A 57,671-nucleotide genomic window follows, 5' to 3' on the forward strand; every position below is an offset into this window, starting at 1 on the left:
GACCAAGTGTGGAAAACCGGGGCATTGTGTTCCCAACCACCCCAGCAGGTAAAAAGGATGCGCATGGTTACCCGATTGGTAATGATGTAACGGCTGATGTTGCTATCCGCCGTGCCATTAACTATGCCATCAACCGTCAGCTTCTGGCCGACCAAATTATGGAAGGTCATGCTATTCCTGCCTATACAGGTGTGCAGGGGTTACCATGGAATAACCCAGATTCGGCCATTAAAGATGGTGATATCGAACAAGCCAAACAGATATTAGAGCAGGCTGGCTGGAAGCTAAACAGCCAAGGTATTCGGGAAAAGAGTGGGGTTCCGGCCAACGTGACGCTTTGGTATACCAGCGGTGATACTACGCGGCGCGATTTAGCCCAGGCACTGCGTTCGATGCTAAAACCTATTGGTATTGATGTTGATTTGAAATCCGGTAGCTGGGAAAACGTTGAACGTAATATGCATGCTAACCCCACGTTATTTGGCTGGGGTAGCCTTGATCCAATGGAGCTGTACCATCACTACAGCAGTAAAGCTGCCGGTGTTGAATATTATAATCCGGGCTACTACCAGAATCCGGTAGTTGATAAACATCTGCAACAGGCACTGGACGCACCAACTTGGGAACAAGCGGTGCCATTTTGGCAACAGGTTGATTGGGATGGAACGACCGGTGCCGGTATTCGTGGTGATGCGGCATGGGCGTGGTTGTTGAATATTCAGCATACTTACCTGGCTAATGATTGCGTTGATTTAGGCAAGGGGGCACCGGAAATCCATGGTTCCTGGTCATTGCTTAATAGCCTTGATAGCTGGAAATGGACCTGTCAGTAATGAAGGGGTTCTCGCTATTTACTCTGCGTTTAATTTGCCTGCTGTTAATCACCGCAGTAGGCACTTTTACGCTGCTGAGCTTTTCCCCAGTAGACCCAATACGCGCCTATATTGGCAGTGAGCTGCTGCATGTTCCACCGGAACAATATCCACTGATTGCGGCGCGGTGGGGGTTGGATCTGCCTTTGTGGCAGCGTTTCCTACATTGGTTTACTCAGGTTTTGCAAGGTGATTTGGGTTACTCCATGCTGTATAACGCGCCGGTCTCACAGGTTATTGGTGAACGTTTTGCCACCTCGTTTGCGTTACTGCTTTCGGCATGGCTATTCTCCGGCATTGTTGGGCTACTGCTGGGGCTGACTGCGGGGCGTTATCTTAATCGCTGGCCTGATCGTCTGATCTCAACCCTGTCATATTTATTGGCTTCGCTGCCCACTTTCTGGATTGGTTTATTGTTGCTGTCATTATTTGCGGTGAAGCTGAATTGGGCGCCGATTTGCTGTGCATGGACACCCGGCAGCACTGCTGAAATAGCCAGTTGGGGCGATAAACTGCGCCATCTCATTCTGCCAATGCTGGCTTTAGGATTATTGGGTGTTGGCAACATTGCGCTGCATACCCGCGCCAGAGTTGCTGAAGTGATGAACAGCGAATTTATCCGCTATGCCCGCGCACAGGGGGATAAGGGCTGGTCATTGGTTCACTTCCATATTTTACGCCATGCCATTACGCCAGCACTGTGTCTGCAATTTGCCTCAGTGGGGGAATTACTGGGGGGTTCGCTGTTAGCGGAGAAAGTTTTTGCCTATCCCGGCTTAGGGCAAGCCACTATTGATGCCGGGCTTCACGGCGATATTCCGTTACTGATGGGGATCGTCATGTTTTGCGCCATATTAGTCTTTTGCGGTAACAGCGTTGCCAACGCACTGTTACATCGCTTGAATAGGGGAGCTGCGCGGCAATTATGACTTATAACCCAAACCGGGCGTTATTCCGGCTGTTCGTTTCATTGGCGCTATTATCCATTTTAATCGTTTATGGTTGGGTTATTTACCCCATTGAAGTTCCAATGGATCTGATGGCGCGCCGCCAGCCACCATCACCGGCTTATTGGTTTGGTACGGATAGTCTGGGGCGTGACCTGTGGTTGCGCTGTTTTCAGGGCATGACAACCAGCTTACAAATTGGCCTGATTGCTGCTTTTGCCAGTGGGCTGTTGGCGATGCTCACTGCCAGTTTGTGTGCTATCAATAAAACGCTGGATTATATCATTCGCGGATTAATTGACAGTATGTTGGCATTGCCTCACTTGCTGTTGTTGGTGCTGATCTGTTTCACGTTGGGGGGCGGGAAACAAGGCGTTATTCTGGCGGTAGCACTCACCCATTGGCCAAAGCTCGCATTGATTCTACGTGCAGAAATCTTACGTATTCGTGAGACTGATTATGTGATGCTATCTCATCGGTTGGGTAACAGTAATTTTTACCGTTGGCGTCATCATCTGCTACCGTTATTACTGCCACAATGGATTGTTGGCACACTATTAATGTTCCCCCATGCGGTGTTACACAGCGCAGCGCTCAGTTTTCTTGGGTTTGGGCTGTCACCCCATGAGCCGTCGTTGGGGATATTATTAGCGGATGCACTGCGTTACCTGAGCAGTGGCGCATGGTGGCTGGCATTTTTCCCTGGCCTGATTTTGGTGGGATTGGTATTGGTATTTGACCAGTTTGCCCGGTCGCTGCAACAACTCTGGGTGAGGATAACCTGATGTTGAAATTTGCAAGGTTCGCTATTGATGTTGCTCATTATCGCTGGCTGGGGCGAAAAACTTGGCATCCTTTGCTGAGTAATATTTCTTTGGAGGTGAATCCGGGGGAACTGGTGGCGTTAGTCGGCGGTAGCGGTGAAGGCAAAAGTTTGTTGCTGCAAAGTGTATTAGGTTTATTGCCGGACAATATGCGTTGCCATGGTGAGATTATCCTTGATGGCGATGTTTTGTGTGCTCAGGACAAAATTGAGCGGCGTGGTAAAACGTTATGTTATGTTCCTCAAGGGGTTAGCGCCCTAAACCCATTAATTAAAGTCGGCTCACAGATGACCCGCGCCGCGCAGCTTAGTGGTGTAAAACTGCGGTTGGAAGATGTGGCAATGCAACTGCAAACCTACAATCTTGCGCCGGGGTTGGTACATGATTTCCCTCGTCAACTCTCTGGCGGCATGGCAAAGCGCGTGCTGACCAGTTGTGCCACGTTGACTAATGCCCGTTATATCTTGGCAGATGAAGTGACCTCATGGCTCGACGACGAGCATGCCTGCCAGTTGCTGACTCACCTGCGAGCTTTTTGCCAACAAGGGCGTGGCATTCTATGGGTAACCCATGATCTGGCATTAGCGGCACGTTTTGCCGATAAAATTGCGGTGTTACATCAGGGTAAGTTACATGAGACGCTGAGTGCCGAAGAATTGAAGAATAACGGTGGTAGCCCTTGGCTACAATCACTATGGGCCGCACTGCCGGAGCAACAATTTGTTAGCCCGCATATAGCCGCGACAGAGGTGGGCGAATATGTTTAGTGTCGATAATCTGACGGTGGTTCAAGGTGGCAAACTGTTGTGGGATGGTCTGTCCTTTTCTCTAACGGCGGGAGAGCGTTTAGGTATTTCGGCCCCCAGTGGTTTTGGCAAAACGACCCTTGGCCGTGTATTAGCACAATGGCAATCGGCAACATCAGGGCAAATTTTAATCGATGGTGTACCGCTCGCTAAAAAGGGCTATTGCCCCATTCAATTGGTGCCTCAGCACCCAGAACAAAGTTTCAATCCTTACCGAACGACGGGTGAGAGCTTACATGATGCCTGGCGGCCCGATGCTGATTGGCTTGAGCGGATGGCTGTTAATCCTGATTGGTTGAAACGCCGACCTGATGAGTTATCGGGGGGGGAATTGGCTCGTATTGCACTGTTACGGGCACTGGATCCGCGCACCCGATATTTGATTGCTGATGAAGTAACGGCACAATTGGATGCACATGTTCAGGCGCAAATTTGGCGCGTGTTATTAGATGAGGCTGCACACCGTCGTTTGGGGCTTATTGTTTTTAGCCACAATAAATCTTTATTGGAAAGGGTATGTTCGCGCATATGGATACCTGAACGAGAAAGCAAAAAAAAGCATTATTTAAACTCCGAGGCTAAGCCTCAGACTGGTTTGGCATGGATAAAAACAGGATAACCATAGTGTTAATTAATAATGGCGAAATGACCTGTCTCTATATCCTAAATAATTCGAGTTGCAGGAAGGCGGCAACCGATTTGTACAGCATTTATGCTAGCCCGTAGGGTGAGCCTCAAGGATGAGGCTCATTAATCCCGGCGAGCTTACTGTCGTAAGTGATTCGGGTTATTGAGTGTAGCCAACGCACATGCAGCTTAAAGTATGACGGGTATATCAGGTGATTATAGTAACTCAATGCCTAATGATGGGAGGGCTATTATGTAAAACAAATTTATTGATTAAGATCACATTACTCTTTGAGTAATGATAAGAATGCGAAACTATAACGTTGTAAACATAAGGAATAGCACATTAAGATAAATTTATATAAATGACTTGAGTTTATATTAACATGAGGGACGCTATTATGTTATCCGGCAGTTAATATTATTACCTGTTCGTATAAGTGTAAGTACCCTTAGGTTTTGTGCGATTTTGTTTCTACCTCAATACTCCTGCTTAGTATCATATTTTGATGCAGTATATCTTACATGCTTTTTTTTCAATGAATATAAATCCGCCTCTATCCGTTTAACTTATTGATATTTAATGGTGTTTTTTAATGTAAATCTCATCGGTAGAGTGATTTTTATTAAGTTGTCAATTAATGATGAATTTTCCAGTTTTTGGTCTATATTGGTTAGAGGTGTTTTTTTTATAGCAATATATTGTTTTGTAGCCATCTCTGTTACAAAAAAAACACACACCAAAATTAGCTCTGAATAAGGGATTCATTAGCTATGGGGCACAGAGGCTTAATCGGTTCATCTGTTTGTTTCTCACTGTGGATAAATGCAGTAATCCTTTTCTGTTTTAGTAAAAAAATATTACCGGATGCCATTCACCTATTGATCGGCATAACTAAAAGCGGTAAAAAACACCTATCAAAAATTCATCATACAAATCAACCAGGCTGGATAACACCATCATACTCGATTGTAATGTCTTGTTATGTAACGGGGGGGTAGTCGTTCTTTTGCTATTTTAAGTCGCAGCAAAAATATCGGGCAGCAGATTGATGGTAATTAAATGCAAAATCAGAACTCAAATGAAGGGCCTAACAAGATAGGAAGGAGGCTGCGCTTAAATTCTGAAATATGCTAATTAACCAGCATCGAAATCTTATTTTTCAGTAATAACAAGGGATAACCCTTTACTGACCAGGCAAGTTAGCAGTTATAGCACGAGTCGGTTTTTTCTTACTTTCACTTTCTTAACCTGATACAGGAGGGCTTATGCAGCTCACCCCAAGAGAAGTTGAAAAACTCATGATCTACACGCTGTCTGATGTGGCGTTCAAACGCAAAGCGCGTGGCTTGAAACTCAATTATCCCGAAGCCGTTTCTATCATTACAGTGACAGCAATGGAAGGGGCCAGAGATGGCAAATCGGTAGAAGATGTTATGAAAGAAGCCAGCAAAGTTCTCACTAAAGATGATGTGATGGACGGGGTAGCTGATCTGATTCCGAATGTTCAGGTTGAGGCAATTTTTACTGACGGTAGCCGATTGGTCACGGTGCACGATCCTATTAAATAAATGATGGCAACATGCGAGTAAAACCTGAACTGAATATTGCAGAGGATTAAAGCATGAGCGCAAAGAAAAGCACTAAAAATAATGCAGAACAGAATACCCCTCTCGGTGGCTGCATTTTAGCCGATACACCGATTACCTTTAATGAAAATAAGCCGGTAACTAAAGTTAAAGTGCGTAATACCGGTGACCGACCCATTCAAGTGGGGTCGCATTTTCACTTCTTCGAAGTTAACCGTGCACTGGAGTTTGACCGTGCTGCGGCTTATGGCAAGAGACTCAATATCTCATCAACAACCGCAATTCGTTTTGAACCCGGTGATGAAACCGAAGTTCCACTGATCCCTTTCGGTGGCAAGCAGACACTGTATGGCTTTAACAACCTGGTGGATGGTTGGACTGGTGAGGGTGTGGTGCCTGATAGCGAACGCCCGGATAAGCTAGAAGCTATCCGTCGTGCGGCTGAACGTGGTTTCAAATCGTCTAAATGACACCTTTATAATATAGAAATTCACATACGTGTAATCAGCGATACCCCATAGATTTCAAGCTGTAGGGTGGCGGCAAACCAGAGAGTCACGATGAGTTTACACCGGTAAGTGATTCGGGTTAACAAGAGTTGCAACACACCTGCAATTTGCACGATGAAGGGTATAAACCGTTACACGTACCGGAAAAAGAAAGGAGCGACAGATGCCTCAAATTTCTCGGCAAGAATACGCGGGTCTATTTGGCCCAACGACTGGCGATAAAATCCGTTTGGGTGATACCAATCTGTTTATCGAAATCGAAAAAGACCTGCGTGGATATGGTGAAGAGTCCGTTTACGGTGGTGGCAAGTCATTGCGTGACGGGATGGGGGCGAATAACCATCTGACCCGCGATAATGGTGTGCTGGATTTAGTGATAACCAACGTCACCATTGTTGATGCCCGTTTAGGGGTAATTAAGGCTGACGTCGGTATTCGCGATGGCAAAATTGCCGGTATCGGTAAGAGTGGTAACCCCGGTGTGATGGATGGGGTGACGCCAGGCATGGTAGTCGGTGTTAGCACTGATGCCATTTCCGGTGAGCATTTGATCCTAACCGCCGCGGGTATTGATAGCCATATTCATTTGATCTCCCCACAGCAGGCGTATCATGCGCTGTCCAACGGTGTAGCGACTTTCTTTGGTGGTGGGATTGGCCCAACCGATGGTACCAACGGAACCACCGTGACACCGGGGCCATGGAATATTCGCCAGATGTTGCGCTCTATTGAAGGTCTGCCTGTCAACGTGGGTATTCTGGGTAAAGGCAACTCCTACGGGCGTGGCCCTTTGCTGGAACAAGCCATTGCCGGCGTGGTTGGCTATAAAGTTCATGAAGACTGGGGTGCGACCGCCAATGCCCTGCGCCATTCATTGCGCATGGCAGATGAGATGGATATTCAGGTTTCCGTGCATACCGACAGTTTGAACGAATGTGGCTATGTGGAAGATACCATTGATGCATTCGAAGGCCGCACTATTCACACCTTCCATACCGAAGGAGCGGGTGGGGGGCATGCCCCCGATATTATCCGCGTGGCTAGTCAACCTAACGTGTTGCCAAGCTCAACCAACCCAACTCTGCCATACGGTGTCAACAGTCAGGCTGAGCTATTCGACATGATCATGGTATGCCATAACCTCAATCCAAATGTGCCGGCTGACGTCTCGTTTGCTGAAAGCCGTGTGCGCCCGGAAACCATCGCGGCAGAAAACGTCCTGCACGATATGGGGGTCATCTCCATGTTCTCCAGCGACTCGCAAGCTATGGGGCGCGTCGGGGAAAACTGGCTACGTGTAATGCAAACCGCTAACGCGATGAAAGCATCACGCGGGAAATTACCAGAAGATGCGCCGAATAACGATAACTTCCGTGTACTACGCTATGTGGCAAAAATCACCATTAACCCCGCAATTGCACAGGGTGTCAGCCATGTTATTGGCTCAGTTGAAGTGGGCAAAATGGCTGACTTGGTACTGTGGGATCCGCGCTTCTTCGGGGCTAAACCTAAAATGGTTATCAAAGGCGGCATGATCAACTGGGCGGCGATGGGTGACCCGAACGCATCACTACCAACGCCACAACCGGTGTTCTATCGCCCAATGTTTGGTGCGATGGGCAAAACCTTGCAAGACACTTGCGTCACCTTTGTTTCCCAAGCCGCTCTCGACGATGGCGTGAAAGAGAAAGCGGGGCTGGATCGTCAAGTTATGGCGGTTAAAAACTGTCGTACCATTTCTAAACATGATCTGGTGCGTAATGACCAAACCCCTAATATTGAAGTGGATCCTGAAACCTTTGCGGTGAAAGTGGATGGCGTACATGCCACCTGTGAACCTATCGAAACAGCATCAATGAACCAGCGCTATTTCTTTGGTTAGCAAGGCGTTGGCTTAATGGGGGATACCCCGTTATTTCAGCCTTCAGCTTGCCCACAGTGAGTATCATTTAGCGCCAAGGAGGAGGCGCATTTGGATGAATAATACAGAAAGGGACTTCATTACTGTGGGCAACTGGTTTTTGCTAAAAAATACAGGCAAGGAGTCAACAACATGATTTTGATAGAGCACATTCTTGGCAATGTGAAAAAAGATCCGGTTTGGCAGGCGAAACTTAAAAATGCCACTGTTGATCTGTTGGTTTTGGACCAACGGGAAGCGCAAAAAAGCCGCTGCCGTAAATCTACCCTGCAAGGGCTGGATCTCGGTATTTCTCTCGACAGACATGTAGTACTTGCTGATGGTGATGTGCTGACATGGGATGAAGAAAGCAATGTAGCCGTAGTGGTGCAGATCCATCTGCGCGATGTGATGGTGATTGATTTGAGTGAACTGAAAAACCGTTCAGCGGATGAGTTGATTAAAACCTGCTTTGAACTGGGCCACGCATTGGGTAATCAGCATTGGAAGGCGGTGACTAAAAATAATGAGGTGTACGTACCGCTGACAGTTGCTACCACCATGATGGATTCGGTCATGCGAACCCACGGCTTCCAGCATTTACCTTTCCGTTTTGTTAAAGGGGCGGAGATTCTGCCGCTGCTGACCAACTCTGAAGCCCGGTTGCTGTTTGGTGGCGCTGAAGACACTGATACCCATGTTCATGTCGCCAGCCCTCTGGATGAACCCCATGGCTCTGGCTTACATATTCACAGTATTCACTCTCATGGTGATGGTCATAGCCATAGCCACGATCACGACCACAGTCATGGTGATCATGATAGCGACCATAAACACTGATTCAGGCAGGGAGGCACCGCAATGAATGCATCAGATCTGATTCGCATTATGCAATTTGGTGATTCCGTACTGCCGGTCGGGGCCTTTACGTTTTCCAATGGTGTGGAATCAGCGATTCAAACCGGCGTGGTTCATGATGTGCCCACATTAAAAGGCTTTGTCCTGACTGCGTTAAAGCAGGCGGCGAGCTGTGATGGTATGGGGGTTGTCGCGGCCCATCGTGCCGTGATGGCAGATGATCGTGATGGCATCATCCGTGCTGACTGGGCAGTGCATAACCGTAAGTTAAATGAAGAGAGCCGCTTGATGGCAACCCGGATGGGGAAAAAATTGGCGGAGATGTCTATCCATGTGGTGGAGCACCCGCTGATCAGTTGGTGGTTGGGGCAGATAAAAAGTGGCAATACCGCAGGCACTTATCCGGCGACTCAGGCGGTGGTTATGGCTGCACAAGGGATAAAGCAGCGGGAAGTGGTTGTTATGCATCAATACGGTGTGGCGATGACGATATTAAGTGCGGCTATGCGTTTGATGCGCGTGACCCATTTCGACACGCAGCGCATCTTGTTTGAGTTGAACCATGATATTGAAACGTTCTGTGATATTGCCGAAATAGGCGATATCGATCAGATGTCTTCTTATGTGCCAATTGTGGATGTATTGGCAGCGGTGCATGTGAAGGCACACGTTAGATTATTTAGTAATTAGCTGATTAATAAACAGTATTCTGAGTGCTTGGTTTTGTGTTAACCGAGTGAAGAGCTAAAGCCAGATCAAAATTAAGAGGATTACCCCGTGAATAGCCATTCAACCGATAAACGCAAAAAGATTACCCGCATTGGTATTGGTGGCCCGGTAGGTTCAGGTAAAACCGCCATCATTGAAGTGATCACCCCGATTCTGATTAAACGGGGCATTAAGCCACTGATTATTACCAATGACATTGTAACGACAGAAGATGCCAAGCAGGTGAAACGTACTCTGAAAGGCATTTTGGATGAAGAGAAGATCCTTGGGGTTGAAACCGGTGCCTGCCCGCATACTGCGGTGCGTGAAGACCCAAGCATGAATATTGCCGCAGTAGAAGAGATGGAAGAGCGTTTCCCTGACAGTGACCTGATTATGATTGAAAGTGGGGGGGACAACCTGACACTGACTTTCAGCCCGGCCCTGGCTGACTTCTATATCTATGTAATTGATGTGGCTGAAGGGGAAAAAATTCCGCGCAAAAATGGCCCCGGCCTGGTTCAGGCAGACATACTGGTCATCAATAAGATTGACCTCGCCCCCTACGTCGGTGCCAGTTTAGATGTAATGGAGAGTGATACCAAAGTGGTTCGTGGCACGCGCCCTTATATTCTGACTAACTGCAAAACCGGGCAGGGGATTGAAGAGCTGGTGGATATGATTATGCGTGATTTTCTGTTTACTCACGTACAGCCTGAAGGAGCAAATGCATGACATCGCAGAGCCAGAATATCGTGGAGACACCTTCACGGGTTCGCGCTCACGCACTAGGTGTTAACGCGCCGGAATTAGCGAAATATCAGGATGAACCGGCGCAGATGCGTAGCGGGGCCGTAGGGAAAAGTGGCTATCTCAAACTGAGATTTGCCAAACGTGAACATCGCAGTATTTTGGCCGAAATGGAAAGACGGGTGCCGTCGATGGTGCAAAAGGCGCTGTACTGGGATGAGGAAATGCCTGAGTTACCTTGTGTCACCATGATTTCTACCTCGGGGTGTATTTTACAAGGGGACAGGCTGGCCACTGATGTGATTGTGGAGGCTGGAGCTTGCGCCCATGTTACCACTCAGTCAGCAACCAAAGTTCATATGATGAATGCGAACTACGCCTCGCAGATACAGAATTTTACCGTGGAAGAGGGGGGATATCTGGAGTTTATGCCGGACCCGCTGATCCCACACCGTAATTCACGTTTTATTACTGATACCACTATTAATCTTCATCCGACGGCAACGGCAATTTATTCAGAAATACTGATGTCTGGGCGCAAGTATCATCATGCTGAAGAACGGTTCGGCTTTGATGTGTATTCGTCGAAAGTGGCGGCTCATGATTTATCTGGGAAAGAGTTGTTTGTTGAGAAATATGTTTTGGAACCGAAGTCAGAGAGCCTTGATGCTGTTGGTGTGATGCAAACATTTGATGCTTTCGGCAACGTGATTTTATTAACCCCGAAAGAGCATCATGACCGTATTTTGGCACGGGTGGCCGCCCGCTTTGATATTAAAGGCGGTATTGCCAGTGGGGCAACACGTTTACCCAATGACTGTGGTTTAGTGTTTAAAGCTCTGGGTATCGATAGCGGCGGAGTGAAGGCGGAGATTCGCCAGTTCTGGAAGATCGCTCGTGAGGAGATTCTCGGAATCACGCTGCCGGAACAGTTCTTGTGGCGCTAATACTCAGGTTGGGTAGCCCGGTATTGTAAATGCGAGGCCCAAGGATGGGCCGAGTAACGAGAGCAGCTAACACCGTTGCAGCTTCAAGCTAGAAGGGTATTACCCAAATTAATTGGAGTTGCAGCAAGGCAGCAAACGAATGAATCCCGATGAGCTTACATCAGTAAGTGATTCGGGTGCGTGAGAGCAGCTAACACCGCTGCAGCTTCAAGTAAGAAGGGTAAAGATAATGAATGCAAAAACAGACAACCAATCTGGCTGGACACAACTGGCCGCTTCGAATGTTTTTATTGAATTTATTGATACAACTCTGCGTGGCTGTGCTCAGGTAATGTTCCAGAATAACCCACTCACTGGATTATTCTTTTTTATCGCAATATTTGTCGGTGCCTATGGTGAAGGTAATCCGGCCGTCGCCTATGGCTGTGTTTTAGGTACGGCGGTTGCCACCCTTACCGGTTTAACCATGCGCGACCGTAAATCATGGCGTGCAGGGTTATATGGCTATAACGGGTGCCTGGTTGGCGCGGCTCTCCCGACATTTTTAATGGTTACTCCTGTGCTATGGGCTTGCATCGTGCTGGGCAGTATTGTGTCGGTAATCGCCACTGTGTGTATTGCCGATATTTTAAAAACCTGGAAAGTCGCTGCATTGACCGCACCTTTCGTGTTCACCACTTGGATCATTTTGCTGGCGAGTTACGCCTTTAGCGGTTTGCACAGTAACGGATTACCAGCACCGGCTTTGCCGCATCAATTAATATTAGAATCCAGTAGTCTCTTTGGTGGCGGTAATGCTTTTGTCAGCATGTTTAACGGTATTTCCCAGGTATTCCTATTTAGTAGTCTGGTTGGGGGGATTCTATTTGTTATCGGATTGGCGGTGGAATCCTTGTGGGCGGCTGTTTTTGCTGTTTTGGGGGCGATATTAGCTATCCTCACCGCTGCTTTCCTGAATGCTAATCCCCACGATATCAACGCTGGGCTTTATGCTTTCAGCGCTGTCTTGACCGCGATAGCACTGGGTTCGACCTTTAATAAACCCAGTTGGCGTGTTCTGGCTTACACCATTGTGGGGGTTATTTTTACCGTGTTGGTTCAAGGTGCGCTGAATACCTTATTGTTACCGATTGGTATTCCAACACTGACCATGCCGTTTGTTTTAGCTTCATGGCTGTTCTTGGTTCCGAATAAAGATGTGATGCCGGCACATCGACAATAGCTATTCTGCTCTGAACATTTTATCGCTGTACGGCTGAAAATAATCTGGAGTGCGAGCATGACGACAGTGACAGAAAAAAGAGTGGCATTTGGCAATCAGCAAACCAAACTTCGTGCTATCTACCTGCTTATTGGTTTGCTGGTAGTCAATGGATTGGCTTGGATTTGGGCATTTAGCGAATTTAATGATAATGCGATACTAATGGGGATGGCTTTTTTGGCATACAGTTTTGGCCTGCGACATGCGGTTGACGCGGATCATATTGCGGCTATTGATAATGTCACCCGCAAACTTATGCAACAAGGTAAAACACCGATTGCCGTCGGGACTTTTTTCTCGCTCGGCCATTCTACCATTGTGGTATTAGCCTCGCTGGCTATTGCCGCGACGGCTATGGCGTTTAAAGATGATATGGCGTGGTTTCATGAAACCGGTGGGTTGATTGGTACGCTGGTGTCATCGATATTCTTACTGCTATTCGCTTTTCTTAATCTAACCATTCTGATTTCTGTGTATAAAAAGTTCAAACAGGTCAAAGCAGGCCATGTCTATCAAGAAGAAGAGCTGGATCTCTTGGTTGTGAACAATGGTGGTTTGTTAGCCCGAATGTTCAGACGTGTATTTAATATGGTCAATAAAAGTTGGCACATGTATCCGGTGGGTTTCTTATTTGGTTTAGGTTTTGATACTGCGACAGAAGTGGGGGTTTTGGGGATTTCCGCCGCCAGTGCCACTCATGGCATGAATTTGTGGTCCATTATGGTATTCCCAATTTTATTTGCCGCCGGGATGGCATTGATCGACTCACTTGATAATTTTGTCATGATCGGGGCTTATGGTTGGGCCTTCTCTAAGCCAGTACGGAAATTGTACTACAACATCACTATCACGGCAGCTTCGGTTATTATTGCTTTCTTTATCGGCGGAATTGAGGCTCTGGGATTAATTGCAGATAAAATGAATCTAACCGGAGGGATCTGGACGCCGATTAATAATATTAGTGAAAATTTAGGCGAGATAGGTTACTGGATAATTGGAATGTTTATATTATGCTGGATAGTTTCGGCAGTAAATTATTATGTGCGCGGTTATGATAAATTAAGTATAAGTCGCTAGTGCTTTGAAAAATAGAAGACACTCATTAAACATTGTTAATTAATGAGTGTCTTATTTATTAGCACTATATATTGGCTACATGTTGTGTTTTTTTGCGAAACTCATGATATCTTTCTTGATTTCAGAAAGTTTACTTTCAGGTGCTTTTTTACACACTTCAACTACTTTAGGTGTCACGATAGTATCCGTTTCATGCAGATCAACATAATCACCTTTCTTATATTGAGTGTCATCATTTAATACCCAATAAACAACCGGAGTAAATGACTTAGGATTCAGATCGAGGAATTCTTTGCAGGTCATATCACTCGGGGTAGTGCCCGTTGCTTTAGCGGTTGTAGGTGTAGCTGCAAAGGTTGTCGCGGCAGCGGAAAGCAATAAACCAGTCAATGCAATATTACGAAGTGATTTGTAGGACATGCTTATTTCCTTATTTATTTGTCAAATATTATTTAATATTCACAAGGTTAAACCAAGGATGATATACATCAATCGGTTATGACATCTTAGTCGATATCGTCACCCTGAGTACGGCTGTATTATCGTGCATAATTAGCATTAATGCCAATAATCAAACTGATTAATTTCTTCGTTATTTAGTATGGGTAACTTTACATTGTGTAAAATGAACTTTATATCTAATAGTCATAATCTACTGCCTCGCAATAGTGAATGCTGCCACTGGGTTTTAATCTAATTTCACTCCCTGCTAATATTGGATAACTATAAATCAGGGCAAATAGCTCACTATTCATAAAACTTATCATTTGATTTTCATCAAAAATATTTTAAAATAACCATGAATTTTCCCGTTTTTTTATCTATACTTAATTCACCTATAACAATTTTAGTCACGCTATTGATGAAAATATTACAGGAAATTAAGTCTAAAGTTTCGATACCTTTTTGCCTTGCTATACTGGTGGCAATTAATGGGTATCTGGTCTTAAGCCCAGTACTTTTGCGGGCGATATCTCATTCAACCGACGCTATCAACAATTTCAATACTTGGAAGGAGGCATTAAGTTTTCTTGAATTATTTGAAATTCCGCGATTTATGATCGGCCTGGTACTGATATTGATGGCAATAGCACTGTCGATGGGAACCCGTATTGCATGGTTCTTCACTGTGTTGTTGCTGGTTACTATTGTGGCTATCAATCTCTTTATTCTGAAAGATCATAATACACTGACGACTTATTCCATTGTGATTATTGTTGCCTTGATTTTTTATTGGCGCGATTTTGATTACCATAGCCTTGGTAGTGGCACATTCTTTGCGGTCGTCAGTATTGCTTCATTGATCGTCTATAGCATGCTCGGTACACTCTATATGGGCGATGAGTTTGCTCCGGCCGTGACCGATTTACCTACAGCTTTCTATTTCGCGATCGTTTGCATGTCGACTGTGGGCTTTGGGGATATTATCCCCCATACCACGCTGGCGCGGATGTTTACTCTTACGGTGATTCTTTCCGGTATAACCGTCTTTGCTGCTTCAATTTCTTCCATTGCCGGGCCGATGATCAGTAATAATATCAAACGAATAGTTAAAGGCAGGATTTCTCACGTGGAACGTAAAAATCATTTTATTATTGTCGGTACCAACTCCTTGGCTGCGAATGTCTATAACGGTCTACGTGACCGGGGTGATGAGGTTACTGTCGTTATCGCTGCCGGTAGTCAACATGAATTTCCTTCCGATGCAGATATTATCGAGGGCGATCCATCAGCGGTTGCAACATTGCAATTGGCGGGAGCAGCTAAAGCAAAATATATTATCGCCTTATGTAACAGTGATGCTGATAATACCTTTACCATTTTAGCCGCTAAAGAAATCGCAGGTGAGTCGACTAAAACGCTGGCATTGGTAAATGAAAGTCAGAATATGAAAAAAGTTAAACGGGTCAACCCCGATATGGTGTTCTCATTGCCCCTGCTCGGCAGCGAACTATTGGTTAGAACCCTGAATGGCGATCCCATCAATAACGATCTTATTACAGACATGTTCTTTGGTCACTGTCAGAAGTTAGATTGATCTGATGAGCTTAATCTACAGTAGTAGATAAAAACACCCTCACACTGAGGGTGTTTTATTTTTAGCCGTTAACGGATATTTATTCAGCCGTTGCTGGTGGGTCTTTCGGTTTTTCTTTAGGGCCAATCATCAAACCTAATTCAACAGCGATAAAGCCTACGATGAGGCTGGCGACCAAATAACAGATTGAGACTAAAATCCCGCCAGGGTTTTTCATCATTTCTACCGCACCAAAGACAAAACTGGAAAAAGTTGAAAGGCCACCCATGATCCCGGTAGCGACCATCAAATGCACATATTGATTAATTTTATCTTTTTTAAAGAAAGAGGTAGTTAGCCCTAATAAAAATGCTGCGATAATGTTGGCGACAAAAATATCCATTGGGAAACCGTCGGCCAGTCGCGGCACTGCTAGCATAATAAACTCGCGACACATGGCACCAAAAGCGCCACCAACAAAGACTAAAATAATAAGATTTGGCATAGTATCCCTCTCCGCTTAATAAGCCAACCAGGCACCCAATGCCGCTGCCGCCAGACCAACTAATACCGAAATCATCAGATATCCGGCAGCAATCGCCCTGCCACCGGCGGTGGCCAGTTTTGCTGCATCTAATTGCATGCTGCTGAAGGTGGTATAACCGCCAAGAATACCGGTGAGTACCGCAGCATTGATCAAATCACCGTAGCGATCACGCCAGTCAACACTAAAGAGAATACTCAGATATCCAATAACAAATGCACCAGAAATATTAATCAGAAAAGTACCAAGAGGAAAATTACCTTGGTATATTTTGCCGACCCTCAGCCCTATCCACCACCGTAAAAGTGAGCCGAGACCGCCACCAAATCCAACCCACATTACATCGATTGCAGTCATAACAATGCCCTCAATAATAATTTTTCAGAGTAAGGGTAATTGTAGTGCAAATAAATGACGGGATCTTTCGAATATGACGAATTATCAGCCTTAAGTATTATGCTTTATTCGAGTTTAATCAGAGGGGAAAATATAAATAAGCGGGTAATTAGCGAAGAAGATAATCGGGATGGAATATGGTTTGTCACATGGATTATTCCGTAATGAAACTATATTTCTATTGCTGCCAATGATAGAACTTTATACCGATTGCGTGGGGGGTATCACTTGCGGGGACAAAGGATAGCGTTAAAATAGAAATGCCGTTTCAAAATCAGATAAGTAGAGACAGGAGCTATCATGCCCTACCAAGCAGATCCTTCCCGATATAACCAAATGCAATATCGTTTTTGTGGAAAAAGTGGCTTGCAGCTTCCGGCGTTATCGCTTGGGCTGTGGCATAACTTTAGCTTTAACAATACATTAGAGTCACAGCGTACATTATTACGCAAAGCTTTTGACCTAGGGATTACTCATTTCGATTTGGCCAACAACTATGGCCCACCTCCTGGCTCAGCCGAGCAAAATTTTGGTAAATTGCTGCACGACGATTTTAAGCCTTACCGTGATGAGCTGATAATCTCGACCAAAGCAGGTTATAACATGTGGCCTGGCCCGTATGGTGCGGGCAGTTCGCGCAAATATCTGCTTGCCAGCCTGGATCAAAGCTTACAGCGTATGGGGCTGGACTATGTTGATATCTTCTATTCGCACCGTGTAGATGAAAATACGCCAATGGAAGAAACCGCCTCGGCACTGGCTCAGGCGGTACAAAGTGGCAAGGCACTGTATGTGGGGATTTCATCATATTCTTCTGAACGCACCGCCAAAATGGTTGAGCTATTGCAGCAATGGAAGGTTCCACTGCTTATTCATCAGCCCTCCTACAATATTTTGAATCGTTGGGTTGAGCAGACTCATTTATTAGATACATTGGAGCAACAGGGGGTAGGTTGTATTGCCTTTACCCCGTTGGCTCAAGGGTTGTTAACGGGGAAATACCTTAATGGCATTCCCGATGATTCTCGAATGAAAAAAGAAGCTGGCGGTTCGCTGAAGGAGAATATGCTATCAGCCGCTAATCTGCGCAGTATCAAGGCACTGAATGCGTTAGCTCAACAACGTGGGCAATCATTGGCACAAATGGCATTGAGCTGGTTATTGAAAGATAATCGTGTGACCTCGGTATTGATCGGTGCCAGTCGCCCAGAGCAGTTGGAGGAAAACTGTGCAGCCTTGGCTAACCTGAGTTTTAGTGCTGAAGAGTTACGGGCGATTGATCAGCATGTGGTCGATGGGCAGCTTAATTTATGGCAGGCTTCTTCGGACCGTTAGCCCGTGATAACACGATAAGCCGGAGATGTTCTCCGGCTTTTTTATGGGCAAACCCCTTATTCGGATGATGAGCCCGCCGCCAACCCGACCTTCAGTAGCTTACCGTCACTCTCATCTGTTAGCAGATAGACATAACCATCTGGCCCGACCCGGACATCGCGGATACGCTCACCGCGATCACCCAGTAGACGCTCCTCTGCAATCACTTTGTCGCCATCCAACTGCAAGCGAATCAACTCCTTCTGAGCCAATGCGCCAATAAATAGTGAATGTTGCCACATGGGGAAGCGGGCTGCGTCATAGAAAGCCATGCCACTGATACCGGGTGATTTCTCCCAGTAATATGCCGGTTGCTCGGTGCCCTCAACATGGGTACCTTTCGCTTCTGGAATGGCTAAACCTGAATAGTTAACACCATGAGTGGCTAATGGCCAGCCGTAGTTTTTCCCGGCCTGTGGGATATTGATTTCATCGCCGCCTTTAGGACCATGCTCATTAGCCCACATCACTTCAGTCCATGGGTTAAGCGCCAGACCCTGTGGATTGCGATGACCATAGGACCAGATCTCCGGCTTTGCCGGAGGCTTATTGGTAAACGGATTATCTTTCGGCACCTTACCATCAAGTGCCAGACGCACAATTTTACCTTGATGTAAGCTCAAGTCTTGAGCCGTGGGGCGCTGATTATTCTCGCCCAGAGTAATAAAGAGATGGCCTTGCTTATCAAAAGCTAATTTACCGCCAAAATGGTTACCGGTAGATAATTTAGGTTGTTGGCGGAAGAATACTTTAAAGTTTTCAATGGTTGTCCCCTGGGGATCAAGACGACCATAACCCACAGCGGTGCCCGCTTTCCCCTCGTCCCCCGCTTCAGCAAAACTTAGATATACGCGGCGATCCTGAGGAAATGTTGGTGATAACGCCACCTCCAATAGGCCACCTTGCCCCTTGGCATAGACGTCTGGCACACCTTTTAAAGGCGGTGATAGTGGTTTCCCTGCTTGCCACAAACGCAACTGCCCAGAGCGCTCCGTGATTAAAATCCCCCCATTATCAGGCAGAAATGCCAGTGACCATGGATGATCCAACCCACCTTGTAATTCTGTTACGGTCACTACCGGGGCGGCCAAGGCGGACATCGAAACAAATACGCTAAATAACAAGCCGCTCAAGCTATAGCTCAGTGTTCTATTTCTGAATATCGTCATTAGTCGCTCCTTTAAAATGCAAACACCTGTTAACTTTAGAGTATTAAGGGAAAATCAGCGACTCATTGCTATTGTCAGCGTTATGCGGAGGACAGCATTCAGATTTCGTTCCACAAAAAAAGCTCACAAGCTGAGCAAATGGAAAAGTGGCAAAGGTTAAGTTCAAACAATTCTGCAAACCGATAAGGTGCCCTAATTAATGCTGCTGCCAGCCACTAGCGCCTATTGCTAGTGAAAAATATCCGTCACTAATATGTGAATAATAATTAACTAAATGATATGTAAGTATATTAAACTTAATTCGCCAAGAAAAAGAATCATCATTTTGCGATAAACATCACATTGCATTTGCTTAGAAATGTGAAGGGCATCAATATGAAAAGTCAACCAGAGACGATTATGTGAGTACTTGAATTACTGTCTTAACTGTTAACGCCATATACTGCCGACAACCAGAAACAATGGGGCTGGGCAAGGGGCACGATAAAGTACAGATAAAGGGAATTCACCATTGCACTGGCATATAGTTAACGTGTGTCTTTTGAACATCAAAAGGTGTTGGGTATGGAAAAGAAAAAAATTTATCTATTTTGCTCAGCCGGTATGTCTACCTCACTACTGGTTTCGAAAATGAAAGTGCAAGCAGAGAAGTATGACGTACCCGTGATTATCAATGCTTACCCTGAGGCACTGGCGGCAGAACATGGCGCTCAAGCGGATGTTATTTTGTTAGGGCCGCAAATCGCTTACATGTTGCCTGAAGTGGCAAAAATGTTCCCCAATAAGCCAGTTGAAGTGATCGACGCGCTCCTATACGGCAAAGTCGACGGACTGGGGGTATTAAAAGCTGCCGTAGCCGCAATAAAAAAAGCAAAACAATAAGGGGTGCACTGTGAGCGCATTTATTAATTCTCTGGAAAAGGTCATCTTGCCTTTTGCTATTAAAATAGGCAGACAGCAACATATTAATGCTATCAAGAATGGGTTTATTCGGCTGATGCCGTTAACCCTGACGGGTGCCATGTTCGTACTGATTAACAATGTTTTCTTAAGTTTTGGTGACGGGTCATTCTTTTTCTCGATGGGTGTAAGGTTAGATGCCGATACCATCACTACACTTAATGGTTTTAAAGCGATAGGCGGTAACGTTTATAACGGTACCCTCGGCATTATGTCGCTAATGACGCCATTCTTTATCAGCATGGCGTTGGCTGAAGAGAAGAGAGTCGATCCTCTGGCAGCAGCCCTGCTGGCTATTGCTGCTTTTATGACCGTGACGCCATACAGTGTTGGCGAAGCCTATGCCGTCGGTGCTAATTGGCTAGGTGGTGCTAATATCATCTCCGGTATCATCATCGGTTTGGTGGTGGCAGAGCTATTTACCTTTATTGTGCGGCGTAACTGGGTTATCCGTCTGCCAGACAGTGTGCCGACGTCAGTTTCCCGTTCTTTCTCGGCATTGATTCCTGGGTTTATCATTCTTTCCATCATGGGCGTGATTGCTTATGCCCTTGGATTGCATGGCACCAACTTCCACCAGATCATTATGGATACCATATCAGCGCCGTTGTCGAAGATGGGCAGTGTCGTGGGGTGGGTATATGTCATGTGTTCCTCGCTGTTGTGGTTCTTCGGGATACACGGTGCGATGGCTTTATCTGCACTGGAAAGTGGCATTATGATGCCATTTGCATTGGAGAACGTTGCAACCTATACCCAGTATGGTTCTGTTGCTGCGGCACTGGCTGCCGGTAAAGAATTCCATATGTGGGCTAAGCCGTTTGTTGACTCTTATATTTTCCTGGGGGGCACCGGCGCAACACTTGGACTGGTTATTGCCATCTTTATTGCTTCCCGCCGTGAGGATTATCGTCAGGTAGCAAAATTGGGCGCACCGGCGAGTATTTTCCAGATAAACGAACCAATCCTATTTGGTTTGCCGGTCATAATGAACCCGTTGTTCTTTATTCCGTTCATCTTGGTTCAACCGGTGTTAGCCATCATCACTTCAGTGGCGTATTACACCGGCCTTATTCCGCCAATCACCAATATTGCGCCATGGACCATGCCGGTCGGCTTAGGTGCCTTCTTCAATACCAACGGCAGCATTGCCGCAATGTTATTAAGCTTGTTCAACTTAGGCATCGCCACACTGATGTATCTGCCATTCGTGATAATTGCCAATAAGGCGCAGAACGAAATTGATCGTCAGGTTGAAAGTGAAGAAGAGATTGCTGATAGCTTGAAATTCTAAGCGTTAAATATGTTTATCGTATAAGGCTGGAGGCCGGAATGAAGTATCAATTTCCTGATGATTTTTGGTGGGGTAGCGCCACCTCGGCCACCCAATCCGAAGGGGCGTCGTTGCGGGATGGCAAGAGCAAAAACATCTTCGATTATTGGTACGAAATTGCACCGGAACGTTTTCATGGTCAAATTGGCCCTGAAAACACCTCCACCTTTTACGATAACTATCAGCAAGACATTTTGCTGTTAAAGCAATTGGGGCATAACACATTCAGGACATCGATTTCATGGTCGCGGCTGATGCCAAATGGTGAGGGTGAACTTAACCCTAAAGCTGTCACATTTTATAACGCGGTGATCGATAGCCTACTGGCGAATGGCATTACCCCTTTCATCAATCTCTATCATTTTGATATGCCGTTATGCATGCAAGAACAAGGAGGTTGGGAAAGCCGTACTGTTGTGGATGCCTACGCTCGTTATGCTAAAAACTGCTTTATGTTGTTTGGTGATCGGGTTAAACACTGGTTTACCTTTAATGAGCCAATTGTGCCCGTCGAAGCAGGCTACCTGAACGATCTGCACTACCCAGGGGTGGTTGACTTTAAACGTGCGGTCACCGTTGCTTATCACAGCGTATTGGCCCATGCCAAAGCCGTGGAAAACTACCGAGAATTAAAGCAGGGCGGTGAGATTGGTATCATTTTGAACCTTACCCCGACCTATCCTCGCTCTGACAGTGCACCAGACCAGATTGCGGCTAATCATGCCGATTTACTGCTTAACCGTAGCTTCCTCGATCCCGTTACCAAAGGTGTTTACCCTGGCGAACTGATCACGTTGCTGCGAGAGCACGACTTATTGCCACAGATTGAATCCGGTGATTGCCAGCACATTGCGGCTGGTGTAATCGATCTGTTAGGGGTTAACTATTATCAGCCAAGACGTGTTCAGGCAAAAGATATTCCAACCCCTCAAGGGCAGGTAAAAACGCCGGAGGATTTATTCAGTTTTTATGCGATGCCAGGGCGGAAAATCAACCCGCATCGTGGCTGGGAAATATACGAAAAAGGGCTGTATGACATCCTGAAAAACCTGAGAGAGAATTATGACAATATTGCGTGTTATATCTCTGAGAATGGCATGGGTGTTGAAGGTGAAGAGCAGTTTATCACGCCATCGGGTATGGTCGATGACCAGTACCGCATCGAGTTCATTCATGCGCATCTGAAGTGGTTACATCAAGCGTTACAAGAGGGTAGCAACTGTAAAGGCTATCATCTGTGGACTTTTATTGATTGCTGGTCTTGGCTCAATGCATACAAAAATCGCTATGGTTTAGTTCGGTTGAATATCACCGACCAGACGCGAGTACTAAAGAAAAGTGGCTACTGGTTTGCTGATGTCGCAAGGCAACATGGTTTTAATTAATGGTTTTAATTTACGGAGTAACAATAGCATGTTTGATTTAGATAAAATCGTGGATGATGTGCAGCCTACCGATGAAATGGAAGATGTGGTTATGGGGCTGATTATCAATGCGGGGCAAGCCAGAAGTTTGGCCTACAACGCTTTGAAACAGGCCAAGGCGGGTGACTTTGCTCAAGCGAAAGAGTTGATGGCGCAATCCCGCCTGGCGCTAAATGAGGCGCATTTAGTGCAGACTAAGCTGATTGAAGCCGACCAAGGAGAGGGTAAAACCAAAGTAACATTGGTACTGGTCCATGCTCAGGATCATTTGATGAATGCGATGCTAGCCAGAGAGTTAATTGATGAGTTGATCGAATTGCATCGAAAGCTACAGTGAATTTTGTATAACACATTGGCTATTTTGAACGAGAAAGTGAAGGTAAATAAGATGGAAGTCAGGTTAGTACGTCAAAAAGACTTTTTTAACGGAAAAGAGTTTCATCTATTTATTTATAACAAAACGGAAAGTGCCACCGGCTTACATCAACATGATTACTATGAATATACGCTGATATTAACCGGCATGTGTTTCCAGGAAATAAACGGTAAGCGAGTCTTTTTAGAGCGAGGTGATTTTGCTTTTATTCCCATGGGATCTCATCACAAAAGTTTCTATGAATTTGGTGCCACCCGTATTCTGAATGTGGGAATAAGTAAAACTTTCTTTGAAGAGCACTATTCTCATCTGCTATCGCGGCCTGTTGTGGCTTCTCAGGCTTATCGCCTAAAAGGTGATTTTCTCTCTTATATTGAATCGGCGATTTCTGCACCACACTTTAGGGACGATGAGCTTACTGAACTGGTAGAACTGTTGACTTTTTATGTCACTAACCGCATCAGCCATCATAAAGAGAGTGATACTAACGACGATATTCCGCTGTGGCTGAAGAGCAGTATCGACAAGATGCATGATAAATCGATGTTTGGTGAGAAAGCGTTGGTGAATATGATCGAACTTTCTGGTAAAACCCAAGAGTATCTGACCCGCGCTACCCGCCGTTATTACGAAAAAACGCCGATGCAGATTATCAATGAAATTAGAGTTAACTTTGCTAAAACTCAGCTTGAAATGACCAATTACTTAGTCTCTGACATTGCTTTTGAAGCAGGTTACAGCGATACCACGTTATTTATTAAAAACTTCAAAAAACTCACCTCTTTTACGCCAGGGAACTATCGCAAAAAATTCAACTGCGTCAAAGAGGGGTTATCCGATTAGTTTCCAGCCAGACATTTCTTGCTGAAATGGCCTAACAAGGAGCCCTCAATGGAAAAGTTACTTATTGTTAATGCTGATGATTTTGGTTTAAGCAAAGGTCAAAACTACGGGATCATTGAAGCATTCCAGCACGGTATTGTCTCATCCACCACGGCGATGATGAACTGCGCCGATATCTACCATGCGGCAGAACTTAGCGAGCAAAATCCAACTTTGCCCGTAGGGATGCATTTTGTTCTTACTTACGGGCGGCCGTTAACGTCTATGCCATCATTAGTTAATGCCAACGGTGAACTGGGCAAGTGGTTGTGGCAACGTGCCGAGGCGGGTGAACTGAACCTTGACGAGATAGCTCAGGAGTTGGCTGCTCAGTTTGATAAATTTGTTGCAGTCTTCGGCCGTGCCCCCACTCACATCGACAGCCACCATCATGTACATATGTTGCCGCAAATTTATCCGCTGGTTGTTGCTTTTGCCCACCAGAAATCTCTTCCACTGCGTATTGACCGCAATGAAGCACAGCAGCATGAGATTGTGCTTGATAACCCGCGAAGCAGCGAGTGGTTCGATAGTGGTTTTTATGGTGAAACGTTATCCGAACAAACATTTTTGCAGTTGCTGGAAAATGCTGATCAAAAAGCAATTAATTCACTCGAGATTATGTGCCACCCCGCGTTTGTCGACAACATTCTTATGACCAGCGGCTATTGTTACCCACGCTTGACCGAGTTAGAAGTGCTGACATCGCCGGCATTAAAACAAGCCATTGAGCAGCGCGGCTATAGATTGGGATCATATTTGGATTGCTGAAATTATTAAGATAAAGTCGCCATTTGCCGATAATCATTGTACTGACTTAGCGAATGATAAGGATATGTCCGATGGGTATAAATGCGAGCTTACCAATAGCAGCAGCGGCGGGAAATGGCGGCAAGAATACTGCAAGTGCTGGAAATGATTTGGCAACTCAGATACAGAATGTAATCGCAAAAATCGCTGAGGTTACGCAAAAACTCAAAGATGGCATTGATTTGTCAAAAGAACAGCGAAAAAACATTCAAGCTCAATTAACGATGCTACAGCAGCAACTGGCTGAATTGTTACGTCGTCAGGCGCAACAAGCGCAGCAAAAGCATGATGGGAAAAGTAATGTTGTTGAGAACGCAGACCAGACAAAAGCACAAGATAGTAATATAGATATTTATATTTGATTCATTAAATATCAACAAACTAGCCGTATAAGCTAAAGTATTTTTTAGTTATTTCCATTATATCGGGTGATTCGTTAAGTGAGCATGTTTTAGAACCACGCCATGATAGATTGATACTGTCACCTTGTTCAGAAAGAAATATTTATAGAAAAACTGTTCACTTGTTGTGAACAGTCAGCCTTTTTTCAACAAAACATCTATCAGAGAGGTAAAGACTGCGCCGGAGGTAAAACCACTCTCAGTTTTGTACTCTTCGCCTTTGATATCTTTAAACCGGGCAAGAGCAGCCTCCGGTGAAACGGCTTGTAGTTCTTCAAACTGCTTTATGTAGCCTTTGTCTAAAAGTCGTTTCTGGTTTTTCCCAAAATCAGGTGCTGAGCTATCCAGTGTAAAAACCTGATCACCTTTCATGAAAAAAATGTAAGTCAGCATCGTATTCTCCTTATGGGGTGTGTTGATATTCAGAATCGCCACAGCTTTAGCATTTTCCCAAAAAAATCGTTCTGATTCATTGGGCGTTAACCCACCGTTATATATGCGGGGGCTGAGTGACACAGCTAGGTGTTGCTGCGGGTATTGCTGAAGAATACTGCATATTCACGCTTATCACAGTACGAAAGTGGAATACATAAACCTACGTTTAAAATGGTTTGTGCTTTTGCCAAGGTATTGAATGTGCCTGAGTGCTATTTTTATACAGTTGACGATAGCTTTGCCGAAGCAATTCTTCGATTATTTGATGGCGAATTAGTACCGTGGGAATACATGCCAGAAGTTAGCTGATGGGTAAGTGTTTTTACGAGAAAAATTTATATATTTCAATCATATTTATGAACTCTAAAGAAAAAGCATCTTGAGTAATGCTAAAGATTGCCGATGTGTCTTTTTAACGGTAAAAATAGATAATACCCAAGAGATTGAAAGCTGCTCGGCTCAGGGCGCAATTAACTCAGGAACGGCTTGGTGTACTTGCCGGTATTGAAGAAGCAACCGCCTATTCACGTTTGTCACACTATGAACATGGAACGCATAAACCGACCTTTGAGTTAGTGTGTGGGTTTGCTCATGTCCTAGGTGTACCAGAGTGCTATTTCTATACTGTAGATGATGAATTTGCCGAGAAAGTGTTGGAACTATATGAGCAGTATAAAAAGGATCGCAGGGATTAAGTAGGTAAAACTACGTGGATAACTAAATTCGGTTGTGGGCAACAATTATATTCGTTGCCCAGAGTGTAAATATGCATCTCATGCCCGCTCCAGTCGTTATTCTACCAGAGCGAAAAATATTAAATCGCTACGGTTCTAATGCGCGAGTTCATTAATAATCCTACTCCGCCTGTAACCTCTCAAGGCGGGGATCTCCCGCTCTCGCCATTTCACTCTTGCCGTTTAAGGGCTTTTTCTCTGGCTAGCCTGCCCAAAAGAGCACTGCATGCATATAGTGCATGAATTTGCATGCAACGCCTCAGCATTAAAACAGCTGAAACACCGCGCTACAAGGGCTTGCAGGCTCTCTATATCGTGCATGAAAAGTGCATGATAAAGTCAGAGCGCGTAGGCGGGGGACCATTGCGCGCGCGGGGCTAGAAGCCGTTTTATAGAAAATCATAGCCTGGACACAATCCCTTCAATAATTTTTTTAAGTTGCAGTACCGCACCAACACGGAACGAATTGTTCCGACTTCCTAAGTAAACTTCTAGGGCAATATGTATTTGCATTAGGTGTTTTTTTTCATCGGATAAATAATCAGTGATATTTGAGAAGTTATAGAGGTTGTATAAGTATTTGTTGAATGAGATTATATCAAGCACTGTCCACTTTAAATTCCAAATGCCTTGAGTTAAAAATTTTGTTCCTAGTGTTTGGAAAAGCTTGTATTTTGACATGTCTCCTATGTTATCAATTCGTTCTGAATTGAATTTTGCCCAGCCTGTTTCGTTTATATCTGAAATTATTTTAGCTATTGTATTATCTTTTTCATGTTTTTCGTGTTTATTTAAGAGGTGTGAATAGATAGCAGATTCTGAATTGTCTCTGAATCTTGAGTAAGGGGCGCTGCGAGTATCACCAAAATGTAGTGATAATTCATCATGTGTAAAAGTGTCAGAGATTTTAGTGATTTCATCATCACTGAACATTATATTATCATCTAAATATCCTTCTTCTTTTAGGGTTTTATAATTGGTGACTGCTTTTAACCATTCCTGCAATGTTGGGTTTTCTTCTTTTTTAATTATAGTAAATAATAATTCAAGTATTGCTTTCTCTTCTGTCTCATAGATTTGAGGTGAGTAAGATAATGCTTTTTCTATTATGGATGGTTTGTTTTTTTTCCCGTATACAATTGATTCAATGTCAGTATATGACACCATTCCTAGGGAATATGGAAGTAGTTCGCTTGTTAAGTATCCAGTTGATGTTGCTAGTAGTTCATCTACTATCTTACCTTCAGGAGTTGCATCTTTGTTTTTTCGGAAGGAACTAGCGTATTTATTAAAGTCATTAATTTTTTTTCATAAAGATTAACTGCTATAACAGCGCAGGATATGCAAGTAATAACATTTTCCATACTTATGATTATATCATCTTCAGCATAATTGTTACGTAGTGAATAAATGGGTTTTAACTTATCAGTGATTCTATTAACAATCCTTAGGTTTTTAATTTCATATTTCATTAGGATGTTAAGGAAAATAGTAAGATGTTCAGGGGTAAGGAAGTTATTTTTTTCGCTAATTATATCATTTAGATCCTCTCTACTTGGTTCGAAAAATAAAACATCGGATATCAATTTTTCTTGATGTTCTATTTTATTTTCATGTTCATTAGTGAAATTCCCAACCAGCAAGTAATCTAACTTCCCTTCATCACTTTCTGAATAAAGATTATGACAATAACCAATAATTTCATTTAAAACACTTTGATTGGTAATTCTCTCTACATCATCTATTATAAATAGCCCTGACAGATTAGATAGGACGCTTTCCTTTACACTACTAGTCAGGGATTTGATTATTTTATCAATAATACCTGCGCTTCTGCTATTCCCAGTGGATACACTAAGGCCATTACTTGTTATTGATACAGCTCTTTCTAATTCATCCATGTTTTCAAGATAAACTATATCAATGATCCTCGATTTGAAATCAGATAGAGATTGTATGCCGAGTAAAGAGATATAATAAATGGTTTTTGAAGTATAAATTTTCGGGAAAATATTGTTTATGTAGTGTGTTTTCCCACTGCCCCATGAACCATTGATAAGAACTAAGCCGTCTCTTCTTTTTTCCAAAAGATGAATTGCCGCTATTGATATATTTGTTATTGACGAGTTCATACTTTCTCCAATGGTAAAAATATTAAGCGTAAACAGCTCTAACGTTGCTTCCCCACCATTGCATTAAGGCAATTCTGGCTTCTAGGTAAGTTGAACGATTATAAGCCTTTCTAACTTCGTTCTTATCACTATGTGCAAGTGCTGCTTCGATCACGTCTGAATTAAAACCTGCCTCATTCATGGCTGTGCTGGCGATAGAACGTAAACCATGAGCAACAAGTTTTCCACCATATCCGATACGTTTTAAGGCTGCATTCGCAGTCTGGCTGTTCATCGGTTTTCGTGGGTCATTGCGGCTGGGGAATACGTACTGACGATTGCCACTGATTGGACGCATGATTTCCAGCAGCTCTAAAGCTTGTTCTGACAAAGGAACGATATGATCACGCTTCGCCTTCATGCGCTCTGCCGGAATACACCACTGTTTATTCTCTATATCGACCTCTGTCCATGCTGTTGCTGAAGCCTCGGCAGGGCGTATCAGCGTCAGTAGCTGCCATTCAAGCAGGCAGCGAGTTGGTATCGAGAGATTGCTCATGGAAATGGTACGCATTAACTTAGGTAGTTCTTCTGGCCTTATGGTGGGCATATGCTGCTTTTTAGGCCTTTCAAACTCATTACCAATGCCTGATGCTGGGTTGGCATCAATCAAACCTACATTGACCGCATAAATCATTATCTCGTTTATACGTTGTACCAATCGCCTGACCGTCTCTAATGCCCCACGTGCTTTGATTGGTTCTAATACCTGAATTAGTGTGCGTGCTTTGAGTTCTTGAACGGGAACATTTTCGATGCTGGGTAAGATGTCTTTTTCAATAGAACGCCAAATATCTTTCGCATGAGCTGCGCTAACGTGGCTTTCTTTCAATTCGAACCATCTACGAGCTACATTTGCGAAAATACTTTCCTGAGCTATCTGGAGTTTTTCTGCCTCTTCACCAGCCCTTGCTTGGGGGTCTGTCCCTCGGACTAACATTGCTAGTTTCTCAGCGCGTATCTCTCTGGCATCTGCGAGGGATAGAGCAGGATAAGCGCCGAGGCTGATCAGAGTGCGCTTACTACTGTTAGGAAGCTGATAGCGGAAACGCCCAATTTTCTTACCAGTGGCTTTGACTAACAAAAGTAAGCCATCACCATCATGGAGAGTTAGGTCTTTGTCGATGGCGTTCGCTTTTTGTACTTCGGTGTGGGTGAGGGGGTGTGTAGTCCGTGCCATGTAAGGATCTTCCCTTAATTGGTATACGTCTATTGGTATCTATCTTAGCGTGTACCAATTCGTATACCAATAGACATTGGTTTCAGGCGGATCTCCTCGGACTACTACAGACACAAAAAAGCCCGCAAACCTAAGTGGAATGCGGGCTTTTCGTACTTCACCGGACTTATCTGGTAATAACCGGTTTAACATTTGGTGGGCTGGGGTCTCTGTAATTACACGTATAATAAATTGATTTTTATAATTATTTTGTTTTTATATTTAATTGAGGGTTCAATGAAGGGACCAAAGAAACAACATGAGCAAAGTTGTGTTGTTTTTCAGCGTTAAAATCATCGATAGCACTGATGCCGAGGAGTTGAACTCACGACAAGCATCAAAATCTATTAAGGTCAGAGATAGCATATTTAACGCTCAGTGGTAAATCTTACACCTACCCGAACATTTTTTTAGCCTGAAGCAAGCTGAATAACAGATGATAGTTCAGAATTTAAACTTAATGGAATTAACTGCATGATAAATAACAAAATATTAAATAACTTCAAATAGAGTAAAAAAATAGCACTTTTTGCAAAAATGTTTCAAAGCCCACGGCAACTGGCTTTCGTTACTCCCATCTCTAATCTGCCTAAAAATCCCTCACATCTTGATCAATTCGTGCTTTTTGAGAGTTGATCGTCATAAGCGATCTGAAGATACTACCTCCATCAAAACAACAATGGAGAAATGTATGACAGAAAGAAAAAGATTTATCCGTTTACCTGAAGTGCTGAAAAGAACGGGTCTTTGCAAAGCTTGGATCTATAAACTTATTAGTCAAGATCGTTTCCCTGAACCTATAAAGCTTGGTGAGCGTGCAATAGCATTTGTCGAGAGTGAAATAGATGAATGGATTGATCAGATGATTTATTTATCCCGAAATAAATCGGCCTGATACTTCAATATCATAAAATGAAAATATCGTTATAAAAAATACAGATAAAAACTGTATGGAATTCTTTTAACTAAAATAAGGTAATAAATATGAAGATTAAAACTTTTGAAAATACAGCAACAGAGTTTTTTTATGTGTTATCAATGAAGATTTATGTAGAGGCGGTCAGTGATACAGAAGAAAGTTATAGTTTATTTTGTGATCGAGCAATGAATATTCCATTTATGGATGCATTCTTTTCAGAAATAATAAGTCTCATAGAGAAAAACTTTAATCACTATGTCAAACGTTATGGCGCAGATGAAAAACTAGCAGATGTTGATTTCAAAGCAGTGAAAAGAGCACTGTTTGAAACTCACACAGAGGCATTAGAAATAAACGAGTGCTGATTTTCAATAAGAACATTAGTCATATATTAACGCATATCGTAAGTTAATAAAAATACCAGCAATGCTTATTTAGCCCCGAAAGGGGCTGATAGAACTACGCCATCAATTTGAACTAAATATAATGAGGTGTTAAATGAAAAATAGATTAACTGTCAAAGATTTTAAAAATAAAGATTCATTTTTCTTCTATGCAGTATCCTTAATAGCATGTCAGGAAAGTATTGATGAAACAAGCAGCTATTACAATGGTAATAGAACTGATTCATTAAGCAACGATGTTTTATTGAAACTTCTGATAAGCAATATCGTTATGTATATATTCAATAACTTTGAAAATATGGTTGAGACCTATGGATATAATGAAAACCTTGATGAGGTAGATTTAGACCAAGTCATAGAGAAGCTCGGTGTTATCTTGAAAGAAAAAATAAGTGAAGGGTTAGTCTAACCATTATGATTGATATCTGGCCTCTAACGAGGCCGGGATAGATAATCTACGGTTTCTCTTAGTGTTGTATTATATATTACTTTAGCTTTTTTCTTCCTTGACTCTAATCTCTTCAATAAACTTGGCTCTATCACCATTAAAAAGAACTGCAGGGTTAATGTAATAGATATATTTTGATTTACTTGGTGCGATGATCTTTTTATCAATAAGTTCTTTGATGCCCCTATAGTAAACAGGGTTAGATAAATTAAAGTCACATTGAGCTGCAATGTCTTTTGCTTTTTCAAAGTTCATATAGACTTCATCTTTACCAATGACGTCAGATATCACGAACATAAAAATATAAAAAAGCTTGTTGCCGGTAAGGGTTAGATCAAATAAAACCCGGACTCGTGATATGAATATTTTTACGAACTTAGCTTTATCCACTTCTTGTATCGAGTGGATGACTTTTTCATATTTATCACCTTCGGGTGTTTGAAACTTCTCTCCACGCGCCACAGTTCTTTTTCGGCCTCTGGTTTCTATTTCAATATCATCTTCGAAAATAAATGGGTTTTGGTTAAATGTTTTTCCAGCCATAAATACTCCTTTTTATTATTATGTTTTAATCTATATAATATTTTTAATAGAAATGTCAAATATAGTTTGAAGTTTTATCTTCATTTTTATAGGAGTAATGAAGTAAATACCATCAATAATGAAGTAATCACCATCAATCACGAAGAAAAATCTACAATCGTGAAGAAAGATCTACAATAACGAAGAAAATAGACTTCTAACTTATTGTTACTAAATAAGTTATTTCCCCTTAAGAAGTATAAGAAATATAAGAACTAAGAGGATTGGGCGTTCGCCCTAGATTTTTATAATAGATGACGGGCTTTTCTTTTTATTTATCGAGTGCCGAATAAAATGGCACCTAATGACGTTCTGTTAATTTGTTTTTCCGTGTCATTGTATTAGCGGCTACGCCGCGATTTTTTATGGATAAATCCATCATTATCGGAGGCAAGCTCCTCACAGCAGAGTGATTGTGAATGACAATCACAAAGCGCTGCTATCAATTGATATTTTTCCGATATATGGGATTAAGAGTAATACTTTATCGATAATGATACTATTTATTCACTGTTGTTTCATTTACCTTCATATTTAGCATTGAAATAGATGCAAACTACTTCACCGAGTGAAGAAAACAATTTTGATATCATCGTTGGGGCGTAGCCGTGCGACAGCACCATGAGCTTTAGCTCATAAGATAAAGATGTTTTCAAAAAAGGTCTCAATAATTTTTTACTAAAACGAAGAGAACAATTATATCAGGAAATTTTTTTCTAAAACTTGGTGTTAAATTTAAAGATAAAAATATCAATTAATATAAATCATTTAATGCATTTGGTTTGCAGTGCTTTTGTAATATTTTATATTGATGAAACATATTAAATACTTAGATAAAACTCAGATTTGAGGAGGAAATAATTGAAACATCTCTTGGCTTAATAAGGCCAGTCTGATGCTGGCCTTTCTCGTTATTAAGTCACTATATAAGTCATGATCTTTAAGTTGTTAAGACTTTCCCTGATATTGTATGAATAACTACATATTGTCAGATGACTTTTTCATCTGTTTTACTCAAATAGCCATTAAATCGCTCTCTGAGTTTCAGCTCACTCTACTCATCCACTCTCAATATAGCAAGAAAATGATCGATTAAAACGATCTATAAATCAATATCGATAGCTTTTAACGATTGATATGCTCTAATCGATCGGTTTTTTAATTGATTATAACGATCGATAATGTATTTGTGATAGGTTAAACCTATCATAAGTTTGATTTTGATCGTTACAAACGATATGACGAAAAACAAAAATAATTTAATCCTATCAATTGGTTAAAAAGTTGGTTTGTTCCTTCGTATCAATCGATGCCTCGTATAGAGCCATCTTATTGGTGCCGGAACGGCCTTTATCCTCTCAAACTGACTTCTTTCGAGGGTGTGTATGAGTAAAAGCATTGCGCTATCGCTGGCACTGACGGTTATAGCTTTATCAGGGTGCCAGCAACTTAATGAAGGCGTGAATAAGGTCAATGGGGCGATTAATACCTCGTTATCCTCATTGAACGGAACAGTAGATAACGCATTAGGTCTTTCCACAGCAAAACAAGGTACCGGCCCGGCATCCTCAGTTTCTGGCCTCGGTCCTGTTTGTAAAGACTATGAAGAAAACGCCATGGCGGCAGAGAAGAAATGGACAGGCAAACGGATCTCAATTGCTAATGCGATTGTTCTTGAAGTTACTAAAGGTAGAAGTGCCAGCGATATGATGACAGGTATGGAAAAAGCAGCTCATGCGAACTACTACCTTCTGTTTAAAACCTCTGATACCAACTACTGCGGCGGTATGGTCTGGATCAATTATTACTCCGGCCTTGATGATGCTGTTCTTACCTATAAGAAAGGCCAGAAAGTCAGCATCACCGGAACGGTAAGCAATTTCGAAGTCCGGGGATTCACTACCGTCAACAACGCGGATATGCCAGTTCGTCTGGTTGTATTGAGCAATGGCACCATCAATCATTAAAAGGGATAAAAACGATGCGTAAATTATTAGTTGCTGCTGGGCTTACTGTGCTGTTATCCGGTTGCGGTGAAAAGGGCGATTTTGAAAAAGCGATCAATGCAAGGCTCTCAACATCAGAACTTTGTTACTCACTGAAGGACAATGACTTTGCTTTTAACAAAGGTTTCCCTGTGAAAGTTAATAACGGGTATCGTTCTTCTGGATACAACGTCAGTGATGAAATCTTGAATGGGTTAGCTGAACAGGGTCTGCTCACTGTTTCACAGGAGCCTAATGGCTTTGGTAGCATGACTGTTTTAGACGTCACAGACAAAGGCCAAGAGATTGATTTTTGGAACCGTGAGAAGGGGGCTTGCGTTGGACATCGTGCGGTTGCTGAGATCAAAAGCTGGACTGAACCAAGTGAAGGTAATGGCGTTAAAATGACGCAAGTGACCTTTACATGGAAACTAGCAGGTGTTCCAAGTTGGGTAGATAAGAATGCTTTCTCTGGTGTGAAGGGTATGGATGAACCCGTAGAAACGAAAATTGTTCTGGTTAAGACCAATGATGGCTGGAAAGCTAACTAAGAAGCTATTGTATAAAACAAAATCATCCGATCCCCTTTCTGTCTGAAAAAGTTAGAAGGGGATTCATGTCTGTACAAGCTGTAAGCTTCAGTTCAGTGTTGAATCTACTCACAAGGGTATGTTTTGAATATTATATGCCTACATATGATTCTGTTAGTCGTAGTTGGTATGTTGTTAAATATTGCTGGAAAGGATATTTTCTCTGCAAATATTTTTAGGCGTAAATTTAATTTTTATAGAAAATACCATTCGTTAGATTTTGGATAGAGAATAGTATTTTCTTGTTGATGGTAAAATTACCGAGTGCTGATAATATTCGTATTTGGTATGTTATTGTATATATCTAAAAATAACTTTCCAAGTAAGTACCTCTTATATTCTTTTTTGTCAAATCTTAATATATTACTTTCTGAGCTATTCCTGAAATACGATAATCCAGTAGACAATGCATGCTCTAAGTTTAATTTTGCTGTAGCAAATTCTATTGCTTCAACTGTCAGTTCTTGATATCTTTCATTTATCAAAAAAGTATCAACAGAGTTTTTGATTGAAGGTTTTTTTGAATCGAAAGATATATTTATTTTTATATTTTCTGGAGATGAAATCATTCCATCTATTAATGTTAAAATTCCATCTTCATGTGTTAGGACGAAATTTATAGCTTCATCATCCCATAGTGGGTTTAAATGTTCATTTGCGAAAAAATCAATTTTACCTTTAAGGCTCGAATTACATGCGCTACAACTTGGGATTAAATTATTAATAACTAATGCAAGGTGAGGGTAATCATCCTTACTATAAAAATGATCTAATGTAGGTCTAAAGCCTCTATTCTTTTTTTGTATGGAAAATGCATATGCTTGATTGCAATATGGGCATGTTCTGGTTATTGATTTATTACATAATGAATAAGCATTCCATGTTCCAGATTTCCTAACAAATTTGTTGTAATTAAAGACAGACTTTATTTCTTTATCGAATTGCTTAGATATATTAGGTGTTATTAACAATCTGCTTTTGTATGCTTTATATATTCTGATACTCTCCAAAATATCAACTTTACCTGCTAGTATTAATAAATGATGTACCTCTGCAATGAAATTTTTAGCTTCGTCCCATCCAGTGGAACGGCGAATTGTTGAATTTAGATAATCACATATTAAATCATTTAAATAATCTGAATGTAATTTCATTGCATTTTGCCAGTTGTTTTTAATTGAAATTATCATACATAAACTCCTTCAATCCTTATACTGTAGAACTAACCGTTCAATTTCATTTTTTATTAAAGGGTTGTCTATATTTTCTATAAGGTAATGATCTTCTTCAGTCAAGTTATTATAAGGTATTTTATTAAAGATTTTTTCAATTTTATCTGTTGCAAACTCTCCAATGGTTTTAGTTCCGAAGGATTCATTTAGTAAAATATAAAGAGGGGATGCAAAACCACTCAAGGCGTTATTTTCAACTGATAGCCTGCTTATAAAATCTTTGGGGACATCTGTCGCTAATAGTGGAGAGTGCGTGGCTAAAATAAGTTGTAAATGTTTTATCCCTAGAGATACTTTCAGTTTTCCTAGCATTTTGTTCAAACTAGAAATATATTTTCTTTGCCAATCCATGTGCAAAAAAGCATCCCCTTCATCTATCAACAATAGTATTGATGTAATACCTCTCTCTGAAAGTTTGGTAATAGAATCAGATATGGCACCAATTTGAGCTAAAATAGCTGTCTGTCCAGAACTCATTTCAGAAAACTCAATTTTAAATATATCATTTAAATTGTATTTTGTTAAAATTTCCTTACCCTCATAAGGTTTTATTTCAAATTCAAGTTTTAAAAGTACCTCATTAAATCGTGAATTCCTAGTTATATTATAATCTGCTACCTCATGTTTTAAAAAATAAAATAAGCTATCAATTTTATTTTCACATTCAAATTGTAATTTGTTTTCTCTGTACTTTCTGTTTAAACGAATATTTAACCCTAAGTATCTGTTTAATAGTGAAACAACTACATTATTATTGAACTGCTTCTTTGTGCTTGCCCAATCTATTATGCTGAATATTGAAAAAAGCTTATCCTCACCTATATCGCTATGTACCGTATCGATTAAATGTGCAGAACAACTTTCCATGATATGATCAATTTCAGTTTGAATATTTTTATTGTTATTGTATACTCCGGTGTTGTCATTATTAGAATTGTAGTTATTGCTATCTATTTCTTCTCGTAGCGACAATATATTAGCTAGCCCGTGATTTAACAGTATGCTATCTTTATTAAGATCTTTATTGTCTAAGGCTATATTAAGTATCAATCTTGCAATTTTGCTAATATTAGTTGTTCGCATTGCGACAACTTTTGGAGAAATCCCAAAGTCAGATATTAAATCTTCATACCCTATAAGATCAAATACCGTGTTTCTTCCACTTGGTGCTGGAGATGCATTAATAAACCTATTATTTCTAATATCTAATTTCGGTCTAAATGGTAGAGGAGTAAAGTATATAACACCCCAGTTTTTAATTTCAGAATTATCTATTCTCTCGCCACGGGAGTTCCATATATTGCATTCACTTATTAATTGCATGTTGTTTTTAGGGAAAAAATGACTAATTATACTGCATAAGCATTTTGTCTTGCCCGAACCATTTATACCTATAAGCAAAGATAATGAATCCATAGAGTAGATGTTAATGTCGCCTACACTAGAGTTTCTTAGTTTTATATCGGTGCCATTTGCTGTGATTGAACTAATCATGATAGCCTTATATATTTAATTTGATAATTAACAAAAAATATCACGTCTCTTATCTATGTTGCAATTCATATTTACTTGTAATTTTATGGTCGAAAATTTTGGTTATCCATTTTTATACTTGAAGGTTTAATTTGATTATCTTGAGAAGGGAAATCCAAATTGTTAGCGGCGTTATATTGTTTTTCTTTAGGATGGCTTGGAAAACTCCTGATCTTATCAGGGGTAGGTCGATAGTCATTGCTGTTAAACCTGACACGTTTTTCATGCTCAGAGCGTGAAACATAGATCCCCTGAACCTCATCAAAGACATAGTTTTCAGCAATACGTTTATCATGTTCAGCATCCACGGAAACAGGGGCAGGTTTCTTCTTAGCCCAGATAAATCTTCCCTTGAAGAATTCAGCTACCAGCAAGGTAAAGCGCTTAAAGATACCTTTCTTCTTAGGTTTAACCTGTTTCTTCTTAGATTTAACAGGAGCGCGTTTAATTGCTCCGGGTGTTGAAGAGGACAAGGTTTTCAGTTTAGTGCGTGTATGAGGCGTAGGAGCAACCAGAACAGGTTTTTGCTCTTCTGATGCTGACTGTGAACCTGCATCAGTTAATATAATTTCCACAGGCTCAGGCATATGTGAAACAGTGAAACTGTTTAGGTCTACTACTATCTGCAGATCTAAATCTTTAAACGTATTGTATGTTGCTGCAGCTTCTTGCTTCATCTCATCACGAACAGCCTGTTCAGCAGCACGTTGTTGTTGAGCTGTTTGACTGTTCCATTTAGCACGAGGTATACGTTGCATAGCTGGACGACTGGTTAATGCTGCTTTAGCAATCCATAATGCTTTTTCTTCAACGTCAAATGTGATAGTGGCATTCTCAAGAGCTTCATCATGCTGGATCTCAATAGAACGGTGGTCAATACGTGCATCACTGCCAGCGGCAGCCAGATAGCTATTAGTAAATGTTGCCCATGATTCACGCCACTTGATCACGTTTTTCTTGTCATTCCAGCTTCTGTCTTTTTTACCAAAGCCTTCAGCAGTGATCGGTTTTAATGTCAGCATCACATGTGCATGGGGGTTTTGGCTATCAAGATCATGAAAAGCGATATCAGCAATCATGCCTTTATCGACAAAGTTCTTCTGACAGTAATCTAAAACCAGTTTTATCTTATCTTCATTGTTAATTTCAGTGGGAATAGCGACATCAAAATAGCGAGCTGTTTGACCATTGCTCTGACGCTCATCCTCTTCGACTTTATTCCATAAGGCTGTTGAGCTTTCGATAATATGAGAAGGAGCAGAAGCAGGGGCTAATATCTGATGATGGAATAAATCAGAACGGTGGCTAAAATCGTAGGTATTGCCAGTGCGATCATCTGTGATTCTGCAACGTGTATGGTAGGCAGCTTTCCTACAGGAAGACATACCCTCCGAGCGTTTCACAATTTTAAACTCCAGATGAAATATTGCCATATAATAAAAGACCTTAATATAATAAAAACTATCAACTAAACATCAACGCTCACCATGCTGGTTTTAGTTTTTCGCAAGAAAAACTCAGAGGTTGACGTTGAACTTTATTTTGCTTTTAGCCTGCGGCAGCAACCGTCGGTAGACCCCACACGCTGCGTAGCAGTGTATAAGTGGGCATTGCTTTATTTTTATATCTCCTAAAGGAGCTAAAAATAACGACAATGTTTTAAGTTTCTCTATATTATTAATAATAACGCTAGTTTTACAGACTGTGAAATTAACGGGGCTAGAATCGGATGGATGGCTGAGGTTGCATAGTTGTATTGAATATATTGGTTTTAGAGAGCGCCCGTAAGGGCAAAAAGAGTTTTTCGCTCCCGCCGTAAGGCGGGAAAGCTGAATTAAGATAGAATAGTGAAAATAAAAATTACTTTTACGTGTTGCACATTTCACAGGTTAAGAACTGAAATCAGAATCAAAAGAAAACAGGTGAAATTGCTTTCATTGATTTGATAAAATAAGTAACGCGGAGAGTATTAAATATTTTGAGTTAGTGATTGCACTCACTTGTGTTGCACAATTTTACTTTGAGCTTACTAGTATCTTATTTTTAAAACCAAAACACCATTTTTTGGATGAATCCCATCGTTGACAGGGCAAGCCTGTTCAGCAACTGATTGTCTGGAACAATCATCTCGCGCTGCGTAGTTTAATTTGAAATGAACAGCATTCAACTTTCTGCCTATGGTTTGACCTTTCCCTTTTTTAATTGTATTTCATGTTTTTAACAAATTAAAGGGAAAGTAATTATGAATGTGGATGATAAAAACAGAGAGCCAAGAATAGAAAAAAAATTAAACAAAAAATAGCTTCGGCACAGATGCATCTGAATCGACTTAAGTGCAAAGAAAAATCTCTGACCAAGAGTGCTGAAACACGTCTGAAGATTATTTTAGGGGCAGAAGTGGCTAAAGCTATTGGCTGTAAAGTAGAAGATGTCGATAAGGAGTTTGTATTGGGAATGTTATTACAGGCTTCGAATATTAATGTGGAGGCTAAAGCAAGAATTAAGTTGCGAGGAAAAAGATTTCTTGAGGATATGGTGGGAAGGCAGGAATAATATACTCATAAAAGCGATGTGGGATAAATATTTTTTGATCCTACAGATTTTTATGGGAGATTAAATTTATCCAGAGTAAGCGATTATGATAATCATTTATTTAAATAGTTAAATATATTTGACAATCGATGTTTAATATTATATTTAATAAGTGTTCCTTGCGAATATTCACTTCAACGAAGTGTCTGATTGCCCCATATATGGGGAGTGGTTTACAGTCCAATGGGCTGATTGAGTTGCCCCAAGTATGGGGATATGTACTCTACCCAACGGGTAGTTCCCTTCAAGGGAAAAGAAAAAGCCGAAAGGCTCTTTTCTTATTGTAGTATTTATATTTTATGATTTATCTGGTGACCGTGCTTTTATAATTGGCGATAATTACACTTCTGGAGTGTAGACAGTTATTATAGTTTTCCACTTGTAGCGTCATAGTCTTATGATCGGGGAAGAATTGAACTACTCGATCAGATCTAAAAACACGTGGAGAAAGTGGATTTTTTGCATAGGGATTGTGAAATATCATCAAACCGTCCAGAATGTTTTCATTATATTCTGAGGGCTTACATATTATACCCTTCGGTTTACCTTCTGGTGGAACTGCCCAAACTGAGCTGATTTGACCATTTGGATTGTTTTTATTCGCTAATGCAACAACCTTACCCCAAGTTGCGTTGCAATTAAAAATGATGGCACTAATATTCTCGTACTGCTCATCACAAAAAAATCCGAGCGGCACTTCCGCGCCATTATCTTTGATAATATAATCTAAATGTTGATTTGGAGGTCCTTCAGGATATAACTCTGGATTATCTAAATAAACATCTTCATTTACGTAATCACTATATAGCACAGCTCTGATTGCACGATCATACTGCAAGTTAAAAAATGGCTGTTCAAATGGTGCTACGGCTAAAACAAATGCTTTACCTTTAACATGACTCAATTTCGAATAGAGGCTATTATATTTCTTGTCTTTTTGTGTTATAGCACTACTGAGTCTTATAATAGCTTCTCGGTTCAACTCACCAAACCGTTTTAACTTTATCATCTCTTCTGGTGTGTATTTTTTCTCCCACTCAGGTGTTTTATCTTTTGCCGCATTTGCTGTTGTAGCCTCAATAATTATTTGAGCATCAGGGATATAAAAATCAGGTGAGGAAAAAGTAAAGTCGACATTTAAATTATAATGCTTTATAGCTGCATGTATATATACTTCCCAAAAGGTTGAGTTGAATGATGTTTGAAATTCTTTTACTATTTTGTTATCTCGGTCAACAAATCCTTCAGCCCATTGATTAAAAAGCGCTTGAGACATCTTATCATTTTTTAATAATACTCTTTTAAAATTCTCATGGAATTTATCTTCGTTTACTACAGGTGAGAAAAAATCCATAAAAGGTCCTTGTAATTATATTAGTTAGGGTTGCAATCGAGATAGACTATTTTCTCTTTTGCCCATAGCTCTTGTGTATTTTTCACGCCATTAAACTGAAGTATTGCAGAAGGGTATCCAAATGTATTTTTTACAGTTTCTTTTAGTTTTTCGTCAACAACTCCAACATTCAATGGGCATCCATAACCCTTCATTCTTTCATTTGCCTGATTCATTAATGAAATGTCAGAGTTTTTATCTATTATCCCATGATGTCGAAGGGTATTGTATCCTGTGAAAGTTAATATTGAGATTGCAAATAAGATAGAAAAAATCACTCCGAAAGTTAATGGTGGGTATTTTCGACAAAACCCAACAAACTCTCTCGATTTACTTAGCTCTTGGTTGTCAATTATTATTTGTGGTTTTTTGAAAGAAGATATGAAATCTAAGGATGGAAAGAATGTTATTCTCAGAGATTCTTTGGGATCTAATTTTTGAAATGTGAGTTCATATGTTTTTGGGTCGTAACTGTATTTTATAATACGGTGTGTTTTATTTGTTCTCACTATTGGGGCATAGGATAAAGGTGCCGTAAGATTAATCCTTATATTATCTAATACTCTTCCAGATAGATTTTCCACCCATACTTGAGAGGTGAAAAATCCTTCTATTTCTGCTTTATCATGTAATTCGGGCGGCAACAAACTTGGCATCGGTGCTTCGTATTGAATGTTTACTGCCTCTGGGGCATCTTTGCTTAACGAGTAAAGGAATGTGAAAAAAGAGAGAGGGTTTATCAATGTTGAAAATCCTATTCTATTGATTAACTTTATGTAGATACTTCTGTCAGTATCTCATCCCTCTAAGAAGAATCAACCATTCTTGGTTGCAATCGCTATATTTTTTTAGCAAATTAAAACGACCTGACCATACTATTGCTGTTAGCATCAAGGAAATCAGCCCACCACTGGAGCATCAAGCGGCGCTTTGTTGGTATATGCTGCACGGACGCTGTTGCTTTCCTTGTGGCTCATCTGAAGCTCAACAGCATCTTCTGACCATAAACCTGACTCAATTAAGGCAATACAAGCCTTAGAGCGGAAACCATGATCACAAACTTCTCTTTTGGTGTCATAGCCCATTAACTAAACGCGTTGTTGATGGTGTTTTCACTCATCATTAACGGCTCTCAGAGCACAATGCATTGATTTTGTTGTTACAGATTTGGACATTTATTGCTCATACAATATAATGATGAGTCATACATCAATGCAACACGCTTAGGCCATATTTGCCAGCTGATAAGCAAACGCATGTTCAATATCTCCATGCGGGTAGTGGCCGCTTCGCCAGCCCAATTACGAAAGTTGTTCTTTTAGCGGGGCAGGGAGCACAAAGTTATTGTTCTTAAAGCGTGGTAAATCCTTTAACAAGACAACAGCAGTATCAGACAGGGAAACTTTATCTCTTGTAAGGCACCACTGTGTCCTAGAAGACATTCTTTGAGCTGTTGTTGTAACGATTTTTTGCCTTCTTAGCGATATCTTAGGTTAGAATTGGTATATGTTGATAGTAGGCGTTAAGTATTCTTGAGAAATATGGAGTTAGCTGTTAACTAAATGTTTTAATGTGTGATTATTATTTGCCAAGGCAATATTAGTATTTTAGTTTTTATAAAGTAGGTGTTTAAATGAAAATACAAAAAATTGATATAAAAGATATTGGTGGTATAAAAAGAGCTATTATAGACTTTGATGAATACATGAATATTATTTGTGGTCCAAATGGAATAGGGAAAACTACAATTTTAGACTCTGTGGCACATAGCTTTATTTCTACAAACAGCAATGTCCTCAAAAGACATGCCCAATCTACTAATGGTCAGATAAATATTGTTTTAAATGATTGCGATAGCATCAAAGAAAGCAATATTTCTTTTGAGAAATTTGATCCTGAGGATCACTCTTATATTAATGGATTGGGTCAAGCAGGAAGGAAAGTAATTTATTTGAATATCTCTAGGATGTTCAAGTATGTATCTTTATCTAATATTTCTAAAGATGAGGAAAGACAAGAACATAGCATATATTCACTTTTGACAAATGGGATTTCGGTTGCGGATATGAAAAATTGGTTCGCAAAACGCTGTCTTTTCGTTAATACTCCAGATGCTTTGAGTGATAATAACAAAATTAATTTGGAGTTGGCAAAAAAATGTTTTTCATTGCTCAATGTTGAATATAGTTTTTCTCGTGTGGATGCGAAAAAATTCGATGTCTTCGTATGTACTCCAAATGGAGAAATTTGGTACGAATATCTATCCTCAGGATTTAAATCATGTCTGAGTATTTTATTCGGCATTATCAAAGAGATTGAGCTGAGAATGTCAGATGATGATTGTTTAGCGCAAGATTTTGATGGCATTGTGTTAATCGATGAATTAGAAATGCATCTTCATCCTGAATGGCAATCCAAAATTGTTTCTGTTTTGCGAAATACATTCCCTGCAACACAATTCATAGTTACTACTCATAGTCCTCATGTTATACAAAATGCAGAGCCTAATCAAATAATTGCATTAGGGACCGATAGTAATGGATTTACTTATGTCAGAGAACTTCCAAGTAATGAATTTGGTTATACTGGATGGACATTAGACGAGGTTCTTAAAGATGTAATGGGAATGGAAGATACCAGAAGCCAGAAATTAAAAAATATGCTTGCTGAATTTGACAAAGCCATTGATGAAGAAAATAAAATTGAAGCAGAAAGTATTTATAGAGAATTAGATATGGCACTTCATCCATCAAATGTACTTAGAAAAATGCTTAGCATTGACCTTTCCTCAATAAGCGAGGAGGTTGAAAAGTAAATGATTAAGCTGGAAAGAAACTTTACACCTCTATTCTTTTCTCCGCAGAATGTTAGTCGTTTAACTGAAAGATTTAAGAATAATGGTTCACATGTATGGCATCATGATGATGTAAAAAATTCGTTGATGGAAATAAGTGATAAAAAATGTGCGTATTGTGAGGTAAAACTTGGTGAAAAAAGTACTTACCATGAGGTAGAGCATTTTAAGGATAAGAATGATTACCCCGATGATGTAATAGAGTGGAATAATCTATTACCCTCATGTCGTCATTGTAATAGTTCGAAAGGGACTCATGATGTTGTCCATGAACCAATAATTAATCCTTTCAATGATATCCCAGCAGAATATTTTTATATTAAAAATTTTAGAGTAAAAGGAAAAAATGGAATTGGCACTTTGACTATAGATGTTTTAAATCTTAATGATAGAGAACATTTAGTAAAACCACGGTGTGAAACAGGAACTATAATTTCGGAAAAACTAGAGGATTCTGTGGTTTTATTTGAGGAGTATATTTCAAATCCAACAAATCAGAAGAAGAGAAAATTAATCGGTACTGTTAGAGGTATACTGAATGAATGTCAAAAAAGTGCAATATTTTCGGCAGTATCGGCGACAATATTACATACAAGTGAAGACTATCTAATTATACGAGATATTATGAAGGCTAATAATTTATGGGATGAAGATATGGAGCAACTTCATCTCATGTCAAGAAGTATAAAATTACCGACTAAAGCCTAATATAGCTGATGCCGTTTACTCACATATACGGCATTAGTTTCTACATGTTATTTACATACTTCGATTATCCGTTTCTGACTAAGAAAGTATCAACCTGTCACGACAATCAACACCACTCAGTAAGGCACGTAAGCAGCGCGAATATTGGCTAAAAATACCCCGTCCAATCATCTATCAGCTCCACACGTTTAGGTCATAACGTCCCACGTAGATATGCCGCTGCCACCTTATCTGCCAGTTGGTACGCCAACGCATGTTCAATGACTTCATGTTGATGGTCCGTTGTTTCGCCAGCCCAAAAGCAAAATGTCAGACAGCAGAACCCAGTGTTTTATTCAAGCTTTTCTGGGGCGTGTAAAAACCGCTTACTTAATTAATACAAAATATATTAAGGTCTGTAAAACGAAGTAAGAATAAAACGCCGAATTCAGCGGCGCTATCTTGATTAAAGGTCGAAGTATTCCGCGATATTACATAGTTGGGTTTTAGGTAGTGTCCGAAGGACAATGGTAGTGTTAATTTATCCCACCGTAAGGCGGTAAAACACTAAAATAGAAAAGTAAGCATGTTGTTAGATGCTTTTCCCTGTTGCACAATTCACAGGTTAGGATGGGAAATAAGAATTTAAATTTAACATGTGAAATGAAAAACTCTAACGAAAAAATTAAGTAACGAGGTGAGTATTAAATAAAATTATTAGTGGTTGTTATTTTCTATGGTTTTTCTATTTATCTTTTAATCATTTGTTACGTGTTTGTTTTTTTGTGGCATTACAATGTGGCAATAAATTTATGCACTATATAACAGTAGCATAACTCGGTTTTTTACAAGGATTTAAGAATATCAAGTTGAAAAGAGATGGTATGGTTGGATAAAATTCAGAGACTTATGTTGTGCATGGATATCTATTATGACTATAGCCAAAGATAGTGCAAATGATGAAATTATTCACGGAAATGATCTTAGGAAAGGTTGCGGTATTCACGATTTCAAAAATAGTAAAGATCATTCTTCTAATGATAAAAGAAAAGAAAAGAAAAGAAAACTCTCCTCCTGCGCTAGTGATTTCCTTGTTGAAACTTAATGTTCCTGAAAGAAATAAAAGGGATGGGCATTATAGTAAACATGTTAAATTACCAAATGAAGATAAATATACTAATGAACATCCTGTGTCAACCTCAAGTATCAAACCCATAGTTGACTATTACATCAATAACACCACTCACGATGAGTATATTTCAATGCCGCCTTATGAAAAAAGAACTTATGAAAAAAGAACTTATGCAAAAACATTTCAATTAATTATATATAAGAATGGAATTCGCTATATAAAGCCTGCAATTTATTTTGGAAGTATTCAATCGAATACTATTGTTGATCGAAATTCTGATAAATATGTTTTGACTTTTTTGTCTAGAGATAAGCAGATAAATAAACCCTTCAGATTAGAAATTGATGTCTCTAAATGGAATGATAGTCAAAAGGATGTTTTTTATAATGAACATCTGGCGTCATTAATTTTCCGGTTGATTAATCTAAGTGCATTTGTGTCTCCCAAAAGCACTTGGATTATTTACTAGTTAATTAAATGTACACTTAAAAATATCGCTCCTTGTATTGATAATTATCCAAAATATGGTAAAGGATAATGAACAACAAATACAAGGAGGTTTAATGTATAAAAATAATGATGAAGCTATCGATTGGGAAGCCAAGCGACTTCTTGATGATGGGATTTATACCGATACAGAACAAGCCTATTTAGAAGCAGAGAAAATAGTAATTAATATACGGGAACAAGCAAAGCAGCGCCAGATAAAGCAACAATTCAAATTGAAGATTAAATCAATCAAGAAAAAAATTGGTAATGGTTATGATTATGTGGATGTCCCTTATGCCAACAAGAAAAAACATTGGGGAGATAAATCATGACAACAAAAACCATCAAACAGCAAATTGCTTCAGCACAGGAACGCCTATACTTCTTGGAAGCTAAAAAGAAACAACAAACAAAAAAAGAGAATACTCGTCAGAAAATTATTTTCGGTGCAGAGGTTGCCAAAGTCTTAGGATGTGATATTGGTTATGTAGATAAAGAGTTAGTCTTTGGGGTTCTGCTCGATATCCAAAATCTTCATGAGAGTGATATCGAAAAATACAGACATAATGGTAAAACCTACATTAATACCTTTATCATTAAATAATTATTTCACGTCCGAACGGTGAACCGGTTTAAAACTTGTTTTTAAGCCGGTGAGCTGTTGAGCAAGCCCAGTAAGGCGCGGTAGCCTATTTCTTTATTCCGCTATGTTAAAAATATTCTTCGTTCATCTTGACCTCTTTTTTATTTTTGTTAATTAATGATTACGTGAAAATAAAAAAGGACGCGAAAATGATTAAACAATATAAAAAAGGATTTTCCTTATTAGAGTTGGTATTGGTTTTAGGGGTTGGCACTGCAATGGCTTTTATTAAATTTCAAGATATGAAAAATGAGCAAGATGTTGCTATAGCTAATACGGTAGGAGCGCAGATAAAGCAAGTCGGTGAAGCGGTTAATCGCTATATCAGTATTCGATATGACAAGCTTTCAACCCTGACAAGCAGTACCAGTCAATCCAATGATCCGGGGCCAAGAATTTGTTCATCCAATGGCTGTGAAATCACGTATCAGACATTAATTACTGAAGGACTATTGCCTGTCAGTTATACCGGGATAAATGCCAATAAATCTTTATATAAGGTTTTATTGAAACGTTCAGGTATAGCTCCTAACTATGTGATCAATGGCCTTGTGATGACAACGGCAATATGGAATGAAGGAGGGAAAGTTCGCTATGACCTCCTTGGTAAAGCGATGCAATCGGCAGGAATAGACAGCGGAATGACCCGCTCACCCACTGTAGCTTCTGGTTATGGTGGTCAATGGAATGAAAAAGCATCTGACTACAGCAATATCACTTCAGAAGGTTTATTGGCCTATCGTGTAGGCTATGACTCATCAATGTATTCGGTTTATCTGCGCCGTGATGGCACATTGCCAATGACGGGAGATCTGAATATGGGCGGCAAAAATATTAATAACGCCAAAGATATTACTGCTGCAGGCACTGTGAGGGCGGAGATATTAAAATCGACAGGATCAACCAATGTAGGCGATGCCTTAACCGTTATAGGGAATTCGACTTTGACTGGCGCTGTAGAAGCAAAGTCTACCTTATCGGTCAGTGGTGCTTCAACCTATGGAGGTGTTGTTCAGGTTAATAATGTGATTAACGCAACCGGTAATATCAATACGACTTCGGATATTAACAGTAAGCGTGTTTATTCTGGTTATATTCAGTCGACAGGGCGTATCACATCAGATGAGTATGTTCAGATAAATGGGATTGCTGTATCTGGTGCAGCCTGTTCACCTAATGGGCTTATTGGGCGATCAAGTGTAGGGGATATGCTGTCTTGTCAATCCGGTGTTTGGGGTTCAGGTGGAAAGGTCGAAGTTATTTACGGGAGTAATCCTGTATGTTCAGCTAATAAAATCCCTGTAGCACGCTACTGGACGCAACCGGGAGGTTCTAACTATGGCAATTATTGCACCTTACAAACTGGCTGGGCTGGAGTCACGACACCTTCCTGCGAATCGTGTGCAAACTGGGAAAAATGCCATATGGTTTATTCTGCATCATGGTCGGCAACGGCGTGTAGTTAGTAAATATAGCTTTTGTTCTGCTAAAGAGAGCCAAGCTATTGTTAATTTATAGGAAGTAATGGATGAAGATGATAAAGCATATATCGATGGGCAGAAAAAAATTTAAGTAGCATCAGTACAGATGTGCCTAAATAGTTTTAAAATTAAAAGAGATATCATTATTCAAGCTAATAGAAATGCGTTAGAAGATCATTTTAAGAGTTGAGGGTGTAAAGTGTTAAACTGCGACATCCATAACGTTGATAAATTACTTATGTTAGGTTGATTCTCAGAAGTACTTGATATTGTCATTAATTCTGATAGTTATAATTAAAAACAATGTGATGTTGAGAGTTTTATTTTAACATTTATTTTATTTTATTTTATTTTATTTTATTTTATTTTATTTTATTTTATTTTATTTTTTCAAATATCATAATGTTATTCAAATGATATTTTTAATAATATATTTAACAAGAGAAAAAATAATACTATATTTTATAATGGTTGTTTAAAGTGTTAATTTTAATAAAGTGTCTGAGTGCTCCATATACGGAGGATCTATTACCCCCTTTGGATAGTTCTCTTTACGAGATTGAAAAGAGCCGAATGGTCCTTTTTGACTCTGTTTAAATGATTCTAAAATTTCCTTTCACTTTGAGTTTTGGCGTTTTTTGTGAATTTTGCGCAATTTTTATTTTTTATTTTTATAGTAAAATCAATAATATATGATTTTTTTTCTTTTGTGTGTAACTTTTGTTGTGCACACAAGGTGTTTTGATTATCATGTATAAAAGATCAGGCAAAGATATGCTAAGTATGAGAGTGAGAAAATGACAATCATTACACAAGAAATTAAAAGTGAAAAAATACATTTGCGTATTACACCATCTCAGAAAAAAAATTGGAAAATTTTAGCAGAGCAACAAGGCATAAGTTTGGCTGCATGGATTGAAAATAAAATATCTATGGCGCTGGCATCGAATAGCGATTTTTTTCAAAAAGAAAAGTATAAGCTAATTTCTCTTTTCTCAGGCTGTGGTGGTATGGATTTGGGTTTTTGTGGTAATTTTTCTTTTTTGAATAAAGAATATAAAAAAACAAAATTTGAAATTATTTGGGCTAATGAGTTTAATCCTAATGCAGTAAAAACATATAAGAAAAACTTTTCACATAATATAGTTGAAGGCGATATATGGGAACTTATCGATTCAGTCCCTACAGAATGTGATGTATTAATTGGAGGTTTCCCTTGCCAAGATATATCCATTAATGGGAAAAGAGCTGGAGTTGATGGAAAACGCAGTGGTTTATATCTTGCTATGGTAGAAGCTGTTAAGCGCTCGCGTCCAAAAATTTTCATCGCAGAAAATGTTAAAGGACTGCTTATGAAATACAACGAAGAGTCTTTGGCTCGTGTTATAAAGGATTTCAGTGAGTTGGGTTATAATGTTAGTTATAAACTTTATAACTCGGCAAACTTTGGAGTTCCACAAACAAGAGAGCGTGTTTTTATAGTTGGAACACTACATGGAAATCCTCTATTTAAAGAACCTGTGGATATACTACACAAAAATGAATGGTTGACTTGTAATGACGCGATTCATGATTTGGAAAAGCTTGATGAGGATCGAACCTTTAATCATATTTGGAGTAAGGCTAAAAAAAGTCCAGACCAAGGAAGCCGACGCCTAACGAAAGATAAGCCATCTCAAACTATAAGAGCTGAGTGTCATGGCAATATTCAGTTTCATTACAAATTAGATCGTCGTATTTCGATGCGAGAGGCTGCGCGTCTTCAAACATTCCCTGATAATTTTGTTTTTGAATCTAACTTAAGGGAAACTGAAAGGCAGGTTGGAAATGCAGTTCCTCCGGCTTTAGCTTGGCATTTAGCACAAGCGGTTGAAGAATATTTAGATAAATTATAATTTATATTGAGGATGCCATGATTAATAAACGATACTATCGTGGTATCCTTTTAAACGCTCTCTATTTATTAACTGCGGTAAATAGGGTTTCCGATGGAGTCCAACCTACAGCATAAGAATCAGCCAACTTTAACCAATACTTGATTCTTTCCTCTCTAGGGGTATTTATGCCCCAATACTCTTCAAATAAGGCATCTTCTAACTCAAAAAATGCCAGAAGCATTTCTGCTTCTATATCATTTAGTGCTCTTTCTATATAGTTTCCACCTCTTACTGATGACGACCGCATGGCGACACTTCCAGCAGAAAATAAATCCCTAGCTTGATTACATAATATTCCATAATATGTAAGAAGAAACATAGTCACATCATCATATTTTCCTGATGCCCGACTAGATTTAACTATTTGTGGGCACAGTACTGCTGACTCTGCTCGATACTTTCTCTTTTCTTGCTGTGGAAGCTTTGTATATAACCTGACCTCTAAGGGTAATGTCCTTTCATTAGGTTGATCATCAATCCACCAAAGCCTTTCACCGGGTTTCATTCTATTTTTAGCATATTTCCTGATGAATGGCATTTTTTCTTCAGGGCTTAAAATTCGGAAATCATTATAATTTATATTTAGTTTATCAAATAATGGTTCTTTAGCATTAATTTCCACTTCAAACCTTGGGACATGAGACGTTCTTACATGCATGATACATTCATCATAGTGTCCCCATTTAGCCTCAGGTGTGCCACCTATTTTTCCGAATAATAGGTATACATAATCTACCCCTTGTTTACGACTTCCTTCAAAGATACTATTTGCTATAGATCGCCATGTATTATTATCTGAATACTTAACCTCTACACCAAAGTTTCCAATAATTATATCTGGAAACTCTTGTGCGGGCGGACTCATGTCCACTGATAACCCCATGTCCGTTAATATTTCACCTAAAACCTCTCTAACTCGCTGTTCAAATTTCTTCGAGTTATGATACTCGCTTGATGAGTTCAGGTCTTGAGAGAGTTTTTCAGTTGTCTTAGTTAATAAGGTTTCAAAAAGCTTGCGTTCTATCATTTTTCATCTAAATCTTCTCTATCCGCGTATGTCATAGGTTACAACGATATGTACCTTCGTCACAAGACATAATAAACACTTTATAATCATAAAGATATATAATATGCTGCAATCTAGCATTACGCGTTGACTGCCAGTATTCACCATCTAGACTCTCAGAAAATATGAGATGTATCTCCAAAACTCTGTAGTTCACAACATCATTGTCTATGCTTATGGTTGTTTCATGCGGAATGCCTCTGATAGAATGGCAGGTATTCCATTAATGGCACTGTGTTTTCAGTAAGGTATATGATGACAAGCACAAACTCTAACAGTGCATCATTCGATAATATAAAGTTTAAATACTATCTTTATTTTTTATCTTTATGGGTTTTATTTTTATCTGTATCAATAATGTCATTTGATTGGGTCTTTTTTGAAAGGCTAATGAAATTCCTATCATTACAATACACGCCAGACTATATAGTCAATAATGCTTATAAGCTAAAAATTAGGAATTTTGTTTTTATTTTCTGTATTTCAATGGTTTTATTTGGTATTACCTCTGTGTTCTATTTATTCTCATCTTTATCCAGAGGTTGGGGAAGCACTAGAAAGGTTATAAATGTAAAAAACCAAACTCACGAGCATTTGGAGTTTTTGACTACATATGTCATGCCTCTTGTTTTTACAGACGTAAACAGCAAAAGAACAGTGATAAATTTATTGCTAATGATTTGTTTTATTGGGGTGATTTATGTAAGAACTAACAGGTTTTATGCCAATCCTTCACTTGCCATTCTAGGTTTCAGGTTATATAAGTGCTCTATTAAGAGTGATTCTTCTTGTAAGGAATACACTATAATATGCAGAGGGAAACTATCAAATGGCAGTCAAGTGAAAATTAAGAAAATTGATGACGATACTTTAATCGCTAAACTTATCTAATTTTATTAAGGATTCTATTAAATGAAAGCAGAGTTGGAGGAGTTTCTTCAAAATGACGGTCTTTCTGGTGAGATGTTCTTTATTATAAAAAATGACAATAACTATATTTATCGACGAGTTGTTTTACATGATGAAAATACAGAGCCGCTTATAACAGAAAGCTTTAAATTATCTATCGCCAATGAAATTCTCAAGCGTATTACAGTTGACGATAATGGTGGTGAGATAATAGATAATATTACAGATATGAACTATGAAAACAAAGGTGTCTATTATTTTGATATTTCAGATGATGATAGGGGTGAAGTAATTAAAACAATAGAGGAAATATCATCTCTAACTTTAGCTGACAATCCTGTGGATTTCAAATTTAATGATGCTAGTCTTGATGATATCGTAGGCCTTGTTTATCATATTAGCGATGGTGATAAAAATATTTATTTATACCAGCATAGATATCCGAACTTTTTACATAAAAAATCAAGATTATCTTTTTTAGGGAAAGATGATGTTTTAGTGCCTATACCTTACGATATGATAAATATATCAAAAATCATTGATTTCTTCATTTTTGATGGGGTTAGTTATGCTATCAATATTAAATTATTGGAGGAAAGATATGGTCTTACTCAAGTTATAGATAACATGGTGAATGAGGTAACACCTAAAATTATTGAGCTGGAGATCGTTAATAAATCTGTTCTGACTGAACCAGAACAGCTTTTTGATGATATGAAAGAGGATCGTGGCTTCATGAGAAAATTAGCCAGAGTTCTTAAAAATGGGATATTAGAATTAAATGTCGATATTAATATAGTTAATGAGATAAAAGATAGTTTTCCAACAATAGGCAAGAATATTGAGGTGGTAAATGATAAAAATGGAATTCAATATATAAAATTGACAAGTAAATCGAGAAAAAAAGCCTTTATTAGGTTGCTGAATGATGAAGCGGTTCGTTCTGTTCTAACACGAAAACCATCAATAGCGCAAAATCATAAACCTGAAAAAGATGTAGCTCCGGCTTGATGGGAAAATCTTTGAAAAAAGGCAGTGTAGTCCTCTTTTTCAAGATAATTTATAATATTCAAAATTCAAACGGTCTGACAATACCTTTACGGTTTGCATCTAGATAATCAGCCCATCACTGGAGCATCGGCTTGCGTTCATTGAGATGTCCAGCAAGGTGGGTGTAAGCAGCGCAAACGTTGCTCCGTTCCTGATGGTTCATCTGGCGTTCAATAGCATCCTCAGACTATAAGCCAGATTCGATCAAGGCATACACGCCATTGAATGGAAACCGTGACCACAAACCTCTTTTGGATTTCTTTAACACATATCTTGTTGGAGCCGTAAGATCGCATCACTATTACGCAGCAATAGCCTTATGTTTCTGCACTTGAATATAATCCCCCCACCATTGCATAAGATCTGCTCTTTCGACGAGATACTCTGCACGATTGTAAGCAGCTATAATCTCAGTGCTTTTGGTATGAGCTAAAGCTGACTCAAGTACTTCAGTCCTAAATTTACCGCTTTCTTCTGCAGCAGTCCTTGCTATCGAGCGCATCCCATGTGCAACCAATTCACCACCTAAACCCATACGGATTAACGCTGCATTGGCTGTTTGCTCATGCATATGGGTCAGTGGGGTTTTTATGCTGGGAAATACCCACTCTCGATGGCTGCTGATAGGCTGCATATTTTCGAGTATACGAAGAGCTTCTTTGCTGAGCGGCACCTTATGAAGACGTTTCATCTTCATAAATTCGGGAGGGATGTTCCAGACTTTGTTCTCTGTATCGATGTCAGACCAACGCGCACGAACCGCCTCTCCGGGGCGAACCCAAGTAAGCAACTGCCATTCAATCAGCATACGGGTTTCCAGACGGACTGAGGCATTAGCCAGTGCAGCCATAAATCTTGGTAGTTCGCTGGGGGGAAGGGCGGGCATATTTTGCTTTTTAGGTTTACTAAAACGCTGACCGAGGTTATCAGCAGGATTAAACTCAATAAGTTCTTCTGTCGCTGCCCAGCGGAAGATTTCATTCAAGCGGGAAATGATTCGGCGCAGGGTTTCCAATACACCGCGTTGTTCAATTGGGTCAAGATGCTGCTTCAATAACTTAGGCCGGATCTCTTTGATAGGAACATTGCCTAATCCGGGGAAGATATTTCGTTCAAGACTACGCCAGATGTCTACTGCATGGTCTTTGGATATACCAGATGTCTTTACCTTCTCATCTAACCACTTTCGAGCAACGGCTTGGAGCGTGTGCTCAGTAGCATCCTTTAATGCATTAGCTTTATCGTTGTTATGGACTTGTGGATCGATGCCATTGGCAAGTAAAGATAGGTATTCATCCCGCAAAGCTCTTGCTCTTGCTAACGTGAGGTGGGGGTATGTTCCGAGGCTTACCTTTGTTCGCTTTTTAGTTACTGGCACTGCATACCTGAAATACCAATTTTTCTTACCACCCCTTGAGAGGGGAGCGATTCTTAGCATTAAGCCATCACCGTCAAACAAGTTGATTTCTTTGTCTGCAGGTTTAGTGCTTTTGATTTCAGTATCCGTGAGTTTTTTTGCGAGTTTTGCCATTTTGGGACCCTCAAGTTTTGGACCCTTTGTGTTGGGTCCCAAGGAGGGTGCCATAAGTAGTGGTTTCTAGCAATTCTCAGTAGACTGCTATAGACGTAAAAAAGCCCGCAAGGCTGGTTCCATGCGGGCTTAATAGACTTTACTATACTTCGGTAAAACTAAAAGTGGTGGAGCTGGGGGGATTTGAACCCCCGTCCGAAATTACTACGCCGTCGGCACTACATGCTTAGTCCAGTCATTACATTCGCCGGTTAGCTGCGGACGGACACGCCACTAACAAACTATCCTGATTGGGTTTAACGCTTTCACCACAGGCAAGGTGTCCACGCGATCTCTTTTAGGTTTGACCTCTCTTGATCCCCGTCCTAAGAGCGGAGGCTAGGGAGAGAGGGAATCTTCAGTTTCTTAGGCTGATTAAGCTGCTAAAGCAGCAGATTCGTATTGCGAGTCGTTTGCAATTATTTTTTTTGCGGTTTTTTACGAGGCCTCCGCACCTCGGCATGCACCTTGGGTTTCGCGAATCCCGTCGAATCCAGAATCAGCCCCAAAGAACTTCTGTAGTATACCAGAACTATACGCTGATAAGCCAGAGACTTAACGGTTAGCGTGTTTCATTATTCTGGCTTTATCGAGCTGCCATTCACGATCTTTGATGTCATCGCGTTTATCGTGATCTTTTTTACCTTTTGCGACACCGATTTTAACTTTAACCCAAGCATTTTTCCAATATACGGAAAGGGCAACTACGGTAAAACCGTCGCGATTAACTTTACCGAGCAGAGAATCCAGCTCACGTTTGTTTAGTAGCAGTTTACGGGTACGCATTGGCTCGCAGACAACATGAGTCGACGCAACGTTCAACGGCGTAATGGTGGCGCCAAACAAGAAGGCCTCGCCATTTCTAAAGGTTACGTAGCTATCACTAATGTTGGCTTTGCCAGCACGCAGAGATTTTACTTCCCAACCTTGCAGTGCAAGACCCGCTTCGAACTCTTCTTCAATGAAGTATTCATGGCGGGCACGTTTATTTTGCGCAATGGTTGCGGAACCGGGTTTGTATGCTTTTTTCTTTGTCATAGTGTTGATCATTATACTGTATGCCGAGGGGAATGAAATCCTTTCCCGTAGGATGCCTGTGCATTTTGTCTCATTTGTTGCACGCAATGCCTAGCAGATTTTTTGTCTGACGGTAGATAAATGCTATTATCAGCGCGTTTTATGTCTCACAGGAAATGTTATGCCACAGATTAGCCGCTCTGCGTTGGTTCCGTTTAGCGTAGAACAGATGTATCAACTGGTTAATGATGTTCGCTCTTATCCAGAGTTTCTGCCCGGTTGCACCGGTAGCCGGGTGCTTGATGTTACTGAAAATGAAATGACGGCCGCAGTTGATGTCGCCAAGGCAGGTATCAGTAAAACATTTACTACACGCAATACATTGACGGATAACCAGAGCATTAATATGCAACTGGTTGATGGGCCGTTTCGGAAATTAATGGGTGGATGGCATTTTACCCCATTAAGTGCAGATGCTTGTAAAGTTGAGCTCCACCTTGATTTTGAATTTACCAATAAGCTGATTGAATTAGCTTTTGGTAAAATATTCAAAGAATTAGCTGGGAATATGGTGCAGGCATTCACTCAACGCGCTAAAGAGGTATACAGTGTCTGAGATTCGCGTTGAGGTGGTTTATGCCTTGCCTGAACGCCAATATTTGCGCACTGTTTCACTTGAGGCGGGCAGTACTGTTGAGGATGCTATTAAAGCGTCGGGTTTACTTGAGTTACGGTCAGATATTGATCTGACAAAAAATAAAGTGGGTGTTTACAGCCGCCCGGTAAAACTGGGCGATAAGCTTAACACGGGCGATCGTGTTGAGATTTATCGCCCTCTGAGTGCAGACCCTAAAGAGTTACGCCGGCAACGCGCCGAACAGGCAAAAAAATAAGGCACTGTCTGTGCCTTATTTTTATTGTAGCCCTGAACTGCTATCGAAGAAAAAGCGCACGCTATCCTATGGTTGCATAAGTATTAGGCGGCTTGTTGCCTAAAACCATAATCAGTATTCGTTCCCTTCATCTGCTCTGCAATCTTCGGATAAATTAATTTCCTGCTAATGTTGGTTCGTTTTTGATATCAGTCAGCACACCGCTGCTATCAAAGGTCAACGTCAACGTCTGTTGTGTTACTTTCTCGTGGCCAGGTTGTTGGCGGAACACATAGAACCAGGTTTTAGTGCCAAACGGGTCCTGTAGCATTGGTGTACCTAAGGTATATGCCACTTGTTGCTGG

General features: G+C 40.5%; 57 protein-coding genes, 1 other RNA gene and 5 pseudogenes (2 of these 63 running past the window's edge). 42 read left to right on the forward strand and 21 right to left on the reverse strand.

Annotated features, from left to right (window positions below):
• The 14 genes from EL015_RS05100 to EL015_RS05170 form a co-directional block, all read left to right on the forward strand.
• A protein-coding gene (locus EL015_RS05100; RefSeq protein ID WP_005190688.1) for an ABC transporter substrate-binding protein crosses the window boundary here: on the forward strand, positions 1-833 show its 3' portion. The gene continues 745 nt to the left of window position 1, outside the view; 833 of the gene's 1,578 nt are visible here — the last part of the coding sequence; its start codon lies off the left edge, out of view; the stop codon is at positions 831-833.
• Entirely contained in the window at positions 833-1,801 is a 969-nt protein-coding gene (locus tag EL015_RS05105) for an ABC transporter permease (protein WP_072088766.1), read from the forward strand. Before EL015_RS05100 ends, EL015_RS05105 begins: the two co-directional genes overlap by 1 nt.
• Positions 1,798-2,604, forward strand: coding sequence for an ABC transporter permease (locus EL015_RS05110; RefSeq protein WP_032907546.1), 807 nt, complete (start codon positions 1,798-1,800; stop codon positions 2,602-2,604). The genes EL015_RS05105 and EL015_RS05110 overlap by 4 nt, the downstream gene beginning before the upstream one ends.
• Positions 2,604-3,410: an ATP-binding cassette domain-containing protein gene (locus EL015_RS05115; RefSeq protein ID WP_005190686.1), complete on the forward strand. Its 807-nt coding sequence runs from the start codon at positions 2,604-2,606 to the stop codon at positions 3,408-3,410. Before EL015_RS05110 ends, EL015_RS05115 begins: the two co-directional genes overlap by 1 nt.
• Positions 3,403-4,068 (forward strand): ATP-binding cassette domain-containing protein, encoded by a 666-nt coding sequence (locus EL015_RS05120; protein ID WP_032907545.1) that lies wholly within the window; start codon positions 3,403-3,405, stop codon positions 4,066-4,068. The genes EL015_RS05115 and EL015_RS05120 overlap by 8 nt, the downstream gene beginning before the upstream one ends.
• Positions 4,069-5,345: 1,277 nt before the next feature.
• Complete coding sequence (locus EL015_RS05130; RefSeq protein WP_002215288.1) at positions 5,346-5,648, forward strand: urease subunit gamma; 303 nt, start codon at positions 5,346-5,348, stop codon at positions 5,646-5,648.
• Between the two features lie 53 nt (positions 5,649-5,701).
• Positions 5,702-6,136 (forward strand): urease subunit beta, encoded by a 435-nt coding sequence (locus EL015_RS05135; RefSeq protein WP_005188835.1) that lies wholly within the window; start codon positions 5,702-5,704, stop codon positions 6,134-6,136.
• Positions 6,137-6,338: 202 nt separating this feature from the next.
• A complete protein-coding gene (locus EL015_RS05140; protein ID WP_005188833.1) occupies positions 6,339-8,057 on the forward strand; it encodes an urease subunit alpha in 1,719 nt (572 codons plus the stop codon).
• A gap of 171 nt (positions 8,058-8,228) precedes the next feature.
• Complete coding sequence (ureE, locus tag EL015_RS05145) at positions 8,229-8,915, forward strand: urease accessory protein UreE (RefSeq protein ID WP_005188831.1); 687 nt, start codon at positions 8,229-8,231, stop codon at positions 8,913-8,915.
• A gap of 21 nt (positions 8,916-8,936) precedes the next feature.
• Positions 8,937-9,623, forward strand: a complete 687-nt coding sequence (locus EL015_RS05150; protein ID WP_005188829.1) for an urease accessory protein UreF — start codon at positions 8,937-8,939, stop codon at positions 9,621-9,623.
• 87 nt (positions 9,624-9,710) lie between these two features.
• The gene (gene ureG, locus EL015_RS05155) at positions 9,711-10,376 is read left to right on the forward strand and encodes an urease accessory protein UreG (protein WP_005188826.1); all 666 of its coding nucleotides are present in this window, start codon (positions 9,711-9,713) and stop codon (positions 10,374-10,376) included.
• Entirely contained in the window at positions 10,373-11,338 is a 966-nt protein-coding gene (locus EL015_RS05160) for an urease accessory protein UreD (RefSeq protein ID WP_032907018.1), read from the forward strand. The genes ureG and EL015_RS05160 overlap by 4 nt, the downstream gene beginning before the upstream one ends.
• Before the next feature lie 229 nt (positions 11,339-11,567).
• Positions 11,568-12,560: an urea transporter gene (gene yut, locus EL015_RS05165; RefSeq protein WP_005188821.1), complete on the forward strand. Its 993-nt coding sequence runs from the start codon at positions 11,568-11,570 to the stop codon at positions 12,558-12,560.
• A 57-nt stretch (positions 12,561-12,617) separates the two neighbouring features.
• Complete coding sequence (locus tag EL015_RS05170; protein ID WP_005188818.1) at positions 12,618-13,676, forward strand: HoxN/HupN/NixA family nickel/cobalt transporter; 1,059 nt, start codon at positions 12,618-12,620, stop codon at positions 13,674-13,676.
• Positions 13,677-13,751: 75 nt separating this feature from the next.
• On the opposite strand, the gene hdeB is transcribed toward EL015_RS05170, so the two are convergent.
• The gene (hdeB, locus tag EL015_RS05175; protein WP_005188814.1) at positions 13,752-14,096 is read right to left on the reverse strand and encodes an acid-activated periplasmic chaperone HdeB; all 345 of its coding nucleotides are present in this window, start codon (positions 14,094-14,096) and stop codon (positions 13,752-13,754) included.
• Positions 14,097-14,538: 442 nt separating this feature from the next.
• On the opposite strand from hdeB, the gene kch reads away from it, so the two are divergent.
• A complete protein-coding gene (kch, locus tag EL015_RS05180; protein WP_005188807.1) occupies positions 14,539-15,714 on the forward strand; it encodes a voltage-gated potassium channel protein in 1,176 nt (391 codons plus the stop codon).
• Between the two features lie 79 nt (positions 15,715-15,793).
• On the opposite strand, the gene crcB is transcribed toward kch, so the two are convergent.
• Complete coding sequence (gene crcB / locus EL015_RS05185) at positions 15,794-16,198, reverse strand: fluoride efflux transporter CrcB (protein ID WP_005188803.1); 405 nt, start codon at positions 16,196-16,198, stop codon at positions 15,794-15,796.
• Between the two features lie 15 nt (positions 16,199-16,213).
• Positions 16,214-16,594: a fluoride efflux transporter FluC gene (locus tag EL015_RS05190; RefSeq protein WP_032907016.1), complete on the reverse strand. Its 381-nt coding sequence runs from the start codon at positions 16,592-16,594 to the stop codon at positions 16,214-16,216.
• Between the two features lie 339 nt (positions 16,595-16,933).
• Between EL015_RS05190 and mgrA the strand changes: the two genes are divergently transcribed.
• Complete coding sequence (gene mgrA / locus EL015_RS05195; RefSeq protein WP_032907015.1) at positions 16,934-17,968, forward strand: L-glyceraldehyde 3-phosphate reductase; 1,035 nt, start codon at positions 16,934-16,936, stop codon at positions 17,966-17,968.
• 56 nt (positions 17,969-18,024) lie between these two features.
• On the opposite strand, the gene EL015_RS05200 is transcribed toward mgrA, so the two are convergent.
• Positions 18,025-19,176 carry a PQQ-dependent sugar dehydrogenase gene (locus EL015_RS05200; RefSeq protein WP_005188792.1) on the reverse strand — a complete coding sequence of 384 codons (1,152 nt, stop codon included), beginning with the start codon at positions 19,174-19,176 and terminating at the stop codon, positions 18,025-18,027.
• A 564-nt stretch (positions 19,177-19,740) separates the two neighbouring features.
• Here EL015_RS05200 and EL015_RS05205 point away from each other — a divergent pair.
• The 7 genes from EL015_RS05205 (at position 19,741) to EL015_RS05235 (ending at position 25,323) form a co-directional block, all read left to right on the forward strand.
• On the forward strand, positions 19,741-20,058 hold the full coding sequence (locus tag EL015_RS05205; protein ID WP_032907013.1) for a PTS sugar transporter subunit IIB: 318 nt from the start codon (positions 19,741-19,743) through the stop codon (positions 20,056-20,058).
• 10 nt (positions 20,059-20,068) lie between these two features.
• Positions 20,069-21,430: a PTS N,N'-diacetylchitobiose transporter subunit IIC gene (chbC, locus tag EL015_RS05210; RefSeq protein ID WP_005188787.1), complete on the forward strand. Its 1,362-nt coding sequence runs from the start codon at positions 20,069-20,071 to the stop codon at positions 21,428-21,430.
• 38 nt (positions 21,431-21,468) lie between these two features.
• Positions 21,469-22,854 (forward strand): glycoside hydrolase family 1 protein, encoded by a 1,386-nt coding sequence (locus EL015_RS05215; RefSeq protein ID WP_005188785.1) that lies wholly within the window; start codon positions 21,469-21,471, stop codon positions 22,852-22,854.
• A 28-nt stretch (positions 22,855-22,882) separates the two neighbouring features.
• Positions 22,883-23,230, forward strand: a complete 348-nt coding sequence (chbA, locus tag EL015_RS05220) for a PTS N,N'-diacetylchitobiose transporter subunit IIA (protein ID WP_005188783.1) — start codon at positions 22,883-22,885, stop codon at positions 23,228-23,230.
• Positions 23,231-23,266: 36 nt separating this feature from the next.
• Positions 23,267-24,112: a transcriptional regulator ChbR gene (gene chbR / locus EL015_RS05225; RefSeq protein ID WP_371113002.1), complete on the forward strand. Its 846-nt coding sequence runs from the start codon at positions 23,267-23,269 to the stop codon at positions 24,110-24,112.
• Between the two features lie 48 nt (positions 24,113-24,160).
• Positions 24,161-24,922 (forward strand): chitin disaccharide deacetylase, encoded by a 762-nt coding sequence (chbG, locus tag EL015_RS05230; protein ID WP_005188778.1) that lies wholly within the window; start codon positions 24,161-24,163, stop codon positions 24,920-24,922.
• A 71-nt stretch (positions 24,923-24,993) separates the two neighbouring features.
• Entirely contained in the window at positions 24,994-25,323 is a 330-nt protein-coding gene (locus tag EL015_RS05235; RefSeq protein WP_005188775.1) for a FlxA-like family protein, read from the forward strand.
• A gap of 174 nt (positions 25,324-25,497) precedes the next feature.
• Here EL015_RS05235 and EL015_RS05240 read toward each other — a convergent pair whose 3' ends face one another.
• Positions 25,498-25,755, reverse strand: a complete 258-nt coding sequence (locus tag EL015_RS05240; protein ID WP_032907010.1) for a hypothetical protein — start codon at positions 25,753-25,755, stop codon at positions 25,498-25,500.
• A gap of 116 nt (positions 25,756-25,871) precedes the next feature.
• Between EL015_RS05240 and EL015_RS05245 the strand changes: the two are divergent.
• Both EL015_RS05245 and EL015_RS05250 read left to right on the forward strand, forming a co-directional pair.
• Positions 25,872-26,106, forward strand: a pseudogene (locus EL015_RS05245) (helix-turn-helix domain-containing protein).
• Positions 26,107-26,225: 119 nt separating this feature from the next.
• The gene (locus EL015_RS05250; RefSeq protein ID WP_032907008.1) at positions 26,226-26,492 is read left to right on the forward strand and encodes a helix-turn-helix domain-containing protein; all 267 of its coding nucleotides are present in this window, start codon (positions 26,226-26,228) and stop codon (positions 26,490-26,492) included.
• A 438-nt stretch (positions 26,493-26,930) separates the two neighbouring features.
• Here EL015_RS05250 and EL015_RS05255 read toward each other — a convergent pair whose 3' ends face one another.
• The 3 genes from EL015_RS05255 to EL015_RS05265 form a co-directional block, all read right to left on the reverse strand.
• Complete coding sequence (locus tag EL015_RS05255) at positions 26,931-27,698, reverse strand: hypothetical protein (protein WP_053011821.1); 768 nt, start codon at positions 27,696-27,698, stop codon at positions 26,931-26,933.
• Between the two features lie 65 nt (positions 27,699-27,763).
• Complete coding sequence (locus EL015_RS05260; protein ID WP_005188758.1) at positions 27,764-28,663, reverse strand: P-loop NTPase fold protein; 900 nt, start codon at positions 28,661-28,663, stop codon at positions 27,764-27,766.
• Between the two features lie 22 nt (positions 28,664-28,685).
• Positions 28,686-29,882: an integrase domain-containing protein gene (locus EL015_RS05265; protein WP_005188756.1), complete on the reverse strand. Its 1,197-nt coding sequence runs from the start codon at positions 29,880-29,882 to the stop codon at positions 28,686-28,688.
• A 730-nt stretch (positions 29,883-30,612) separates the two neighbouring features.
• On the opposite strand from EL015_RS05265, the gene EL015_RS05270 reads away from it, so the two are divergent.
• The 3 genes from EL015_RS05270 to EL015_RS05280 all read left to right on the forward strand — a co-directional run bounded on the left by EL015_RS05270 (position 30,613) and on the right by EL015_RS05280 (position 31,653).
• Positions 30,613-30,816 carry a helix-turn-helix transcriptional regulator gene (locus tag EL015_RS05270; RefSeq protein ID WP_005188750.1) on the forward strand — a complete coding sequence of 68 codons (204 nt, stop codon included), beginning with the start codon at positions 30,613-30,615 and terminating at the stop codon, positions 30,814-30,816.
• 89 nt (positions 30,817-30,905) lie between these two features.
• Entirely contained in the window at positions 30,906-31,205 is a 300-nt protein-coding gene (locus EL015_RS05275) for a hypothetical protein (RefSeq protein WP_005188748.1), read from the forward strand.
• 133 nt (positions 31,206-31,338) lie between these two features.
• Entirely contained in the window at positions 31,339-31,653 is a 315-nt protein-coding gene (locus tag EL015_RS05280) for a hypothetical protein (RefSeq protein ID WP_005188745.1), read from the forward strand.
• 81 nt (positions 31,654-31,734) lie between these two features.
• Here the strand turns inward: EL015_RS05280 and EL015_RS05285 are convergent, their stop codons facing one another.
• Entirely contained in the window at positions 31,735-32,235 is a 501-nt protein-coding gene (locus EL015_RS05285; protein ID WP_005188742.1) for a replication/maintenance protein RepL, read from the reverse strand.
• 1,424 nt (positions 32,236-33,659) lie between these two features.
• On the opposite strand from EL015_RS05285, the gene EL015_RS05290 reads away from it, so the two are divergent.
• The gene (locus EL015_RS05290; protein WP_005188736.1) at positions 33,660-34,241 is read left to right on the forward strand and encodes a hypothetical protein; all 582 of its coding nucleotides are present in this window, start codon (positions 33,660-33,662) and stop codon (positions 34,239-34,241) included.
• A 14-nt stretch (positions 34,242-34,255) separates the two neighbouring features.
• A complete protein-coding gene (locus EL015_RS05295) occupies positions 34,256-34,810 on the forward strand; it encodes a lipoprotein (RefSeq protein ID WP_005188734.1) in 555 nt (184 codons plus the stop codon).
• Positions 34,811-35,106: 296 nt separating this feature from the next.
• Here the strand turns inward: EL015_RS05295 and EL015_RS05300 are convergent, their stop codons facing one another.
• The 3 genes from EL015_RS05300 to mobQ form a co-directional block, all read right to left on the reverse strand.
• Positions 35,107-36,039 carry a hypothetical protein gene (locus EL015_RS05300; RefSeq protein WP_005188730.1) on the reverse strand — a complete coding sequence of 311 codons (933 nt, stop codon included), beginning with the start codon at positions 36,037-36,039 and terminating at the stop codon, positions 35,107-35,109.
• Positions 36,040-36,051: 12 nt separating this feature from the next.
• Positions 36,052-37,575, reverse strand: a complete 1,524-nt coding sequence (locus EL015_RS05305) for an AAA family ATPase (RefSeq protein ID WP_005188727.1) — start codon at positions 37,573-37,575, stop codon at positions 36,052-36,054.
• Positions 37,576-37,658: 83 nt separating this feature from the next.
• Positions 37,659-39,047 (reverse strand): MobQ family relaxase, encoded by a 1,389-nt coding sequence (mobQ, locus tag EL015_RS05310; RefSeq protein ID WP_005188726.1) that lies wholly within the window; start codon positions 39,045-39,047, stop codon positions 37,659-37,661.
• Between the two features lie 809 nt (positions 39,048-39,856).
• On the opposite strand from mobQ, the pseudogene EL015_RS05315 reads away from it, so the two are divergent.
• Positions 39,857-40,167 (forward strand): annotated as a pseudogene (locus EL015_RS05315) (conjugal transfer protein TraD).
• 343 nt (positions 40,168-40,510) lie between these two features.
• Here EL015_RS05315 and EL015_RS05320 read toward each other — a convergent pair.
• The 3 genes and pseudogenes from EL015_RS05320 to EL015_RS05330 form a co-directional block, all read right to left on the reverse strand.
• Positions 40,511-41,560 (reverse strand): hypothetical protein, encoded by a 1,050-nt coding sequence (locus EL015_RS05320; RefSeq protein WP_005188715.1) that lies wholly within the window; start codon positions 41,558-41,560, stop codon positions 40,511-40,513.
• A gap of 20 nt (positions 41,561-41,580) precedes the next feature.
• Positions 41,581-42,255 (reverse strand): hypothetical protein, encoded by a 675-nt coding sequence (locus EL015_RS05325; protein WP_197716184.1) that lies wholly within the window; start codon positions 42,253-42,255, stop codon positions 41,581-41,583.
• Between the two features lie 200 nt (positions 42,256-42,455).
• Positions 42,456-42,719: pseudogene (locus EL015_RS05330) on the reverse strand (tyrosine-type recombinase/integrase); the annotation flags it as partial.
• A 513-nt stretch (positions 42,720-43,232) separates the two neighbouring features.
• On the opposite strand from EL015_RS05330, the gene EL015_RS05340 reads away from it, so the two are divergent.
• The 7 genes and pseudogenes from EL015_RS05340 (at position 43,233) to dcm (ending at position 50,780) form a co-directional block, all read left to right on the forward strand.
• The gene (locus tag EL015_RS05340) at positions 43,233-44,414 is read left to right on the forward strand and encodes an AAA family ATPase (protein WP_005188705.1); all 1,182 of its coding nucleotides are present in this window, start codon (positions 43,233-43,235) and stop codon (positions 44,412-44,414) included.
• Positions 44,415-45,161, forward strand: coding sequence for an HNH endonuclease (locus EL015_RS05345; RefSeq protein ID WP_005188703.1), 747 nt, complete (start codon positions 44,415-44,417; stop codon positions 45,159-45,161).
• 910 nt (positions 45,162-46,071) lie between these two features.
• Positions 46,072-46,666, forward strand: a pseudogene (locus EL015_RS05355) (hypothetical protein); the annotation flags it as partial.
• Between the two features lie 169 nt (positions 46,667-46,835).
• Positions 46,836-47,093: a hypothetical protein gene (locus tag EL015_RS05360; protein WP_005188700.1), complete on the forward strand. Its 258-nt coding sequence runs from the start codon at positions 46,836-46,838 to the stop codon at positions 47,091-47,093.
• On the forward strand, positions 47,090-47,365 hold the full coding sequence (locus tag EL015_RS05365) for a conjugal transfer protein TraD (RefSeq protein ID WP_032907006.1): 276 nt from the start codon (positions 47,090-47,092) through the stop codon (positions 47,363-47,365). The genes EL015_RS05360 and EL015_RS05365 overlap by 4 nt, the downstream gene beginning before the upstream one ends.
• Before the next feature lie 188 nt (positions 47,366-47,553).
• A complete protein-coding gene (gene pilV, locus EL015_RS05370) occupies positions 47,554-48,870 on the forward strand; it encodes a shufflon system plasmid conjugative transfer pilus tip adhesin PilV (RefSeq protein WP_032907004.1) in 1,317 nt (438 codons plus the stop codon).
• A gap of 812 nt (positions 48,871-49,682) precedes the next feature.
• Positions 49,683-50,780: a DNA (cytosine-5-)-methyltransferase gene (gene dcm, locus EL015_RS05375; protein ID WP_005188692.1), complete on the forward strand. Its 1,098-nt coding sequence runs from the start codon at positions 49,683-49,685 to the stop codon at positions 50,778-50,780.
• Between the two features lie 61 nt (positions 50,781-50,841).
• Here dcm and EL015_RS05380 read toward each other — a convergent pair whose 3' ends face one another.
• The gene (locus EL015_RS05380) at positions 50,842-51,849 is read right to left on the reverse strand and encodes a hypothetical protein (RefSeq protein WP_005188690.1); all 1,008 of its coding nucleotides are present in this window, start codon (positions 51,847-51,849) and stop codon (positions 50,842-50,844) included.
• Positions 51,850-52,140: 291 nt separating this feature from the next.
• Between EL015_RS05380 and kwaA the strand changes: the two genes are divergently transcribed.
• Both kwaA and EL015_RS05390 read left to right on the forward strand, forming a co-directional pair.
• The gene (kwaA, locus tag EL015_RS05385; RefSeq protein ID WP_005188686.1) at positions 52,141-52,779 is read left to right on the forward strand and encodes an anti-phage protein KwaA; all 639 of its coding nucleotides are present in this window, start codon (positions 52,141-52,143) and stop codon (positions 52,777-52,779) included.
• Positions 52,780-52,800: 21 nt separating this feature from the next.
• A complete protein-coding gene (locus EL015_RS05390) occupies positions 52,801-53,808 on the forward strand; it encodes a Kiwa anti-phage protein KwaB-like domain-containing protein (protein ID WP_005188684.1) in 1,008 nt (335 codons plus the stop codon).
• 115 nt (positions 53,809-53,923) lie between these two features.
• Here EL015_RS05390 and EL015_RS21790 read toward each other — a convergent pair.
• From EL015_RS21790 to smpB, 4 genes and pseudogenes are all read right to left on the reverse strand, one after another.
• Positions 53,924-54,096 (reverse strand): annotated as a pseudogene (locus EL015_RS21790) (tyrosine-type recombinase/integrase); the annotation flags it as partial.
• A gap of 52 nt (positions 54,097-54,148) precedes the next feature.
• Positions 54,149-55,378, reverse strand: coding sequence for an integrase domain-containing protein (locus tag EL015_RS05400; RefSeq protein WP_032907002.1), 1,230 nt, complete (start codon positions 55,376-55,378; stop codon positions 54,149-54,151).
• 165 nt (positions 55,379-55,543) lie between these two features.
• Positions 55,544-55,924: a transfer-messenger RNA gene (gene ssrA, locus EL015_RS05405) on the reverse strand.
• A 48-nt stretch (positions 55,925-55,972) separates the two neighbouring features.
• The gene (gene smpB / locus EL015_RS05410) at positions 55,973-56,455 is read right to left on the reverse strand and encodes an SsrA-binding protein SmpB (protein WP_032907022.1); all 483 of its coding nucleotides are present in this window, start codon (positions 56,453-56,455) and stop codon (positions 55,973-55,975) included.
• 160 nt (positions 56,456-56,615) lie between these two features.
• Between smpB and EL015_RS05415 the strand changes: the two genes are divergently transcribed.
• Both EL015_RS05415 and EL015_RS05420 read left to right on the forward strand, forming a co-directional pair.
• Entirely contained in the window at positions 56,616-57,050 is a 435-nt protein-coding gene (locus EL015_RS05415) for a type II toxin-antitoxin system RatA family toxin (RefSeq protein ID WP_005188672.1), read from the forward strand.
• Positions 57,043-57,327, forward strand: coding sequence for an RnfH family protein (locus tag EL015_RS05420; RefSeq protein WP_032907001.1), 285 nt, complete (start codon positions 57,043-57,045; stop codon positions 57,325-57,327). The genes EL015_RS05415 and EL015_RS05420 overlap by 8 nt, the downstream gene beginning before the upstream one ends.
• Positions 57,328-57,481: 154 nt before the next feature.
• Here the strand turns inward: EL015_RS05420 and bamE are convergent, their stop codons facing one another.
• Positions 57,482-57,671: the 3' portion of an outer membrane protein assembly factor BamE gene (gene bamE / locus EL015_RS05425; protein ID WP_019212230.1), read on the reverse strand. 152 nt of this gene lie beyond the right edge of the window; 190 of the gene's 342 nt are visible here — the last part of the coding sequence; the start codon falls outside the window, past its right edge; the stop codon is at positions 57,482-57,484.

It is taken from the genome of Yersinia intermedia, from assembly GCF_900635455.1.
GTDB classification, from domain to species: domain Bacteria; phylum Pseudomonadota; class Gammaproteobacteria; order Enterobacterales; family Enterobacteriaceae; genus Yersinia; species Yersinia intermedia.

Bases quoted from the DNA above. Each gene is read 5' to 3' on its own strand.
- EL015_RS05105 (WP_072088766.1), top strand. From the start codon at position 833: ATGAAGGGGTTCTCGCTATTTACTCTGCGTTTAATTTGCCTGCTGTTA.
- EL015_RS05110 (WP_032907546.1), top strand. From the start codon at position 1,798: ATGACTTATAACCCAAACCGGGCGTTATTCCGGCTGTTCGTTTCATTG.
- EL015_RS05115 (WP_005190686.1), top strand. From the start codon at position 2,604: ATGTTGAAATTTGCAAGGTTCGCTATTGATGTTGCTCATTATCGCTGG.
- EL015_RS05120 (WP_032907545.1), top strand. From the start codon at position 3,403: ATGTTTAGTGTCGATAATCTGACGGTGGTTCAAGGTGGCAAACTGTTG.
- EL015_RS05130 (WP_002215288.1), top strand. From the start codon at position 5,346: ATGCAGCTCACCCCAAGAGAAGTTGAAAAACTCATGATCTACACGCTG.
- EL015_RS05135 (WP_005188835.1), top strand. From the start codon at position 5,702: ATGAGCGCAAAGAAAAGCACTAAAAATAATGCAGAACAGAATACCCCT.
- EL015_RS05140 (WP_005188833.1), top strand. From the start codon at position 6,339: ATGCCTCAAATTTCTCGGCAAGAATACGCGGGTCTATTTGGCCCAACG.
- ureE (WP_005188831.1), top strand. From the start codon at position 8,229: ATGATTTTGATAGAGCACATTCTTGGCAATGTGAAAAAAGATCCGGTT.
- EL015_RS05150 (WP_005188829.1), top strand. From the start codon at position 8,937: ATGAATGCATCAGATCTGATTCGCATTATGCAATTTGGTGATTCCGTA.
- EL015_RS05160 (WP_032907018.1), top strand. From the start codon at position 10,373: ATGACATCGCAGAGCCAGAATATCGTGGAGACACCTTCACGGGTTCGC.
- yut (WP_005188821.1), top strand. From the start codon at position 11,568: ATGAATGCAAAAACAGACAACCAATCTGGCTGGACACAACTGGCCGCT.
- EL015_RS05170 (WP_005188818.1), top strand. From the start codon at position 12,618: ATGACGACAGTGACAGAAAAAAGAGTGGCATTTGGCAATCAGCAAACC.
- hdeB (WP_005188814.1), bottom strand. From the start codon at position 14,096: ATGTCCTACAAATCACTTCGTAATATTGCATTGACTGGTTTATTGCTT.
- kch (WP_005188807.1), top strand. From the start codon at position 14,539: ATGAAAATATTACAGGAAATTAAGTCTAAAGTTTCGATACCTTTTTGC.
- crcB (WP_005188803.1), bottom strand. From the start codon at position 16,198: ATGCCAAATCTTATTATTTTAGTCTTTGTTGGTGGCGCTTTTGGTGCC.
- EL015_RS05190 (WP_032907016.1), bottom strand. From the start codon at position 16,594: ATGACTGCAATCGATGTAATGTGGGTTGGATTTGGTGGCGGTCTCGGC.
- mgrA (WP_032907015.1), top strand. From the start codon at position 16,934: ATGCCCTACCAAGCAGATCCTTCCCGATATAACCAAATGCAATATCGT.
- EL015_RS05200 (WP_005188792.1), bottom strand. From the start codon at position 19,176: ATGACGATATTCAGAAATAGAACACTGAGCTATAGCTTGAGCGGCTTG.
- EL015_RS05205 (WP_032907013.1), top strand. From the start codon at position 19,741: ATGGAAAAGAAAAAAATTTATCTATTTTGCTCAGCCGGTATGTCTACC.
- EL015_RS05215 (WP_005188785.1), top strand. From the start codon at position 21,469: ATGAAGTATCAATTTCCTGATGATTTTTGGTGGGGTAGCGCCACCTCG.
- chbA (WP_005188783.1), top strand. From the start codon at position 22,883: ATGTTTGATTTAGATAAAATCGTGGATGATGTGCAGCCTACCGATGAA.
- chbG (WP_005188778.1), top strand. From the start codon at position 24,161: ATGGAAAAGTTACTTATTGTTAATGCTGATGATTTTGGTTTAAGCAAA.
- EL015_RS05235 (WP_005188775.1), top strand. From the start codon at position 24,994: ATGGGTATAAATGCGAGCTTACCAATAGCAGCAGCGGCGGGAAATGGC.
- EL015_RS05240 (WP_032907010.1), bottom strand. From the start codon at position 25,755: ATGCTGACTTACATTTTTTTCATGAAAGGTGATCAGGTTTTTACACTG.
- EL015_RS05255 (WP_053011821.1), bottom strand. From the start codon at position 27,698: ATGGTGTCATATACTGACATTGAATCAATTGTATACGGGAAAAAAAAC.
- EL015_RS05260 (WP_005188758.1), bottom strand. From the start codon at position 28,663: ATGAACTCGTCAATAACAAATATATCAATAGCGGCAATTCATCTTTTG.
- EL015_RS05265 (WP_005188756.1), bottom strand. From the start codon at position 29,882: ATGGCACGGACTACACACCCCCTCACCCACACCGAAGTACAAAAAGCG.
- EL015_RS05270 (WP_005188750.1), top strand. From the start codon at position 30,613: ATGACAGAAAGAAAAAGATTTATCCGTTTACCTGAAGTGCTGAAAAGA.
- EL015_RS05275 (WP_005188748.1), top strand. From the start codon at position 30,906: ATGAAGATTAAAACTTTTGAAAATACAGCAACAGAGTTTTTTTATGTG.
- EL015_RS05280 (WP_005188745.1), top strand. From the start codon at position 31,339: ATGAAAAATAGATTAACTGTCAAAGATTTTAAAAATAAAGATTCATTT.
- EL015_RS05285 (WP_005188742.1), bottom strand. From the start codon at position 32,235: ATGGCTGGAAAAACATTTAACCAAAACCCATTTATTTTCGAAGATGAT.
- EL015_RS05290 (WP_005188736.1), top strand. From the start codon at position 33,660: ATGAGTAAAAGCATTGCGCTATCGCTGGCACTGACGGTTATAGCTTTA.
- EL015_RS05295 (WP_005188734.1), top strand. From the start codon at position 34,256: ATGCGTAAATTATTAGTTGCTGCTGGGCTTACTGTGCTGTTATCCGGT.
- EL015_RS05300 (WP_005188730.1), bottom strand. From the start codon at position 36,039: ATGATAATTTCAATTAAAAACAACTGGCAAAATGCAATGAAATTACAT.
- EL015_RS05305 (WP_005188727.1), bottom strand. From the start codon at position 37,575: ATGATTAGTTCAATCACAGCAAATGGCACCGATATAAAACTAAGAAAC.
- mobQ (WP_005188726.1), bottom strand. From the start codon at position 39,047: ATGGCAATATTTCATCTGGAGTTTAAAATTGTGAAACGCTCGGAGGGT.
- EL015_RS05320 (WP_005188715.1), bottom strand. From the start codon at position 41,560: ATGGATTTTTTCTCACCTGTAGTAAACGAAGATAAATTCCATGAGAAT.
- EL015_RS05325 (WP_197716184.1), bottom strand. From the start codon at position 42,255: ATGCCAAGTTTGTTGCCGCCCGAATTACATGATAAAGCAGAAATAGAA.
- EL015_RS05340 (WP_005188705.1), top strand. From the start codon at position 43,233: ATGAAAATACAAAAAATTGATATAAAAGATATTGGTGGTATAAAAAGA.
- EL015_RS05345 (WP_005188703.1), top strand. From the start codon at position 44,415: ATGATTAAGCTGGAAAGAAACTTTACACCTCTATTCTTTTCTCCGCAG.
- EL015_RS05360 (WP_005188700.1), top strand. From the start codon at position 46,836: ATGTATAAAAATAATGATGAAGCTATCGATTGGGAAGCCAAGCGACTT.
- EL015_RS05365 (WP_032907006.1), top strand. From the start codon at position 47,090: ATGACAACAAAAACCATCAAACAGCAAATTGCTTCAGCACAGGAACGC.
- pilV (WP_032907004.1), top strand. From the start codon at position 47,554: ATGATTAAACAATATAAAAAAGGATTTTCCTTATTAGAGTTGGTATTG.
- dcm (WP_005188692.1), top strand. From the start codon at position 49,683: ATGACAATCATTACACAAGAAATTAAAAGTGAAAAAATACATTTGCGT.
- EL015_RS05380 (WP_005188690.1), bottom strand. From the start codon at position 51,849: ATGATAGAACGCAAGCTTTTTGAAACCTTATTAACTAAGACAACTGAA.
- kwaA (WP_005188686.1), top strand. From the start codon at position 52,141: ATGATGACAAGCACAAACTCTAACAGTGCATCATTCGATAATATAAAG.
- EL015_RS05390 (WP_005188684.1), top strand. From the start codon at position 52,801: ATGAAAGCAGAGTTGGAGGAGTTTCTTCAAAATGACGGTCTTTCTGGT.
- EL015_RS05400 (WP_032907002.1), bottom strand. From the start codon at position 55,378: ATGGCAAAACTCGCAAAAAAACTCACGGATACTGAAATCAAAAGCACT.
- smpB (WP_032907022.1), bottom strand. From the start codon at position 56,455: ATGACAAAGAAAAAAGCATACAAACCCGGTTCCGCAACCATTGCGCAA.
- EL015_RS05415 (WP_005188672.1), top strand. From the start codon at position 56,616: ATGCCACAGATTAGCCGCTCTGCGTTGGTTCCGTTTAGCGTAGAACAG.